Source organism: Pseudomonas sp. Au-Pse12, from assembly GCF_021341665.1.
In the GTDB taxonomy this organism is placed as follows: domain Bacteria; phylum Pseudomonadota; class Gammaproteobacteria; order Pseudomonadales; family Pseudomonadaceae; genus Aquipseudomonas.
Genome location: NZ_JAJTTH010000008.1, coordinates 111,134 through 166,894 on the forward strand (window position 1 = coordinate 111,134; position 55,761 = coordinate 166,894).

At 63.1% G+C, this 55,761-nt stretch carries 53 protein-coding genes (2 of these 53 only partly in view); 26 read left to right on the forward strand and 27 right to left on the reverse strand.

Going from position 1 to position 55,761, the window contains the following annotated elements; translation table 11 throughout:
* From mrdA to LXM55_RS22305, 9 genes are all read left to right on the forward strand, one after another.
* On the forward strand, window positions 1–433 hold the final stretch of the coding sequence (gene mrdA, locus LXM55_RS22265; RefSeq protein WP_233322348.1) for a penicillin-binding protein 2. 1,463 nt of this gene lie to the left of the window's left edge; the window shows 433 of its 1,896 coding nt (coding positions 1,464–1,896); the start codon falls outside the window, past its left edge; it ends in the stop codon at window positions 431–433.
* 31 nt (window positions 434–464) lie between these two features.
* Window positions 465–1,568: a rod shape-determining protein RodA gene (gene rodA / locus LXM55_RS22270; RefSeq protein ID WP_047306242.1), complete on the forward strand. Its 1,104-nt coding sequence runs from the start codon at window positions 465–467 to the stop codon at window positions 1,566–1,568.
* Window positions 1,569–1,573: 5 nt separating this feature from the next.
* Window positions 1,574–2,596: a lytic murein transglycosylase B gene (mltB, locus tag LXM55_RS22275; RefSeq protein WP_442799780.1), complete on the forward strand. Its 1,023-nt coding sequence runs from the start codon at window positions 1,574–1,576 to the stop codon at window positions 2,594–2,596.
* Window positions 2,596–3,597 (forward strand): septal ring lytic transglycosylase RlpA family protein, encoded by a 1,002-nt coding sequence (locus tag LXM55_RS22280; RefSeq protein ID WP_233322350.1) that lies wholly within the window; start codon window positions 2,596–2,598, stop codon window positions 3,595–3,597. The genes mltB and LXM55_RS22280 overlap by 1 nt, the downstream gene beginning before the upstream one ends.
* Before the next feature lie 186 nt (window positions 3,598–3,783).
* A complete protein-coding gene (locus LXM55_RS22285; protein ID WP_233322351.1) occupies window positions 3,784–4,941 on the forward strand; it encodes a D-alanyl-D-alanine carboxypeptidase family protein in 1,158 nt (385 codons plus the stop codon).
* A gap of 80 nt (window positions 4,942–5,021) precedes the next feature.
* Window positions 5,022–5,297, forward strand: a complete 276-nt coding sequence (locus LXM55_RS22290; protein ID WP_011063665.1) for a DUF493 domain-containing protein — start codon at window positions 5,022–5,024, stop codon at window positions 5,295–5,297.
* A complete protein-coding gene (gene lipB, locus LXM55_RS22295) occupies window positions 5,297–5,944 on the forward strand; it encodes a lipoyl(octanoyl) transferase LipB (protein WP_233322352.1) in 648 nt (215 codons plus the stop codon). The genes LXM55_RS22290 and lipB overlap by 1 nt, the downstream gene beginning before the upstream one ends.
* A 1-nt stretch (window position 5,945) precedes the next feature.
* Window positions 5,946–6,968, forward strand: coding sequence for a lipoyl synthase (gene lipA, locus LXM55_RS22300; RefSeq protein ID WP_016964512.1), 1,023 nt, complete (start codon window positions 5,946–5,948; stop codon window positions 6,966–6,968).
* Between the two features lie 149 nt (window positions 6,969–7,117).
* Window positions 7,118–8,065, forward strand: a complete 948-nt coding sequence (locus LXM55_RS22305) for a S66 peptidase family protein (protein WP_233322353.1) — start codon at window positions 7,118–7,120, stop codon at window positions 8,063–8,065.
* Window positions 8,066–8,115: 50 nt separating this feature from the next.
* Here LXM55_RS22305 and LXM55_RS22310 read toward each other — a convergent pair whose 3' ends face one another.
* The 5 genes from LXM55_RS22310 to leuS form a co-directional block, all read right to left on the reverse strand.
* Window positions 8,116–9,438 carry a lytic murein transglycosylase gene (locus tag LXM55_RS22310; RefSeq protein WP_233322354.1) on the reverse strand — a complete coding sequence of 441 codons (1,323 nt, stop codon included), beginning with the start codon at window positions 9,436–9,438 and terminating at the stop codon, window positions 8,116–8,118.
* A 63-nt stretch (window positions 9,439–9,501) separates the two neighbouring features.
* Window positions 9,502–9,663 (reverse strand): alternative ribosome rescue factor ArfA, encoded by a 162-nt coding sequence (gene arfA / locus LXM55_RS22315; RefSeq protein ID WP_015637164.1) that lies wholly within the window; start codon window positions 9,661–9,663, stop codon window positions 9,502–9,504.
* Between the two features lie 110 nt (window positions 9,664–9,773).
* Complete coding sequence (gene holA / locus LXM55_RS22320) at window positions 9,774–10,811, reverse strand: DNA polymerase III subunit delta (protein ID WP_233322355.1); 1,038 nt, start codon at window positions 10,809–10,811, stop codon at window positions 9,774–9,776.
* Between the two features lie 39 nt (window positions 10,812–10,850).
* Window positions 10,851–11,456, reverse strand: coding sequence for an LPS-assembly lipoprotein LptE (locus LXM55_RS22325; protein ID WP_233322356.1), 606 nt, complete (start codon window positions 11,454–11,456; stop codon window positions 10,851–10,853).
* An 89-nt stretch (window positions 11,457–11,545) separates the two neighbouring features.
* Complete coding sequence (leuS, locus tag LXM55_RS22330) at window positions 11,546–14,152, reverse strand: leucine--tRNA ligase (protein ID WP_233322357.1); 2,607 nt, start codon at window positions 14,150–14,152, stop codon at window positions 11,546–11,548.
* A 260-nt stretch (window positions 14,153–14,412) separates the two neighbouring features.
* On the opposite strand from leuS, the gene LXM55_RS22335 reads away from it, so the two are divergent.
* The gene (locus LXM55_RS22335) at window positions 14,413–14,733 is read left to right on the forward strand and encodes a hypothetical protein (RefSeq protein ID WP_233322358.1); all 321 of its coding nucleotides are present in this window, start codon (window positions 14,413–14,415) and stop codon (window positions 14,731–14,733) included.
* A 127-nt stretch (window positions 14,734–14,860) separates the two neighbouring features.
* Window positions 14,861–15,622 (forward strand): YdcF family protein, encoded by a 762-nt coding sequence (locus tag LXM55_RS22340; protein ID WP_233322359.1) that lies wholly within the window; start codon window positions 14,861–14,863, stop codon window positions 15,620–15,622.
* Window positions 15,623–15,672: 50 nt separating this feature from the next.
* On the opposite strand, the gene lnt is transcribed toward LXM55_RS22340, so the two are convergent.
* From lnt to miaB, 5 genes are all read right to left on the reverse strand, one after another.
* Entirely contained in the window at window positions 15,673–17,196 is a 1,524-nt protein-coding gene (gene lnt / locus LXM55_RS22345) for an apolipoprotein N-acyltransferase (protein ID WP_233322520.1), read from the reverse strand.
* Between the two features lie 190 nt (window positions 17,197–17,386).
* On the reverse strand, window positions 17,387–18,226 hold the full coding sequence (locus LXM55_RS22350; RefSeq protein ID WP_233322360.1) for an HlyC/CorC family transporter: 840 nt from the start codon (window positions 18,224–18,226) through the stop codon (window positions 17,387–17,389).
* A 42-nt stretch (window positions 18,227–18,268) separates the two neighbouring features.
* Window positions 18,269–18,727 carry an rRNA maturation RNase YbeY gene (ybeY, locus tag LXM55_RS22355; protein WP_011063652.1) on the reverse strand — a complete coding sequence of 153 codons (459 nt, stop codon included), beginning with the start codon at window positions 18,725–18,727 and terminating at the stop codon, window positions 18,269–18,271.
* On the reverse strand, window positions 18,720–19,739 hold the full coding sequence (locus LXM55_RS22360; RefSeq protein ID WP_233322361.1) for a PhoH family protein: 1,020 nt from the start codon (window positions 19,737–19,739) through the stop codon (window positions 18,720–18,722). The genes ybeY and LXM55_RS22360 overlap by 8 nt, the downstream gene beginning before the upstream one ends.
* A gap of 183 nt (window positions 19,740–19,922) precedes the next feature.
* Window positions 19,923–21,251 (reverse strand): tRNA (N6-isopentenyl adenosine(37)-C2)-methylthiotransferase MiaB, encoded by a 1,329-nt coding sequence (gene miaB, locus LXM55_RS22365; RefSeq protein WP_233322362.1) that lies wholly within the window; start codon window positions 21,249–21,251, stop codon window positions 19,923–19,925.
* Window positions 21,252–21,385: 134 nt separating this feature from the next.
* Between miaB and LXM55_RS22370 the strand changes: the two genes are divergently transcribed.
* Window positions 21,386–21,712: a DUF1820 family protein gene (locus tag LXM55_RS22370; protein ID WP_007927079.1), complete on the forward strand. Its 327-nt coding sequence runs from the start codon at window positions 21,386–21,388 to the stop codon at window positions 21,710–21,712.
* Between the two features lie 74 nt (window positions 21,713–21,786).
* Here LXM55_RS22370 and LXM55_RS22375 read toward each other — a convergent pair whose 3' ends face one another.
* The 4 genes from LXM55_RS22375 to LXM55_RS22390 form a co-directional block, all read right to left on the reverse strand.
* The gene (locus tag LXM55_RS22375) at window positions 21,787–22,341 is read right to left on the reverse strand and encodes a tetratricopeptide repeat protein (protein ID WP_233322363.1); all 555 of its coding nucleotides are present in this window, start codon (window positions 22,339–22,341) and stop codon (window positions 21,787–21,789) included.
* Between the two features lie 218 nt (window positions 22,342–22,559).
* Window positions 22,560–23,843, reverse strand: coding sequence for a glutamate-1-semialdehyde 2,1-aminomutase (gene hemL / locus LXM55_RS22380; RefSeq protein ID WP_233322364.1), 1,284 nt, complete (start codon window positions 23,841–23,843; stop codon window positions 22,560–22,562).
* Window positions 23,844–23,861: 18 nt separating this feature from the next.
* On the reverse strand, window positions 23,862–24,485 hold the full coding sequence (gene thiE / locus LXM55_RS22385; RefSeq protein WP_233322365.1) for a thiamine phosphate synthase: 624 nt from the start codon (window positions 24,483–24,485) through the stop codon (window positions 23,862–23,864).
* A gap of 18 nt (window positions 24,486–24,503) precedes the next feature.
* Window positions 24,504–25,301, reverse strand: a complete 798-nt coding sequence (locus LXM55_RS22390; protein ID WP_042941299.1) for a hydroxymethylpyrimidine/phosphomethylpyrimidine kinase — start codon at window positions 25,299–25,301, stop codon at window positions 24,504–24,506.
* A gap of 290 nt (window positions 25,302–25,591) precedes the next feature.
* On the opposite strand from LXM55_RS22390, the gene LXM55_RS22395 reads away from it, so the two are divergent.
* The 4 genes from LXM55_RS22395 to LXM55_RS22410 all read left to right on the forward strand — a co-directional run bounded on the left by LXM55_RS22395 (window position 25,592) and on the right by LXM55_RS22410 (window position 31,948).
* Complete coding sequence (locus LXM55_RS22395) at window positions 25,592–27,958, forward strand: hybrid sensor histidine kinase/response regulator (RefSeq protein WP_233322366.1); 2,367 nt, start codon at window positions 25,592–25,594, stop codon at window positions 27,956–27,958.
* Between the two features lie 74 nt (window positions 27,959–28,032).
* Window positions 28,033–29,685 (forward strand): acyl-CoA dehydrogenase family protein, encoded by a 1,653-nt coding sequence (locus tag LXM55_RS22400; RefSeq protein WP_233322367.1) that lies wholly within the window; start codon window positions 28,033–28,035, stop codon window positions 29,683–29,685.
* 77 nt (window positions 29,686–29,762) lie between these two features.
* The gene (gene amn, locus LXM55_RS22405) at window positions 29,763–31,235 is read left to right on the forward strand and encodes an AMP nucleosidase (protein ID WP_233322368.1); all 1,473 of its coding nucleotides are present in this window, start codon (window positions 29,763–29,765) and stop codon (window positions 31,233–31,235) included.
* A 146-nt stretch (window positions 31,236–31,381) separates the two neighbouring features.
* Window positions 31,382–31,948 (forward strand): pseudouridine synthase, encoded by a 567-nt coding sequence (locus LXM55_RS22410; RefSeq protein WP_233322521.1) that lies wholly within the window; start codon window positions 31,382–31,384, stop codon window positions 31,946–31,948.
* Here the strand turns inward: LXM55_RS22410 and LXM55_RS22415 are convergent.
* On the reverse strand, window positions 31,943–32,152 hold the full coding sequence (locus LXM55_RS22415; protein ID WP_003228500.1) for a DUF2788 domain-containing protein: 210 nt from the start codon (window positions 32,150–32,152) through the stop codon (window positions 31,943–31,945). The genes LXM55_RS22410 and LXM55_RS22415 overlap by 6 nt on opposite strands.
* 131 nt (window positions 32,153–32,283) lie before the next feature.
* Entirely contained in the window at window positions 32,284–32,763 is a 480-nt protein-coding gene (locus LXM55_RS22420; RefSeq protein ID WP_233322369.1) for an Lrp/AsnC family transcriptional regulator, read from the reverse strand.
* A 416-nt stretch (window positions 32,764–33,179) separates the two neighbouring features.
* Here LXM55_RS22420 and LXM55_RS22425 point away from each other — a divergent pair, with 416 nt between their 5' ends.
* Window positions 33,180–34,301, forward strand: a complete 1,122-nt coding sequence (locus LXM55_RS22425) for a DUF6515 family protein (protein WP_233322370.1) — start codon at window positions 33,180–33,182, stop codon at window positions 34,299–34,301.
* Here LXM55_RS22425 and LXM55_RS22430 read toward each other — a convergent pair.
* Window positions 34,295–35,191 carry a cation diffusion facilitator family transporter gene (locus LXM55_RS22430; RefSeq protein WP_233322371.1) on the reverse strand — a complete coding sequence of 299 codons (897 nt, stop codon included), beginning with the start codon at window positions 35,189–35,191 and terminating at the stop codon, window positions 34,295–34,297. The two genes, LXM55_RS22425 and LXM55_RS22430, sit on opposite strands and share 7 nt — an antisense overlap.
* 27 nt (window positions 35,192–35,218) lie before the next feature.
* On the reverse strand, window positions 35,219–35,638 hold the full coding sequence (locus LXM55_RS22435) for a polyribonucleotide nucleotidyltransferase (RefSeq protein ID WP_233322372.1): 420 nt from the start codon (window positions 35,636–35,638) through the stop codon (window positions 35,219–35,221).
* A 130-nt stretch (window positions 35,639–35,768) separates the two neighbouring features.
* Here LXM55_RS22435 and hrpB point away from each other — a divergent pair, with 130 nt between their 5' ends.
* Window positions 35,769–38,288 (forward strand): ATP-dependent helicase HrpB, encoded by a 2,520-nt coding sequence (hrpB, locus tag LXM55_RS22440; RefSeq protein WP_233322373.1) that lies wholly within the window; start codon window positions 35,769–35,771, stop codon window positions 38,286–38,288.
* A gap of 57 nt (window positions 38,289–38,345) precedes the next feature.
* On the opposite strand, the gene LXM55_RS22445 is transcribed toward hrpB, so the two are convergent.
* Both LXM55_RS22445 and LXM55_RS22450 read right to left on the reverse strand, forming a co-directional pair.
* On the reverse strand, window positions 38,346–39,422 hold the full coding sequence (locus LXM55_RS22445) for an endonuclease/exonuclease/phosphatase family protein (protein WP_233322374.1): 1,077 nt from the start codon (window positions 39,420–39,422) through the stop codon (window positions 38,346–38,348).
* Between the two features lie 87 nt (window positions 39,423–39,509).
* Complete coding sequence (locus LXM55_RS22450) at window positions 39,510–40,172, reverse strand: YciC family protein (RefSeq protein WP_233322375.1); 663 nt, start codon at window positions 40,170–40,172, stop codon at window positions 39,510–39,512.
* A gap of 180 nt (window positions 40,173–40,352) precedes the next feature.
* On the opposite strand from LXM55_RS22450, the gene LXM55_RS22455 reads away from it, so the two are divergent.
* The 3 genes from LXM55_RS22455 to LXM55_RS22465 all read left to right on the forward strand — a co-directional run bounded on the left by LXM55_RS22455 (window position 40,353) and on the right by LXM55_RS22465 (window position 42,391).
* Complete coding sequence (locus LXM55_RS22455) at window positions 40,353–41,135, forward strand: DUF2076 domain-containing protein (protein WP_233322376.1); 783 nt, start codon at window positions 40,353–40,355, stop codon at window positions 41,133–41,135.
* Between the two features lie 137 nt (window positions 41,136–41,272).
* Window positions 41,273–41,752: an NYN domain-containing protein gene (locus LXM55_RS22460; protein ID WP_233322377.1), complete on the forward strand. Its 480-nt coding sequence runs from the start codon at window positions 41,273–41,275 to the stop codon at window positions 41,750–41,752.
* 27 nt (window positions 41,753–41,779) lie between these two features.
* A complete protein-coding gene (locus tag LXM55_RS22465) occupies window positions 41,780–42,391 on the forward strand; it encodes a 3'-5' exonuclease (RefSeq protein ID WP_233322378.1) in 612 nt (203 codons plus the stop codon).
* 10 nt (window positions 42,392–42,401) lie between these two features.
* On the opposite strand, the gene LXM55_RS22470 is transcribed toward LXM55_RS22465, so the two are convergent.
* Window positions 42,402–42,854 (reverse strand): Lrp/AsnC family transcriptional regulator, encoded by a 453-nt coding sequence (locus LXM55_RS22470; RefSeq protein WP_233322379.1) that lies wholly within the window; start codon window positions 42,852–42,854, stop codon window positions 42,402–42,404.
* A gap of 161 nt (window positions 42,855–43,015) precedes the next feature.
* Here LXM55_RS22470 and yedA point away from each other — a divergent pair, with 161 nt between their 5' ends.
* Window positions 43,016–43,924: a drug/metabolite exporter YedA gene (gene yedA / locus LXM55_RS22475; RefSeq protein WP_233322380.1), complete on the forward strand. Its 909-nt coding sequence runs from the start codon at window positions 43,016–43,018 to the stop codon at window positions 43,922–43,924.
* On the opposite strand, the gene LXM55_RS22480 is transcribed toward yedA, so the two are convergent.
* The 3 genes from LXM55_RS22480 to LXM55_RS22490 form a co-directional block, all read right to left on the reverse strand.
* Window positions 43,925–44,980 (reverse strand): alpha/beta hydrolase family protein, encoded by a 1,056-nt coding sequence (locus LXM55_RS22480; RefSeq protein ID WP_233322381.1) that lies wholly within the window; start codon window positions 44,978–44,980, stop codon window positions 43,925–43,927.
* Window positions 44,981–45,150: 170 nt separating this feature from the next.
* Window positions 45,151–48,069, reverse strand: a complete 2,919-nt coding sequence (locus LXM55_RS22485) for a discoidin domain-containing protein (RefSeq protein ID WP_233322382.1) — start codon at window positions 48,067–48,069, stop codon at window positions 45,151–45,153.
* 338 nt (window positions 48,070–48,407) lie between these two features.
* Window positions 48,408–48,866 (reverse strand): hypothetical protein, encoded by a 459-nt coding sequence (locus LXM55_RS22490; RefSeq protein WP_233322383.1) that lies wholly within the window; start codon window positions 48,864–48,866, stop codon window positions 48,408–48,410.
* A 218-nt stretch (window positions 48,867–49,084) separates the two neighbouring features.
* Between LXM55_RS22490 and LXM55_RS22495 the strand changes: the two genes are divergently transcribed.
* A complete protein-coding gene (locus LXM55_RS22495) occupies window positions 49,085–50,419 on the forward strand; it encodes a DEAD/DEAH box helicase (RefSeq protein WP_233322384.1) in 1,335 nt (444 codons plus the stop codon).
* A 66-nt stretch (window positions 50,420–50,485) separates the two neighbouring features.
* Here LXM55_RS22495 and LXM55_RS22500 read toward each other — a convergent pair whose 3' ends face one another.
* A complete protein-coding gene (locus LXM55_RS22500; protein ID WP_233322385.1) occupies window positions 50,486–51,733 on the reverse strand; it encodes a TIGR03862 family flavoprotein in 1,248 nt (415 codons plus the stop codon).
* 587 nt (window positions 51,734–52,320) lie between these two features.
* Window positions 52,321–53,241 carry a histone deacetylase family protein gene (locus LXM55_RS22505; RefSeq protein ID WP_233322386.1) on the reverse strand — a complete coding sequence of 307 codons (921 nt, stop codon included), beginning with the start codon at window positions 53,239–53,241 and terminating at the stop codon, window positions 52,321–52,323.
* Window positions 53,242–53,316: 75 nt separating this feature from the next.
* On the opposite strand from LXM55_RS22505, the gene LXM55_RS22510 reads away from it, so the two are divergent.
* The 3 genes from LXM55_RS22510 (at window position 53,317) to LXM55_RS22520 (ending at window position 55,449) form a co-directional block, all read left to right on the forward strand.
* Window positions 53,317–53,886 carry a GNAT family N-acetyltransferase gene (locus tag LXM55_RS22510; RefSeq protein ID WP_233322387.1) on the forward strand — a complete coding sequence of 190 codons (570 nt, stop codon included), beginning with the start codon at window positions 53,317–53,319 and terminating at the stop codon, window positions 53,884–53,886.
* 103 nt (window positions 53,887–53,989) lie between these two features.
* Window positions 53,990–54,859 (forward strand): acyl-CoA thioesterase II, encoded by an 870-nt coding sequence (gene tesB / locus LXM55_RS22515; protein ID WP_102865388.1) that lies wholly within the window; start codon window positions 53,990–53,992, stop codon window positions 54,857–54,859.
* On the forward strand, window positions 54,856–55,449 hold the full coding sequence (locus tag LXM55_RS22520) for an HAD family hydrolase (protein WP_233322388.1): 594 nt from the start codon (window positions 54,856–54,858) through the stop codon (window positions 55,447–55,449). The genes tesB and LXM55_RS22520 overlap by 4 nt, the downstream gene beginning before the upstream one ends.
* Before the next feature lie 26 nt (window positions 55,450–55,475).
* Here the strand turns inward: LXM55_RS22520 and LXM55_RS22525 are convergent, their stop codons facing one another.
* On the reverse strand, window positions 55,476–55,761 hold the 3' portion of the coding sequence (locus LXM55_RS22525; RefSeq protein ID WP_233322389.1) for an alpha/beta hydrolase. 686 nt of this gene lie beyond the right edge of the window; 286 of the gene's 972 nt are visible here — the last part of the coding sequence; its start codon lies off the right edge, out of view — the gene reads right to left on this strand; it ends in the stop codon at window positions 55,476–55,478.

Below are 55,761 nucleotides of genomic sequence, written 5' to 3' on the forward strand. Positions count from 1 at the left end.
ACCGGTGGATCACAACCCGATGCCGGACATCGTCCTGCGTGATCCCTCGGATTGGCTGAAGGTCAATCACGGCATGCAGCAGGTGATGCACGGTGCGCGCGGTACTGCGCGCAAGGCCGCGGTCGGTTCGCCGTATCGGATTGCCGGCAAGAGTGGTACGGCCCAGGTGGTAGCGATCAAGCAGGGCGAGAAGTACGACCGCTCCAAGGTCCAGGAACGGCACCGCGACCACGCCTTGTTCGTCGGTTTCGCCCCGGCGGAAAACCCGAAGATCGTGGTGTCGGTCATGGTCGAGAACGGTGAGTCGGGTTCCGGCGTCGCGGCTCCAGTGGTGCGTCAGGTGATGGATGCCTGGCTTCTCGGCCAGGACGGCCAGCTCAAGCCTGAGTTCGCCAGCCCTATCAGCGCGGAGGCTACGGCCCGTGAAGAGTAATTTTGATCGCATCCTCTCCAGTGAGGATGTGATGCGTCGTCGCGCGACATTGTTGCAGCGCCTGCATATCGATGGTCCGTTGCTGGTGTTGTTGCTGACCCTGGCCGCCGGCAGCCTGTTCGTGCTGTATTCCGCCAGCGGCAAGAGCTGGGATCTGCTGGCCAAGCAGGCCACTTCGTTCGGTATCGGCCTGGTCTCGATGATCGTCATCGCCCAGTTCGAGCCGCGGTTCATGGCCCGTTGGGTGCCCCTGGCTTATGTGTTTGGCGTGGTGCTGCTGGTGGTGGTGGACGTCATGGGCCACAACGCCATGGGCGCGACCCGCTGGATCAACATCCCCGGGGTGATCCGTTTCCAGCCGTCGGAGTTCATGAAGATCATCATGCCGGCGACCATTGCCTGGTACTTGTCCAAGCGCACCCTGCCGCCTCATCTCAAGCATGTAGGGATCAGCCTGATCCTGATCGGTATCCCGTTCATCCTGATCGTGCGTCAGCCGGACCTGGGCACGGCATTGCTGATCCTGGCCGGTGGCACCTTCGTGCTGTTCATGGGCGGCCTGCGCTGGCGCTGGATCCTCAGTGTGCTGGCGGCGGCGGTACCGGTGGCGATCGCCATGTGGTTCTTCATCATGCATGACTACCAGAAGCAGCGGATCCTGACGTTCCTTGACCCGGAGAGCGACCCGCTGGGGACCGGCTGGAACATTATCCAGTCCAAGGCGGCCATCGGTTCCGGCGGAGTCTTCGGCAAGGGCTGGCTGCTGGGGACCCAGTCGCACCTGGACTTTTTGCCGGAAAGCCATACCGACTTCATTATCGCGGTCATGGGCGAGGAGTTCGGCCTAGTGGGCATTTGTGCGCTGCTGCTGATCTACCTGCTGCTGATCGGGCGCGGGTTGGTGATCACCGCTCAGGCCCAGACGCTATTCGGCAAGTTGCTCGCGGGCAGCCTGACCATGACGTTTTTTGTTTACGTTTTCGTCAACATCGGTATGGTCAGTGGCTTGTTGCCGGTGGTGGGGGTGCCGTTGCCGTTCATTAGCTACGGAGGAACTTCGCTGGTGACGCTACTGTCAGCGTTTGGGGTTTTGATGTCGATCCATACCCATCGCAAGTGGATCGCGCAGGTTTGATTAAGGTGAAGAATTCAATGCAAGTAATGCGTGGCTGGGCCGCTCGGCAAGCGCCGTGGGTCGGTCTGGTAAGCATCCTTGGTGCAGCGCAGCCCGCGTTCGCCGGTGATTACGAAGGTTCGCCGCAAGTGGCCGAATTCGTTGGCGAAATGACTCGGGACTACGGTTTTGCCGGAGAGCAGCTGATGGCTGTGTTCCGCGAGGCCGAGCGCAAGCAGTCGATTCTTGACGCTATTTCGCGGCCTGCCGAACGGGTCAAGCAGTGGAAGGAATACCGGCCGATGTTCATCACCGACGCGCGCATTGCCCGCGGTGTGGATTTCTGGCGTCAGCATGAGGCGGTGCTGGCCCGCGCCGAGCAGGAATATGGCGTGCCGGCCCAGGTGATTGTCTCGATTATCGGCGTTGAAACCTTTTTCGGTCGCAATACCGGGAATTACCGGGTGATCGATGCATTGTCCACTCTGGGGTTCGACTATCCGCCCCGGGCCGAGTTCTTCCGCAAGGAGTTGCGCGAGTTCCTGTTGCTGGCTCGCGAGGAGCAGGTCGACCCGCTGACCCTCAAGGGCTCCTATGCCGGGGCCATGGGCCTGCCACAGTTCATGCCCAGCAGCTTCCGGGCGTATGCGGTGGACTTCGATGGTGACGGGCACATCAATATCTGGACCAACCCGGACGATGCCATCGGCAGTGTGGCCAGCTACTTCAAGCGCCATGGCTGGGTGGCCGGCGAGCCGGTGGTCAGCCGCGCCGATGTGCGTGGCGATCAGGTGGACGAAGGCTTGACCACCGGGATCGAACCGACGAAAACCGTCGGGGAGTTGCGGGCCCTGGGCTGGTCGAGTCATGATGCGCTGCGCGATGATATGCCGGTCACCGCTTTCCGCCTGGAAGGCGACAATGGCCCGGAATACTGGATGGGCCTGAAGAATTTTTACGCAATCACTCGCTATAATCGCAGCGTGATGTACGCCATGGCCGTACATCAGTTGTCTGAACAGCTGGTCCAAGCACGGGGCGTCAAGTAATGCTGGCAATGCCAATCCGCAAACCCCTGAAGCTGGTGGCTTTTGCCGCATTGTCCTTGCTGGTGGTCAGTTGCTCGACGAGTCGTTCGCCGCAGCAGAAATCTTCCAATGCCGTGCGTTCCATGCCGGGTCTGGACGTCAACCGGGCCCACAAGGATGGCGCTCCCTGGTGGGACGTCGACGTTTCGCGTATCCCCGATGCGACCCCGACCCTGCATACCGGCCCGTACAAGGCCAACCCGTACACGGTATTGGGCAAGACCTATTTCCCTATCCAGGAATCGAAGAACTACGTGGCTTCCGGCACGGCGTCCTGGTACGGCACCAAGTTCCATGGCCAGAACACCGCCAATGGCGAGGTCTATGACCTGTACGGCATGAGCGCCGCGCACAAGACCCTGCCGCTGCCAAGCTATGTGCGGGTAACCAACCTGGACAACAATCGCAGCGTGATCCTGCGGGTCAATGATCGCGGTCCATTCTATTCCGACCGGATCATCGACCTTTCCTACGCCGCGGCGAAGAAGCTCGGTTATGCCGAGACCGGCACCGCCCGAGTCAAGGTCGAGGGCATCGATCCGCAGCAATGGTGGGCCCAGCGTGGCCGTCCGGCGCCTCTGATGCTCAATGAGCCGCAAGTGGCGCAGAATAGCGCGCCGGTGGTCACGGCCTCGGCCGGCACTGTCGAACAATGGACGCCACCGCCCCAGCAGCACGCTGCTGCCGTGGTTCCGGTTCAAGTAAAAAACACCGCAGCAGCAGCCTCTGGCCAGTATCTGCAGGTAGGCGCCTTCGCCAACCCGGACGCCGCCGAGCTGTTGCGGTCGAAACTGAGCGGCATGGTGAGCGCTCCGGTGTTCATCAGCTCGATCGTGCGCAATCAGCAGACGCTGCACCGGGTCCGCCTGGGGCCATTCGGTACGCCGGGCGAGGCCCAGCAAGCGCAGAACAGCGTGCGCTTGGCTAACCTTGGTCAGGCCAGCGTGGTCACTGCCGAGTAAGAACATTGAAGATTGAAGGTCCGCTTGCGGTATTGGGGGGCGGATCCTGGTTGTTGGCTCGTCGAACAACAAAAGCCCGGCAAGGGTCAGTGAGTGAACAACTGCACACGCGACAGCCCTTTAGAAGGCTGTCTGAAATAGTTTTGCCCGCAAGGGCAAGTTTCCATTAGCAACTTCGAGAGACGGATGAACATCACCACCTTTGCCAAACGCCTGTGCCTGCTTGTCCCGCTGATCATCACGCCCGTCGCCTGGGCGGTCGAAGCGATGCCGTCGCCACCGCAACTGGCCGCCAAATCCTATGTGCTCATGGACGCCAGCAGCGGTAACGTGCTGGTGGAGAACAATGGTGACCAGCGTCTGCCACCTGCCAGCCTGACCAAGCTGATGACGGCCTATATCGCGACCCTGGAAATCCGTCGTGGCCAGATCGGCGAGAACGATCCGGTAACCGTCAGCGAGAACGCCTGGCGTACCGGTGGTTCGCGGATGTTCATCAAGGTGGGTTCGCAAGTTACCGTCAGTGACCTGCTGCACGGGATCATCATCCAGTCGGGTAACGACGCCAGTGTTGCGGTTTCCGAGCACATCGCCGGCAGCGAAGACGCCTTTGCCGACATGATGAACAAGACGGCTACCGACCTGGGCATGAGCAACAGCCACTTCATGAACCCCACCGGTCTGCCGAACCCAGAGCACTACTCGTCGGCCCACGACATGGCGGTACTGGCTCGCGCGATCATTCACGAAGACCCGGCTCACTACGCGATCTACTCGCAGAAAGAGTTCTTCTGGAACGGTATCAAGCAACCCAACCGCAACCTGCTGCTGTGGCGCGACAAGACGGTTGATGGCCTGAAGACCGGCCACACCGACGAAGCCGGCTACTGCATGGTGTCCTCGGCAGTACGTGATGGCATGCGTCTGATTGCCGTGGTATTCGGCACCAACAGCGAGCAGGCTCGCGCTGCCGAAACCCAGAAACTGCTGACCTACGGTTTCCGTTTCTTCGAAACCCAGACGTTCTACCAGAAGGGCACCGAGCTGGCTCAGGCCCAGGTCTGGAAGGGCACCACTCATCAGGTCAAGGCCGGTCTGGCGGAAGATCTGACCATGACCATGCCTAAAGGCCAGTTGAAAAAACTCGCTGCCAGCATGACCATGAACCCGCACCTGGTCGCGCCGATCGCCAAGGGTGACGTGATTGGTAAAGTCGAAGTGAAACTGGACGACAAAGTGGTGCACAGCGCCGACCTGATCGCCCTCGAAGCGGTCGACGAAGGTGGTATCTTCCGCCGCATGTGGGATAGCATCCGTCTATTCTTCTACGGCTTGTTCAACTGATATTGACGACCTGCATGGCCCTCGTTCCCCAGTGGAGCGGGGGCCATGTCCGTCGTCCGGCTTACGAGGCCGTTACTGCCATGACAGACACTGACGTTAAGTCGCACAAGATTGAGTTTCCCGTCGATGACTACCCGATCAAGGTGATCGGTGACACGGTTGTCGGCTTCAAGGACACCGTGATCGAGATCCTTGCCAAGTACGCCAAGCTGGACATCAAGTCCCTGGCCGAGCGTCAAAGCAGCAATGGCAAGTACACCACCGTACAACTGCACATCACCGCCACCGGTGAAGACCAACTGCGTGATATCAATAGTGCCCTGCGTGCTACCGGTGTCGTCCACATGGTGCTGTGATGCCACAGACGCTGGGCTTTCGTGAGCTTGGCCTGATGGCTTACGAGCCGGTCTGGCAGGCCATGCAGCGCTTTACCAATGAACGCGGCACCAGCGCACCGGACGAAGTCTGGCTGGTGCAGCATCCTCCGGTGTTTACCCAGGGCCAGGCGGGCAAGGCCGAACATCTGTTGCTGCCGGGCGATATTCCGGTGGTGCAGGCGGATCGCGGCGGGCAGGTGACTTATCACGGTCCGGGCCAGTTGGTCGCCTACTTGCTGCTGGATGTGCGCAGGCTGGGATTCGGCGTGCGTGACCTGGTCAGTCGCATGGAGCAATGCCTGGTGGAGTTGCTCGCCAGTTACGGTGTGCCGGCGGCGGCCAAGCCCGATGCACCGGGTGTCTACGTCGAAGGGGCGAAAATCGCTTCCCTGGGCCTGCGTATCCGTCACGGATGCTCCTTTCACGGCCTGGCCTTGAACGTGGACATGGATTTGCAGCCGTTTCGACGGATTAACCCCTGTGGTTACGCCGGGTTGGCAATGACCCAACTGAGCGACCATGCAGGGCCGATTGAATTTGCCGAGGTTAGTGCCCGGCTGCGTGCGCAGCTCGTCAAACACCTCGACTATGCTGAGCAGACGACCCTAACGGGCGGAATCGACTGATATGACTACTGCGCAAGACGCTGTTGAAACCCTGATCCCGACGCTGGATGTTTCCGAGCGGGCGGCCCGTCCGAAAGTTGAAACCGGCGTCAAATTGCGCGGTGCGGAAAAGGTCGCGCGCATTCCGGTGAAGATCATTCCGACCACCGAGCTGCCGAAGAAGCCGGACTGGATTCGTGTACGCATTCCAGTCTCGCCGGAAGTCGACCGGATCAAGCAGCTGCTGCGCAAGCACAAGCTGCATAGCGTTTGCGAAGAGGCGTCCTGCCCGAACCTGGGCGAGTGCTTCTCCGGTGGTACCGCGACCTTCATGATCATGGGGGACATCTGCACCCGTCGCTGCCCGTTCTGTGACGTTGGCCATGGCCGTCCGAAGCCTCTGGATGTCGATGAGCCGATGAACCTGGCGGTGGCCATCGCCGACCTGCGCCTGAAGTACGTGGTGATCACCTCGGTAGACCGCGATGACCTGCGTGACGGTGGCGCCCAGCACTTTGCCGACTGCATCCGTGAAATCCGCAAGTTGTCGCCGAACGTGCAGTTGGAAACCCTGGTTCCCGACTACCGCGGCCGTATGGACGTTGCCCTGGAAATCACCGCTGCCACGCCGCCGGATGTGTTCAACCACAACCTGGAAACCGTGCCGCGCCTGTACAAGGCGGCGCGCCCTGGCTCGGACTACCAGTGGTCGTTGACCCTGCTGCAGAAGTTCAAGCAACTGGTGCCGCATGTACCGACCAAGTCCGGCCTGATGTTGGGCTTGGGCGAGACCGATGATGAAGTCATCGAGGTGATGAAGCGCATGCGCGAGCATGACATCGACATGCTCACCCTCGGCCAGTATCTGCAGCCTTCGCGCAACCACTTGCCGGTCCAGCGCTTCGTGCACCCGGACACCTTCGCCTGGTTTGCCGAGGAAGGCTACAAGATGGGCTTCAAGAACGTTGCTTCCGGCCCGCTGGTGCGTTCTTCGTACCATGCCGACGAGCAAGCGAAACTGGCCAAAGAAGGCCTGGTTTCCTGATGTGCCCGCCCGCAAGGTGCAAGCCTTGCGGGCATTTCCCCGGCTCGTTCGAGCCCCTTGGCAGCGCCCGCCATTTTTAAGCCCGCCTCTTCTGTTTGAGTGCATTCATGGCTACTGTGCTTGAGTGAATTCACACAGGGAGAATCCGCATGCCTATCCAACCGACTGCTGCCCTAAATGCCCACCTGCCGGTGCCGGCGCTGGCCGCAGAAGGCGTCATCGGCCTTATTGCACCTGCCGGTCCCGCAGCGCTGGATACTGAAAAAGCCCACCAATGGATGCGTTCCCGCGGCTACACGCTGCGAATCTTCCCGGGTGTCGGGCTGCAGGAGGGGTATCTGGCGGGCAGCGACGAAGCGCGCCTTAAAGACTTGCATGCTGCCTTTGCCGACAGCGAGATCGACGCCATCCTGTGTCTGCGTGGAGGCTATGGCAGCCCGCGCTTGCTGGACAAGATCGACTTCGATCTGTTGCGGCGCAACCCCAAGCCCTTTGTCGGCTACAGCGATATCACCGCTTTGCATCTGGCGATCAACCGCTATGCGGGCTTTGTGAGTTTTCACGGGCCGATGCTCAACGCCGACCTGCTGGGAGACAAGCAAGCGCCGACCGAAGCATCCTTTTTCAGCCTGCTTCGGGGTCAGGCCCGAGCCGGTAGCCTGCTGGCGCACCCAGTGGCTTTCCCCTTGACCACCATTGAGCCGGGTATTGCGCTGGGATCTTTGTTGGGGGGGAACCTGTCGATGATCGCCAGTACCCTTGGCACGCCTTACGAGATCAATACCGACGGCATCATCCTGTTTATCGAGGACGTCAACGAGCCGCTGTATCGCATAGATCGTCTGCTCAATCACCTGCGCCTGGCCGGCAAGTTGGCCAAGCTGCGTGGGGTGTTGGTGGGGGATGTGGCCGGTGTCGATTTTGATGCGCTGTGCGGCCTGCTGAAGCAGACCTTCGAGCCGTTGAGGATTCCGGTGCTGGCGGGATGGCGCAGCGGGCACTGCGACCCCAACCTGACCCTGCCCATGGGGGCGCTGGTCAGGCTGGACGCCGGGGCCAGGGAATTAACCCTGGCTCAGGACGTGGTCTTCAAGTAGCCAGGGCGTCGGCGAGGGAAGTCGGTAATTCCCTGCGCCGGGCGCGTTGCCTAGCGATTGCGCAGGCTTTCCAGCAGCTTGTGGGTCGGGTAGCCGTCTGCGGGCCAGCCCAGCGCTTGTTGGGCACTGCGGATGGCCTTGCGGGTATTGGCGCCGATGATGCCATCAGGATTGCCGGCGTCGTAATTGTTGGTGCTGAGCAGGGTCTGCAGTTCAATGCGTTCGGAGCGGCTCAGCGGCAGGTCGTCCTTGGGCCAGTTGCCGTTGATCTGCCCGGCTCCGCCGAAGCGTTCGGAGAGCAGGTTCACGGCCAGGGCGTAGGACGAAGAGTTGTTGTATTTGAGCACGGCGCGGAAGTTGTCCAGGATCAGGAATGCCGGGCCGCGATAACCCGCAGGCAGGAGCAGTGAGGCGGACAGTTGTTCCGAACCGTAAGGCAGCGCCTTGCCATTGGCCGGTGTCATGCCCAGGCGCATCCACTCCGCCACGCTTTTGCGGGTGGAGGCGTCGGCCAGGGCATAGTCGAAGCCACTGTTGAGCTGGACCTCAAGGCCCCAAGGCTGGCCCTGCTGCCAGCCTGAACTCTGCAGATAGTGCGCGGTAGAGGCCAGCGCATCGGCGGGGCTGTTCCAGATGTCGCGGCGGCCGTCGCCGTCGAAGTCCACGGCGTGCGTGTTGTAGGTGGTGGGAATGAACTGGGTCTGACCCATGGCGCCGGCCCAGGAGCCCAGCATCTTCTCGGGCTGGATATCACCGTGCTGGATGATCTGCAACGCGGCGATCAATTGGCTATTGGCAAACGCCGGGCGCCGTCCTTCATAGGCCAGGGTGGCCAATGAGCGAATCACCGATTTGTTGCCCTGGAAGTCACCGAAATTGCTCTCCATGCCCCATACCGCCACCAGCGCCTGACGGTCCACGCCGTAGCGCTGTTCGATCCGTTGCAGAATGTCGCTGTATTGCTGAAGCAGCGCCTGGCCCTTGCGTACCCGTACCGGCGACAGTGCGCCATCCAGGTATTCCCAGACGGGGCGGGTGAATTCCGGTTGGCTGCGGTCGGCCTTGATCACGCTCATGTCCGGCGTCACGCCGGCGAAGGCACGGTCGAAGACATCGGCACGGATGCCGGCGGCCAGGGCTTCGGCGCGGAAGGCACTCAACCATTGCTCAAAAGTCTGAGTGGGCTGGATGTCCAGATTGTCGGCGTTCAGTGGCGCGACGGTGGTTGGTGTTGCAAGAGGGGCTGCCTGAAGGCTGGGCAGTGGCTGGGCGTCGGCGGCGGTGGGTTTTTCCGCGCAGGCAACTAGCAGAATAAGGCTGGAGGCAGCGATCAGTTGGCGCATGTGCCAACGACGGGAAAGACAAAAGGGCATGCACGGGTCCAGAGAGAAAAACAATCAGGTGCAGACCTTATCATGCCAACGGGGTTCTGGGCTTCAGGCGGCCAGAAAGTAAGAAGCCTCCCAGCTTTTAGACTGGAAGGCTTCGCGGCGGTAGCTGCCTTTGCCCTTGGCCGGGCGTTCCTGGCGGCTACGGAACAGTGGCTGGGCGACGATGGATTTGGCCTTGTTGGGGCCATGCTTGGATGGCTTGCTCATGCGCAGTACTCATATTGAGAGGAGGGGGCTGCGGCGCAAATCATCGGCCAGAGTGGGGCCGCTGTCCAGCACTGCGCAAACAGAAAATTGTAAATGAAGGGGCTGCAGGCTTATTCGGGGGGAAGTGCCAGGCGCTGGCCGGCCATCAACAGCGATAGGCGGCTCAGGCTGCTCCAGGGTGATCCGCTGGCCTGTCCCTTGATCTGCGCGTCAATGCGCTGAGCGTCCAGCAGCAGTTGGCCCCAGCGTTGTGCGGAGTAGCGCTGCAGGGCTTTGCTCATCAGGGGTTTGCGTTTGTCCCAGACCGGCGGGCGGGCCTGGCTGAAGACCTTGTCCAGCGGCACGCCCTGGCTGAACTGCAAGGCCAGGTTGGCCAGCAGGCGCAGCTCCCGGGACAGCGCCCAGAGAATGACTGGAGGCTCGACGCCTTCACCGCGCAGGCCTTCCAGCATGCGCAGGGCATGGGCGGCCTCACCATTGAGAATCGCATCCACCAGGCCGAACACGTCGAAACGAGCGCTATCAGCCACCGCTGCCTGGACTGTTTCGACGGTGATCTGCCCGCCTTCGGCCATCAACTTGAGTTTTTCGATTTCCTGGGCGGCGGCTAGCAGATTGCCCTCTACCCGAGCCGCGATCAGCTCGACCGCGTCCTGGCTGGCGGACAGCCCTGCCTGGGACAGACGCTGGCGAATCCACTGCGGCAGCTGGTTGGCATCCACCGGCCAGATCTGCACGAACTGGGTCTGGGCGCCTTCGACGAGGGCCTTGCCCCATTTGGTTTTCTGCGCGCTGCCATCAAGCTTGGGCAGGCTGATCAACAGCACCGTGTCCTCGGCCGGACGTGCGCAGTACTCGATCAGCGCTGCCGCGCCCTTGTCACCGGGCTTGCCCGAGGGCAGGCGCAGTTCCAGCAGGCGCTTTTCGGCAAACAGCGACATGCTGGCGCCCGCTTGCAGCAGGGTGCCCCAGTCGAAATTGGCATCGGCACTGAATACCTGGCGTTCGTCGAACCCCTGCTGGCGTATGGCAGAGCGGATAGCGTCGGCGGCTTCCTGGCAAAGCAGCGGATCATCGCCGCTGATCACGTAGACCGGCGCGAGGGAGCCTTGCAGGTGTTTACCGAGTTGGGCGGGTGCGAGTTTCATAGGCGGGTGCCAAGGGGGCGCCGGAGCGCCCCGCACGGCTTACTGGTTCGGCAGTTCCATAGGGGACTGGCGCGGGGTTTCCGCCTCAGCCTTGCGTGCCGCTTCCAGGGCGTCGGCTTCTGCCTTGGCCTTGGCTTCGGCGGTAGCCTGCAGCTGGGCCAGCTGTTCCGGGGTCAGCAGTTGCAGACGGATCAGCATGCGCTGGATCAGATCGCGGCTCATTTCCTTGCGGGTCTCGGAAGACTCCTGGCTGGAACCGGTGATGTTGTTGCCGTCATGCAGGATGACTTTCTGCACTTCCAGCTTGTCGTCCAGCAGGTGCAGGTTGTCGTGCGTCAGGATCTCGTACTTGAGAACAGTGCTGATCTCGTACTCGGCCGAGCTGCCGCCGCCGGTGTAGCTGAGGGTGCGCTGGGAGTTGTCCTCACTCAGCAGCACCAACTTGTAAGGCGCGCCGGCATGGACCCGCACACCGCTGTTTTCCAGCTGCTGCTTGAGCATCTTGATTGTTATGCCGTAGGCATCTCGGGCGCTCAGGTCGAGTTCCTTGATGGTCAGCTCCTGGGTTCCCGTGCCGCGCAACTGGAAGCCACAGGCACTCAGCAGCACGGCCAGGCCCATCACCAGCAGATTACGTTTGATCATGTATTGCTCCCCTTGAAACCAAATGGGCCAACCTTGTGGCCCTGGAGGTTTTATTCGGCGCCCGATGCTGGACCGTGCGCCTGATCCAATTAGCTGGCGACGATGTTGACCAGTTTGCCCGGCACCACGATGACCTTGCGAATAGTCAGGCTTTCGGTGAAGCGCAGTACGTTCTCGTTGCTGCGAGCGGCGGCTTCGACCTCTTCGCGACTGGCGCTGGCCGGCATCTCGATCTGGCCACGCAGCTTGCCGTTGACCTGAATCACCAGCTGCAGGCTGTCTTGTACCAGCGCGCTTTCGTCCAATGCAGGCCAGCCAGCATCGATGATTGCACCGCTTTGACCCAATTGGCCCCACAGCTCGTGGCTGATGTGCGGAGTGATCGGAGCCAGCAGCAGGGCGACGGTCTGCAGGCCCTCCTGCAGCAGGGCGCGGTCCTGTTCACTGCCTTGCGGCGCTTTTTCCAGGACGTTCATCAAGGTCATCACTTGGGCGATGGCCGTGTTGAATTTGTGATGCTGGCCGACGTCCTGGCTAGCCTGCTTGATGGCCAGGTGGATAGCGCGGCGGACGACTTTCTGTTCGTCGCTCAGTGTCGCGACATCCAGGGCTCCCGGCAGCCCTTGGCTGACATGGGCCTGGGCCAGGCGCCAGACACGCTTGAGGAAGCGGTGTGCACCCTCGACGCCGGAGTCGGACCATTCCAGGCTCATGTCCGGCGGCGAGGCAAACATCATGAACAGGCGGCAAGTATCGGCGCCGTATTGCTCGATCATCGATTGCGGGTCGACACCGTTGTTCTTCGACTTGGCCATCTTCTCGGTGCCACCGATCTCCACCGGCAAGCCGTCGGAGATGAGTTTGGCGCCAATGATCTTGGCCTTGCTGTCGCGCTCCAGCTCGACGTCCGCCGGGTTGTACCAGGTGTAGCTGCCATTGGCTTCGCGACGGTAGTACGTCTCGGCAATCACCATGCCCTGAGTGAGCAGGTTCTTGAACGGCTCATTGGAGCTCACCAGGCCTTCGTCACGCATCAGCTTGTGGAAGAAACGCGCATAGAGCAGGTGCAGGATGGCGTGTTCGATGCCGCCGATGTACTGGTCCACCGGCAACCAGTGGTTGGCCGCCGCTGGATCCACCAGGCCGCCTTCATAGTGCGGCGAGGCATAGCGAGCGTAGTACCACGAGGACTCGACGAAGGTGTCCATGGTGTCGGTTTCACGCTTGGCCGGTGCGCCGCATTTCGGGCAGTTGCACTCGTAGAACTCAGGCATGCGCGCCAGGGGCGAACCGGCGCCATCGGGAACCACGTCTTCCGGCAATACCACCGGCAACTGATCTTGCGGGACAGGTACATCGCCGCAGCTGTCGCAGTGAATGATCGGGATCGGGCAGCCCCAGTAGCGCTGGCGACTGATGCCCCAGTCGCGCAGGCGGAACTGGGTACGGGATTGGCCGAGGTTCTTCTTCAGCAGCGCCACTTCGATGGCATCGAATGCGCCGGGGAAGTCCAGGCCATTGAACTCGCCGGAGTTGATCAGCTCGCCGTGTTCGCCGTAGGCGTCCTGCCAGGGAGCTGGAGTCTCATCGCCAGCGCTGGTGCGGACCACGGCCTTGATCGGCAGGCTGTACTTGGTCGCGAATTCGAAGTCGCGCTCGTCGTGAGCCGGCACGGCCATGACTGCACCGTCGCCGTAGTGCATGAGCACGTAGTTGGCCACCCAGACCGGGAGCTTCTCGCCGGTCAACGGGTGCTCGACGAACAGCGAGGTCGGCAGGCCCTTTTTCTCCTGGGTCGCCATGTCGGCTTCGGCGACGCTGCCACCTTTGCATTCGGCGATGAAGGCCTGCAGCTCGGGGTTGTTCTGGGCCGCCAGGGTGGCCAGTGGGTGCTCGGCCGCCACGGCGACGTAGGTCGCGCCCATCAGGGTGTCCGGACGGGTGGTGAAGACTTTCAGGGTGCCGGCTTCGCCGATGGACGCCTGGTCGTAGGGGAACTGCACTTCCATGCCGCGCGACTTGCCGATCCAGTTGCGTTGCATGGTCTTGACCTGCTCGGGCCAGCCCGGCAAATCGTCGAGACTCTCCAGCAGCTCATCCGCGTAGGCGGTGATCTTGAAGTAGTACATCGGGATTTCGCGCTTCTCGATCAGCGCGCCGGAACGCCAGCCGCGGCCGTCGATCACTTGTTCGTTGGCCAGCACGGTCTGGTCGATAGGGTCCCAGTTCACGGTGCCGTTCTTGCGGTAGATCACGCCCTTTTCGAACAGGCGGGTAAACAGCCACTGTTCCCAGCGGTAGTAGTCCGGCTTGCAGGTGGTGACTTCGCGGGACCAGTCCACCGCCAGCCCCAGGCTGCGCAGCTGGGTCTTCATGTAGGCGATGTTTTCGTAGGTCCACTTGGCGGGCGCCACGTTGTTCTTCATCGCGGCGTTTTCCGCCGGCATGCCGAAGGCGTCCCAACCCATGGGTTGCAGAACGTTCTTGCCTTGCATGCGCTGGTAGCGGGAAATCACGTCGCCGATGGTGTAGTTGCGCACGTGCCCCATGTGTAGTTTGCCGCTGGGGTAAGGGAACATCGACAGGCAGTAGTACGTTTCCTTGCCTGGCTGTTCACTGACTTCAAAGGACTTTTGCTCGTCCCAGAACGACTGGGCGGCGGCTTCGATTTCGCGGGGCTGGTAGTGTTCGTGCATGGCTACTTTTGTACTGAATAGGGGTGGCCTAATCCTCTTCAACGCAACCTCGGGTGGCGATGGCGCCAAATACGGCGTTTTTCAATGCCCGATGGAGCTGGAAGTGGAGTTACAGGAAGCGCCGTAGCATACATGACCGCGCTCTGCCGAGGGAAACCCTGATTGCTCGGGCGGGCCGTTGGTCGCGGCGGCGCGTTGCTTTCGGCTGTCCGACTAAGCTCAAAAAGGGGAGTGAGTCTTATCTTCGATGAGGTGAACGGATGCTTGAATCGCAGCGAAAAGAAACAGAACCGGAGGTGTATGAACGGTTGCTGAATCGACTGGCTCTGGCCCTGGACGCGGTCAAAACGGCGGATCGACTACGCAACGAGCGGCCTGTCGAGCTGGAACTGCGGGGTTTGAGCCGAGCAGAGTTCGAATTGATCAGGGCCTATCTGGCCCGTAACCAGCGTGAGATGCAGATCAATCCAGTGAGCAGCCTGCAAGCCCAGGACACGCCTTGTTCGGCCGAGATCATTTGGTTGAAGGACCAGGCGCCGGTCAAGGCCGTGGCGAAAGCCCGATCCCAACAGTTCAAGTAGGTCCCAGGGCCCTTCATTGGGTTTGACGAGGTCGTTGCCGAGGGCCTCGAGAGCAAAAGTTCCTAGCGTTGGTTGTTGCTGGACAGGTATCCCCTTTAGGCTTCGGGCATCTTGTTGGAGATGCTCGATGCCTTTTCGCTATTTCATCAAACAGTTACTGCTACCGCCCGGCATTCTCTTGCTGTTGCTGCTGCTTGCCTGGGGGTTGCGTCGTTCCCGGCCGCGGTTGGCGGGTTGGTGTTTCGCCTTCGGGGTGGGTGGTTTCTGGCTGATGAGCCTGCCGGTGGTGGTGGAATGGGGCGCGCGTGGGCTGGAGCGCCTGCCGCCTTTGCCGCAAAGCCAATGGGCGAGCCTGGCCGAGCAGGCGGATGCGATTGTGGTGTTGGGTTCGGGGCGCGAACGTGGCGACCCCGCCTGGGGTTCCGATCAGCCCACCGGGGTGGGGCTGGAGCGCGAACGCTATGCGGCACGTCTGGCCAAGGCTTCAGGGCTGCCAGTGCTGACCAGCGGCGGCCTGCACTACGGTACGCCGCCCACTGAGGCGGCGTTGATGGCCGAGTCGCTGCTCAATGACTTCGCTGTCAGCGTGCGCTGGCAGGAAGGTCGCAGCCGTACCACTTGGGAGAATGCGCAGTTCAGTGCCGATGTTCTGTTGCCATTGGGGGTCAAGCGCGTGGTGGTAGTCACCCAGGCTTGGCACATGCCCCGTTCGGTCTGGAGTTTCGAGCATGCCGGGTTTGTCGTGGTGCCGGCGCCAGTGGGCTTTCTGGGCGTGGATAACGCCCGCCCGCTAGGGGGCTGGATGCCCGAATTCAAATCGATCTGGCAGAGTGGCCAGTTGCTCAATGAAGCCGTCGGGCAGTTGGGCTACCGGCTGTTCTATCGCTGATTGCCGCACCGGCTCCCCGGGGTAGAGAGCCGGTTTGCCGGCGCAGGTTCCTAGACGGTCTTGGCAATCCGGCTGGCCAGCAGCGCCCAGCCAAACAGCAGTACGCACAGCACCACCAGCGGCCATGAGCGCCATTGCAGATAAGGCGTCAGGTTGTGCATGGGCACCACTTCGCCATACAGGATGCCGCGTTCGAACTGTGGAATCTGCACGGTGATCTTGCCGAATGGGTCAATCAGGCCGGTGACGCCGTTGTTGGTCGCGCGGATCATCCAGCGCCCGGCTTCCAGGGCGCGCATCTGCGCCATCTGCAAGTGTTGCAGGGGGCCGATGGAGGTGCCGAACCAGGTGTCGTTGCTGATGGTCAGCAACAGCTCGCTACGGGCCGAAAGGCCAGCCGCGAACTCGGGGTAGACCACTTCGTAGCAGATGAACGGTGCAATCTGATAGCCCTTGGCCTGCAACAGTGGCTGGTCGGCCGGGCCGCGGGCGAAGTCCGACATCGGCAGGTTGAAGAAGTCGATCAGGCCACGAAGCAGCTCCTGCAGGGGCACGTACTCGCCAAAGGGCACCAGCTTCTGCTTGAGGTAGGTGCCGTCCCCTTCGCCGGTCACGGTGATGCCGTTGAAGTAGCGTTTCTCATGGTGGACCAGCTCGCGTACCGGAACGCCAGTGATCAGGGCGGAATGACGATCGGCGGCGAAGTTGCCCATCATCGTCAGGTAGCCTTCGGCAGATTCCTTGAGCACCGGTACTGCGGTCTCTGGCCAGACCAGCAGGTCCACGCGCTTGCTGCGAAAACTCATGTCGCGGTACAGCGCCAGTTGGGCATTGAGCTCGGCCGGGTCCCATTTCATGCTCTGTTCGATGTTGCCTTGGATGGCGGCAACCGACAGCGGCTCTCCGGCCGGGCTGGTCCAGGCGTGACCTTTCAGGGCCAGGCCTGCGACCCAGGGGGCTGCCAGCAGTATCAGGCCGGCAACGATGAACCCTTTGCGCCCGGCCTTGATCAGCCGCGGCAGGTTGTAGAGCAGGGCTGCGGTGAGTGCCAGGGAGAAGGAAATCAGCCAGATGCCGCCCAATGGGGCGAGCCCGGCCAAGGGGCCGTCCAGCTGGCTGTAGCCGGAATACAGCCAGGGAAAGCCGGTGAGGAACCAGCCGCGAAAGGCTTCCTGCCCCAACCATAGGGCGGCGAATGCCAGGGCGTCCGCCAGTGGTGCTTCGTTGCGCCGCAACCAGCGGGCCCAGAGCCAGGCAGGTAGCGCGAAAAACCAGGCGATCGCAGCGATAAAGGCCAGCATCAGCAGGCCGGCGAGCAGGGCCGAGGCGCCACCGTAGGTATGGATGCTGACATAGATCCAGCTGGTGCCGGCGCCGAACAGGCCGAAGCCGAAGCACCAGCCGCGACCCAGCGCCTGGCGCGGTGTCAGCTCGCGCAGCCCGGCGTAGAACAGACCCACGGCCAGCAGTGCCAGAGGCCAGATGTCATAGGGGGCCAGGGCCAGGGTGGTGATGGCGCCGGCGACCAAGGCCAGCAGGTTGCCGGACCATCCGGGGCGGGTTGAGCGCTGCAAGAGGCGTTTCATCAGCTCTTTCCTGTGTCATGCCGGGTGAGGCACAAGGAGAATGGTTGGGTTGATTCAGATGAGCGTCGAGTTCCGCAGCGCTGTCCGTCCGAGGCGTCCCCGCGCTCTATCGCCTGAGGCCGGGTTAGCAGCCTCAAAGCGATGTCGCGGAGCGGGGGAGGGCAGATGACCCGTTTCCTCAGCGGGAAATCGGGGTCAGGCGCAGCAGATGAATCCGCCGGCTGTCGGCGTTGAGCACGCGGAAGCGATAGGTGCCGATTTCAGTGATTTCGTTGCGTTTTGGCAAGTGACCGAAAGCACTCATCACCAGGCCGCCCACGGTATCGAATTCGTCATCGGAGAAGTCGCTGTCGAAAAACTCGTTGAAGTTCTCGATCGGCGTCAGCGCCTTGATCAGGAAGTCGCCGCTGGGCAGCGGTTTGATGTAGCTGTCTTCCTCGACGTCATGCTCGTCCTCGATGTCGCCGACGATCTGTTCCAGCACGTCTTCGATGGTCACCAGGCCCGCCACTCCGCCGTATTCGTCGATGACGATGGCCATGTGGTTATGGTTGGCGCGGAACTCGCGCAGCAGCACGTTCAGGCGCTTGGACTCGGGGACGAAGGTCGCCGGGCGCAGCAGGTCCTTGATGTTGAAGCTGTCGCCGTTCTCCTTGAGGATCAGCGGCAGCAGGTCCTTGGCCAGCAGGACGCCCATCACGTCGTCATGGCTTTCGCCGATCACCGGGTAGCGCGAGTGCGCGGAGTCGATGACCGCGGGCAGGAACTCCCGGGGAGTCTGGGTCGCCTTGATGCTGATCATCTGCGAGCGTGGAACCATGATGTCCCGGACTTGCAGGTCAGCCACCTGGATGGCGCCTTCGACGATGGCCAGCGCTTCGCTGTCCAGCAATTTGTTCTGATGGGCTTCGCGCAGCAGCTCCAGCAGCTCCTGGCGGTTTTTCGGCTCATGGGCAAAAGCCTGGGTCAGTTTGCCCAGCCATGACTTTTGCCCGTTGCTCGATCGATCTTCGCTCATAGCGATTGCTCTGAATCCTTGGTTGTTACAGGGGGTTGTTGATCAGCTTTCGTCGTCTGCATACGGGTCAGGATGACCCAGTTCTGCAAGCAACGTTCGTTCCAGTGCTTCCATTTCTTCGGCTTCATCGTCATCTATATGGTCGTAACCCAGCAGATGCAAGCAGCCGTGAATCACCAGATGGGCCCAGTGGGCTTGAAGTTCCTTGCCTTGTTCGGCCGCTTCACGCTCGACCACCGCAATGCAGATAACCAGGTCCCCCAACAGCGGGATATCCAGCAGCTCATCCGGCACGTCGGCAGGAAATGACAGCACATTGGTGGCGTAATCTTTATGACGCCAGGTGTGGTTCAGCTCACGCCCCTCTGCTTCGTCCACCAGGCGGATGGTCAGTTCCGAATCGGCTGTGCGCTGGCGCAGGGCCAGCTCGCACCACTGGCGGAATTGTTCATCGCTGGGGGCCGGCTGTTGGCTGGCGCGCTGCAGGTCAAGCTCAAGCATCGTGGCGGTTGCCTCGGTCGGCGGAAGCCTTGGCGGCCTCGTCGGCGGCACGCAGTTCGAAGCGCTCGTAGGCTTCGACGATGCGTTGCACCAGCGGGTGGCGCACCACGTCCTTGGGCATGAAGTGAGTGAAGCTGATACCGGGCACATCCTTGAGCACGTTGATCACGTGGGCCAGGCCGGACTTGGTGCCCTTGGGCAGGTCGACCTGGGTGATGTCGCCGGTGATCACAGCGGTGGAGCCGAAACCGATCCGGGTGAGGAACATCTTCATCTGTTCCACGGTGGTGTTCTGGCTTTCATCGAGGATGATGAAGCTGTTGTTCAAGGTGCGGCCGCGCATGTAGGCCAGGGGGGCGATCTCGATGACCTGGCGCTCGATCAGCTTGGCCACGTGTTCAAAGCCGAGCATTTCATACAGGGCGTCGTACAGCGGGCGCAGGTACGGGTCGATCTTCTGGGCCAGGTCGCCGGGCAGGAAGCCAAGTTTTTCGCCCGCTTCCACCGCAGGGCGCACCAGCAGGATGCGGCGCACCTGCTCACGTTCCAGGGCATCCACGGCGCAGGCTACCGCCAGGTAGGTCTTGCCGGTACCGGCCGGGCCAATGCCGAAGTTGATGTCGTTGCCGAGGATTTCTTTGACGTAGCGCTGCTGATTCAGGCCGCGAGGGCGAATCATGCCTTTCTTGGTACGCAGGGCTACGGCGGCATCGGCCACCGAGGGGTTGTCCAGCTCTTCCACGGCAGATTCCTGCAAGAACAGGTGCACCAGGTCCGGCGACAGCTCGGTGCCCTTGGTTTCCCGATAGAGGCGGCGCAGGAGGTTTTCCGCGGAGGTGGTTTGCTTGGGTTCGCCAATCAGTTCGAACTGATTGCCGCGGTTGCGGATCTCGATCGTCAGGCGCTGTTCGATCAAGCGCAAATGCTCGTCGAATTGCCCGCACAGATTGGCGAAGCGGCGAGCCTCGAATGGTTCGAGGATGAAACGATGAGGTTCTATGGGTGCGTTCAAGGTCGTTTTTAGCCGCCCAACGGCAATTAAGATGGGTTCAAGGATAACGCCAGCGGCCTGGGTGCGAAAGCTCTTATGCGGCGTAATGACTGTCAGGGCTTTCCCGTAGGAAGCGGCTTGCTGGCGAAGGGGGGGCTTGGAGGTCTCTTCGCTGGCAAGCCAGTTCCTGCGCGATTTCAGTTGTTATGCCAGTAGCGAACCGCGCAGTGAGTGGGGCTGCGCCGAATCGATGTGCACGTCGGCGAACTGACCGATCAGTGTGGGATCGTCGCAGCGGAAGTTGACGATCCGGTTGTTCTCGGTACGCCCCTGCAGTTCGCCCGGGTCTTTCTTCGAGTAGTCGGTCACCAGGATGCGCTGGGTCGAGCCGACCATTTGTCGGCTGATTTCAAACCCCTGCTGGTTTAGGCGGTGCTGCAGGGCATTGAGCCGCTCCTTCTTCACGGCCTCCGGTGTTTCGTCGGCCAGGTCGGCAGCGGGTGTTCCCGGCCGCTGGCTGTAGACGAAGGAGTAGGAGAAGTCGAAGCCGACGTCTTCGATCAGTTTCATGGTCTGCTGGAAGTCCTTTTCGGTTTCCCCGGGGAAGCCGACGATGAAGTCCGAGCTGATGCAGATCCCCGGCACCGCCGCGCGCAACTTGCGCAGCTTGGACTTGTACTCCAAGGCGGTGTGATTGCGTTTCATCGCTGCCAGGATCCGGTCCGAGCCGGATTGCACCGGCAAATGCAGGTGTTTCACCAGTTCCGGCACTTCTGCGTGCGCCTGGATCAGGCTGTCGGAGAACTCCAGAGGGTGCGAGGTGGTGTAGCGAATCCGCTCGATGCCATCGACAGCGGCAACCACGCGGATCAGCTCGGCCAGGTCGGCCATGCGTCCGTCGTGGGTCTGGCCGCGGTAGCCGTTGACGTTCTGGCCCAGCAGGGTCACCTCGCGGACGCCGTTTTCCGCCAAGTGGATGATCTCCGCGATGACGTCGTCAAACGGGCGGCTGACCTCTTCGCCGCGGGTGTAGGGCACGACGCAGAAGGTGCAGTACTTGCTGCAGCCTTCCATCACCGAGACGTAGGCGCTGGGGCCGTCGATGCGCGGTTCGGGCAGGTGGTCGAACTTTTCGATTTCCGGGAACGAGACATCCACTTGCGGCAGCTTGGTGAGGCGCGCAACGTCGATCATTTCCGGCAGGCGGTGCAGGGTCTGTGGGCCAAAGACCACGTCCACATAGGGTGCACGGTCGCGGATGGCCGCGCCTTCCTGGCTGGCCACGCAGCCGCCGACGGCAATCACCATGTCCGGGTTGGCCAGTTTCAGTTCGCGCCAGCGTCCGAGCTGGGAATACACCCGGTCCTGGGCGCGTTCGCGGATCGAGCAGGTGTTGAGCAGGATGACATCCGCATCCTCGGCACGTGCAGTGACTTCCAGGGCCTGATGTTCACCCAGCAGATCCACCATGCGCGAGCTGTCGTACTCGTTCATCTGGCAGCCGTGGGTTTCGATGTAAAGCTTCTTGGCCATGGACCTCGGTCTCACGTGATTCAAAGAACCGCGCATTATAGGGTCCATGCCCACAGGTTCCTAGGGTTGTGCATCGGGTAGCTATGCTATAGTTCGCGCCCTATTTTTGTCCCCCGATGTGTTACCCGCCCGCCATGACCAAACGTGAAGCTCCAATCTACAAGGTGATTTTCCTCAACCAGGGCCAGGTGTTCGAAATGTACGCCAAGCAGATCTATCAGAGTGATCTGTGGGGCTTCCTGGAAGTGGAAGAGTTCGTCTTTGGCGAGCGCACGCAAGTGGTCGTCGATCCGAGCGAGGAAAAGCTCAAGGCTCAGTTCGAAGGTGTGGTGCGCAGCTTTGTGCCGATGCATTCGATCGTGCGCATCGATGAGGTCGAGCGCCTGGGGACGCCGAAGATCAGCGAGGCTCGCGGGGTGAGCAACGTCATGCCATTTCCGATGCCAATGCCGGAAAAGTAAGCCGGGTCGGCAACTTCACGCAGAAGCCGGTTCGAGTGTGGGGGCAGGCTTGCCAGCGAAGGGCATGAAAGCGTTTACGGCAGTGGCGAAAAAGGCGAACGCCCATCGGCGCTCTGCAATTCCATCAGGTATTTGCGGAAAATCTGTCCCAGTACCTGGGTCGCGACTTCCAGCTCGTCGCGCTGCATGTGCTCAGCGACTTCGTCCGCGGTGTCCAGGGCCTCTTCGGCGCCATTGACCGCAGCCATCTTCAGCACGATGTAGGCCTGAACGTTGTTGGCCGGCACGCCTTCGCCGTGGAAGAACATGGTGCCCAGTTTGAATTGTGCCTGGGCGTGGCCTTGCAAGGAGGCTTTTTCGAAGTAGCTCAGGGCTTGATTGAAGTCCTGCGGCGCACCTTTGCCTTCGTAGTAGAACTCACCCAACTCGTATTGCGCCTCGGCATCCCCCTCATCGGCGGCCTTTTGGCAGGCGGCCAGTGCCTCGGCCTGGTCCTGAGCCTGGGGATCGAGGGTGCAGCGACCCAGCGCCGGGATCAACAACGAGTTGCCGCCTGCTTGTGCATGCGCGAGCAGGGGCTGAAGGAGCAACAGGCAGCCCAGTGTCAGGGCGCGGCCGGTGCGGTTCATGGGAATCGACTTACCTCTGAGGGGCGCGGGGCCCAGCGTGGGGCCCAATAAGCGCGCATTATGAAATAAGCGGGGCCAACCTTACAAAGTCTTTACTCGTTTTTCTGCTGCATGGGTGCGATATCCCAAGGAATCTTCAGCTTTTCCAGGTTTCACTGGGGAAAATTCCAGTAAAGACCACAGCGGGCGTGATGTTTCGCACACCCGCCAGGCAGCGCTTACTTCAAGGCCGCGAATGCACGCTCTGCCGCATCCAGGGTCAGTTGCAGCTCGGCCTCACCGTGGGCGATTGAGGTGAAGCCCGCTTCGAAGGCGCTTGGTGCCAGGTAGACACCGCCTTCCAGCATCAAGTGGAAGAAGCGCTTGAACAGGTTGGCGTCGCTGGCCATCACGTCGTCGAAGGTGACGATGTCGTCGGCGCCGCTGAAGTAGAGGCCGAACATGCCGCCCGCCTGGGTGGTGACGAACGGAATGCTCGCCACATCGGCGCGTTGCTGCAAGCCTTCGAGCAGGCGGCTGGTGTAGTCGCTCAGTTCGGCGTGGAAGCCCGGGCGGCTGATCAGGCGCAGGGTAGTCAGGCCGGCGGCCATGGCCAGCGGGTTACCGGACAGGGTGCCGGCCTGGTAGACCGGGCCCAGGGGCGCGATGTGCTCCATGATCTTGCGCTTGCCGCCGAAGCAGCCTACTGGCATGCCGCCACCGATGATCTTGCCAAAGGTCGACAGGTCCGGTGTCACGCCGTAATGGGCCTGGGCGCCACCGAGGGCGACGCGGAAACCGGTCATCACTTCGTCGAAAATCAGCACCACGCCGTGCTGGTCGCAGAGGCGACGCAGGCCTTCGAGGAAGCCCGGTGCCGGTGGCACACAGTTCATGTTGCCGGCCACCGGCTCGACGATGATGCAGGCCACTTCCTGGCCGACTTCGGCGAGCATCTTTTCCACGGCGGCAATGTCGTTGAACGGCAAGGTCAGGGTGTGCTTGGCGAAGGCTGCAGGCACCCCGGCGGAGCTCGGCACGCCCTGGGTCAGGGCGCCGGAGCCGGCCTTGACCAGCAAGCTGTCGGAGTGGCCGTGGTAGCAGCCTTCGAATTTGATGATGCTGTCGCGCCCGGTGAAACCACGGGCCAGGCGGATGGCGCTCATGGTGGCTTCGGTGCCGGAACTGACCATGCGTACCATTTCCATGGACGGCACGATGGAGCACACGAGATCCGCCATTTCGGTTTCCATGGCGGTCGGTGCGCCATAGGACAGGCCGTGCTCCAGTTGTTTGCGCACGGCGTCCAGTACGTCCGGATGGCTGTGGCCGAGGATCATCGGGCCCCAGGAGCCGACATAGTCGACATAGCGCTTGTCGTCTTCGTCGGTAACGTAGGCGCCTTCTGCGTGCTTGAAGAACAGCGGGGTGCCGCCCACGCTCTTGAAGGCGCGCACTGGCGAGTTGACGCCGCCAGGGATGTGTTTCTGGGCGTTGGCAAACAGTGTTTCGGAACGAGACATGATCGGGCTCTCAAAAAATCAGCTGTTGAATAGGGCGTTGAAGGCGCGGGCGCGACGGGTCACTTCGTCGGCGCTATCGGCGCCGAACAGGCCATGGACCACCGCCAGCAGGTCGGCGCCGTGGTGCACCAGCGGCGCAGCGTTATCCAGGGTGATGCCGCCGATCACGCAGATCGGCAGGTGCAGGCTGGCCCGGGCCTGATCCAGCAACTCCAGGCTGGCCGTGGGCGCGCCGGGTTTGGTGGTGGAATTGAAAAAGCGACCGAAAGCGACATAGCTGGCGCCTTCCTTCGCGGCTTGCTCGGCCAGCGACAATTGGTCGTGGCAGGTGGAACCGATGATCGCCTGGCGACCCAGCAGGGCCCGGGCCGGCGTCAATGGGCCGTCGGTCTGGCCCAGGTGCACGCCGGCACCGATGCGCGCGGCCAGTTCGGCGTCATCGTTGATGATCAAACGGGTCTTGTAGCGCTCGCACAGGGCCAGCAGGGTTTCGGCTTCCCGCAGGCGGCGGGCCTGATCGTCGCTTTTGTCACGGTACTGCAACAGCGTGACACCGCCTTCCAGCGCTGCCTCCACATACTTCAGAAACTTGCCGGCCAACAGCTGGCTGTCGGTGATGGCGTACAGACCACGTAGTTTCATTGAGCAGGCCTCATGACATTACGAGCAGAAATCCAGCGGCAGGCGTCGCGGAACGAACTGGCCGCGGCCAAGCTGCTCGGCATCGCGCAGGGTGCGCCAGGTGTAATCCAGGGCAGATTTCACCGCACTGGCCAGGTGTTCACCTTGGGCCAGGCGGCCAGCCAGGGCACTGGCCAGGGTGCAGCCGGAGCCGTGGTAGCTGCCCGGCAGGCGCTGGCAGGTATAGGTTTCGCGCAGGCCGTCACGGCTGTACAGGCGATTGTGCACTTCATGTTCATCGCCGTGGCCGCCGGTAATCAGCAGGTGCTTGACGAAGGGCAGGAGTTTTTCGGCGCATTGGTCGGCGCTGCCTTCAGGCAGTTCCGCGAGAATTCGGGCTTCGGGAAGGTTGGGGGTGGCAATGGTTGCCAGGGGCAGGAGGCGTTCGCGCATGGCATAGCCGACTTCATCCTTGCCCAGCCGGCCACCGCCGCCGGCGCGCAGCACCGGGTCGCAGACCAGTGGCAGGTGCGGGTGGGCCTGGAGCAGTTCGACCACGGTGTCGACCATTTCCAGGGAACCGAGCATGCCCAGCTTGACCGCGGCGACCGTGGAATCGTTGAGCACGGCGTTGGCCTGGGCCAATACCCACTCGCGATCCAGGACGCGGAAGTCGCTGACGTTGACCGTGTCCTGCACGGTCAGCGCGGTGACAGCCGGAGCTGCATGACAACCCTGAGCCAGCAGGGCTTCGATATCTGCCTGCAAGCCGGCGCCACCACTGGGGTCGTGGCCGGAGAGACAGAGGACAACGGGGCGAGAGCTGTAGATATTCATGGGCGGCGAGCTTACCACCAAACGTTTTTTTTCGCGGCGCCCGGCGTGCAAGTGGGGGCTGGCTCTGCCTTGGCCAGCCAACTTGACCGAAGCAACAGCTCTAGCACGCTGGATTGCGCTGAAAGGCCCGTTCTAGAGCCTTTAGACTAAATTTTTCAATGGTGCTCAATGGCCATCAGCGGCTATGCTAGAGTGGATTCAAATCAATAACAGGTCATGCCGGTTTTGCGTCTGCTCAAGGGAAATGGGGGACTTCTTGACACCACCGGACAAGCCACGCTGGGGCTTTAATGCGCTATTTGCTGATGTTGCTGTTGAGCTTGCCGATGCTGGCTGGCGCCGCCGAGTTCGACGAGTTCACTCAACGCCTGCCCTTGGGCCGGGTGATGCAAGTACTCGAAGACGTGGGCGGGGAGGCGACAATCGCCGATGTCAGTGCGCAACCTTTGGCCGAGCAGTTCAAACCCCACGATAAAGACACCTTGAATGCCGGTTATTCGCGCTCGGCATTCTGGCTGAAAATTGACCTCGACTACCGCCCGGCCAACCCGCACGCGCAACGCAGCTGGTTGCTGGAACTGGCTTATCCGCCCCTGGACCACCTCGAGTTGTACGTCCCCGATGAAGCCGGCGGCTATCGCCTGGCGGGTCGTACCGGCGATGCCTTGCCTTTCGACAGCCGAGAGGTGCGGCAGAACAACTACCTGTTCAATCTGAATTTTTCGCCCCAGGAGCACAAGACCGTCTATCTGCGCCTGGCCAGCGAAGGCTCAATCCAGGCGCCAGTGAGCCTGTGGTCCAGCACCGCCTATCTTGAAGCCCAGCCGCTGCGCTTGTACGTCCTTGGGTTGATCTACGGGGTGCTGCTGGGGATGCTGGTGTACAACCTGTTCATCTACCTCAGCGTGCGCGACACCAGCTACCTCTACTACATCTTCTATATTGCCTCCTTCGGCCTCTATCAGTTGTCGGTCAACGGCGCTGCGGTGGAGTACTTCTGGCCCAACAGCCCTTGGTGGGCCAATGCCGCGACGCCCTTCTTCATCGGTTCGGCCGGGCTGTTCGGCAGCCAGTTCGCCCGTAGCTTCCTGCAGACCTCGCGTCACAGCCCCTGGGTCGATCGCATACTGCTGGCCTTGATGGCATTCGGGGCCTTGGTCATGGCACTTTCGCTGATGACCAGCTACGCCCTGGCATTGCGCCTGGCCACCACCCTGGCGCTGCTGTTCACCGTGGTGATCTACGTGGCCGGTATCGTCGCCTGGTGCCGCGGCTTGCGTGTGGCGCGCTACTTCATCATCGCCTGGTCGGCCTTTTTGTTCGGCGGCGTGGTCAACACCTTGATGGTGCTGGGTTACCTGCCGAACGTGTTCCTGACCATGTACGCCAGCCAGATAGGCTCGGCGATCGAAGTAGCCTTGCTTTCCCTGGCCCTGGCCGACCGCATCAACTCGATGCGTGAACAGCAGGCGCAGACACTGCTGGAGGCCGGGCAGAAGCTTGAAGTGCTGAACCAGCAGTTGGCCCACAGCAACCGGCTCAAGGATGAGTTCCTGGCCACCTTGACTCACGAGCTGCGGACCCCGATGAACGGTGTTATCGGTTCCCTGGAGCTGATGCAGACGCTGGAGCTGGACCCGGAGCTGGAGCAATACCAGCAGACGGCCGCCGGCTCGGCCCGAGACATGATGCGCATGGTCAACGGCATTCTCACCCTGACCGAGTTGCAGGCCGGCAAGCTCAGCGCCCAGCGCCAGCCCTTCAGCCTGCGCTCCCTGCTGACGGCATTGCAGACGCAGTACGGCGCCAGTGCGGCAGCCAAGTCGCTGGCCTTTCAGATCGACCTGGGCCCCGGCCTGCCCGAACGCTTGCAGGGCGACCGCTGCAAACTCAGCCATTGCCTGGAGTGCCTGCTGGACAATGCCATCAAGTTCACGCCCTCGGGCAGCGTGATGCTGCGAGTGCAGGCCCGTTCCGCTCCGGCGCAGCGGGTCAGCCTGAGCTTCGAGGTGATCGACAGCGGCATTGGTTTCGTCAATCTGGACGATGCGACCCTGTATCAGCGTTTCTTCCAGCTCGATGGTTCCATGACTCGCGAATATGGCGGGCTGGGGATAGGCCTGGCGATCTGTCGGCAACTGGTGGAATTGCTGGGCGGGCACTTGACTCATGAGTCGACGCCAGGCCGAGGCAGCTGCTTCCGCTTGCAGGTGGAGTTCGATGCCCAGGAGCCGGTTCTGCGCTCGCCAGTGGCGGTCTCGCAGCGTGCGCCGCAAGACTGCACCGTGCTGCTGATGGATGACAACGACGTCAATCAATTGGTGGTGCGCGGCATGCTGCTCAAGTTGGGCTACCAGGTACGCACTGCTGGCAGCCCCACGGATGCCCTGCAATTGCTGGGGCGTGAGCTGGTCAGTGCGGTACTGATCGATGGCGAGATGTCGATGGCGCAGTTGGGAGCGTTCCGTCTGCAGGCGCAAGCGCTGCCCGGTTATTCCCAATTGCCGATCCTGCTGGCCTGCGTGCCCGGTAAAGAGGGATGCCCGGCGGGAGCAGGCTCCGACTACCTCGCAAAACCGGTGAAATTCGAGGCGTTGCAAGCGGCGTTGTCGAGGTGTGTTCTTTCTGTGGAACAAGGCGAAAGCGCCGATATTTAGGCGGGTATGCCACTTTGTTCGGGGTGGGGGCGGTGCTTAACTGGGGCCTTGGCACACCCTGAAGGAGCCCCGCGATGAACCTCCACCAGTTCGCTGAAACCCACGAAGTCACCAATCAGCCGCCAGCTCTGGACGGCGCCAACCTCTACCGGATCGACCTGCCACTGCAGCAATGGATGCGCCGCTTCGAGGCCGGCTGGGCTGAGTCGCGGGTCGATGCCTATGGCGCGCTGGCCGGTGGCCCGTTGATGGAAGCGGGGTTCCTGGCCAATCAGAACAAGCCGGTGTTTGCCAGCCACGACCGCTTTGGTCACCGGATCGACCTGGTGGAATTCCACCCCGCCTATCACCAGCTGATGCGTGCGGCGATCGAGGCCGGGTTGACCTCGCTGCCCTGGACCGACCCGCAGGCGGGGGCGCATGTCGCCCGTGCCGCCATGACCTATCTGCACAGCCAGGCCGAGGCCGGCAGCGGCTGCCCGCTGACCATGACCTTCGCCTGCGTGCCGGCGTTGAAACTGCAGCCGGACATCGCCGAGCAGTGGTTGCCGAAGATCCTCGCCACCGAGTACGACCCGCGTAATGTCGGCATGCAGCACAAGGCCGGGCTGACCATCGGCATGGCGATGACCGAAAAACAGGGCGGTACCGATGTCCGCGCCAACACCACCCGGGCGTATCCGGTGGGCGCTGGCGGCCCCGGGCAGGCGTATGAACTGGTGGGGCACAAGTGGTTCTGTTCCGCGCCGATGTGCGATGCCTTCCTGACCCTGGCCCAGACCGACAAGGGCCTGACCTGTTTCCTCCTGCCCCGTCACCGCCCCGATGACACGCGCAATCAGTTTTATATCCAGCGGTTGAAGAACAAGCTCGGCAACCTCTCCAACGCTTCCAGCGAAGTGGAATTTCGCGGCGCCCTGGCCTGGATGATCGGCGAGGAAGGGCGCGGCGTACCGACCATCATCGAGATGGTGGCCATGACCCGCTTCGACTGCATGGTCGGCTCCAGTTCCCTGATGCGCCAGGCGCTGACCCAGGCCAGTCATCACTGCACGCATCGGACTGTAGGCGGTCGGGTGCTCAGCGAGCAGCCGCTGATGCAGAACGTGCTGGCCGACCTGGCCCTGGAAAGCGAAGCTGCCCTGGCCCTGAGCATGCGCATGGGGCGAGCCCTGGATCATCAGGACGATGCCCAGGAGGCGAAGTTCTCGCGGCTGGTGACGGCGGTGGGCAAGTACTGGATCTGCAAGCGGGCCCCGGCCATGATCAACGAGGCCGCCGAGTGCATGGGCGGTGCCGGCTACGTTGAAGACAGCATCCTGCCGCGGCTGTACCGCGAGGCTCCGGTGAACTCCACCTGGGAAGGTTCCGGCAACGTGCAATGCCTGGATGTGCTGCGTGCCTTGTCGAAAGAGCCGGGCGTGCTGGATGCCTTGTTCGCCGAGCTGGGCGATGGCCATGGCGACAAGCGCCTGGCGGCCCATATCGCCGGGTTGAAGGAGAGCTTCAAGGACTCCGCCGACATTCAATACCGTGCCCGTCAATTGACCGAGGACGTTGCCCTGGGCCTGCAGGCCAAGCTGTTGCTGGAAGCCGGCAACCAGGTGGTCAGCGATGCCTTCATCGCCAGCCGCCTGGGCGGCCAGGGGGGGCGGGTCTATGGCACCTTGCCGCGAGGCCTGGATGTAGCGGCCATTGTCGCCCGCTCCACCCCTCAAGGCTTCTGACTCGCCTACGGCGATTGCGCTGTTCCCGTGGGACGGTGTTGCAGGCAAGATGAGCGTCTGCAAGTTCAGAACACAGGATGCTTATCGTGACCGAAGCTTTTATTGTCGTTCAAACCGCCGAGCAAGCCGTGGACCGGCTTGCTGCTCTGCATGAGCGGGCCACCACGGCGCTGAGCCAGGCGCTCAAGCGCTACCTCAAGGACCGCGTCGAGCCGGATGCCGAGCAACGAGCGCTGTTTCGCTACCCTGAATTGCGTTTGACCTACCAGTGCCACGGCGAAGTCCCACAGACCACCCGGGCCTATGCCAAGGTTCAGCTGCCGGGCACTTACAGCGTCACCGTCACTCATCCCGCCGCTTTCCGTAACTACCTGCTCGAACAACTGGTGCCGTTGATGCACGACTTCACCGTGACGGTGGAAGTGGGCGTCAGTGAGCAGAACATTCCCTATCCCTATGTGGTCGAGCAGGGCGACGAGCTGGCCGGTTCCGGCGTGACCGCGGCGGCCCTGGCCCGAGTATTCCCCAGCACCGATCTGTCGGCCGCCACCGATGGCATCGCCGACGGTCTCTACGATTGGGAAAATACCCACCCGCTGCCCCTGGCACTGTTCGATGCCGCGCGGGTGGATTTCTCCCTGCGGCGCCTGGTGCACTACACCGGTAGCGACTGGCGCCATGTGCAGCCGTGGATCCTGCTGACCAACTACCACCGCTATGTCGACCAGTTCATCGTTCATGGCCTGGAGCAACTGCGCAGTGATCCGCGTTTCGTGCGCATGGTCCTGCCAGGCAACGTGATCATCGAGAAAAGCATGGACCACGGCGAGGCTTCGGCCATCGCCGCCGGTGTGGTCTGGCACCGTTACCAGATGCCGGCCTACCACCTGCAGGCCAGCGATGGTCACGGCGTGACTCTGGTGAACATCGGTGTCGGTCCGTCCAATGCCAAGAACATCACCGATCACCTGGCGGTGCTGCGCCCGCATTGCTGGCTGATGATCGGTCACTGTGGGGGGCTGCGGCAGTCCCAGACCATTGGCGACTACGTGCTGGCCCACGCCTACATGCGTCGCGACGGCATTCTCGACCGTGTGGTGCCGCCGAATATTCCGATTCCGGCCCTGGCCGAAGTCCAGCTGGCGTTGCAGCAGGCAGCGGCCAATGTCACCGGGGAAAAGGGCGAGCAACTGAAGAAGCGCCTGCGCACCGGCACCGTGCTGACCTATGACGACCGCAACTGGGAGTTGCGTTGGGCCGAGGAGCGTCCGCTGATCAACCTGTCCCGGGCCGTGGCGGTGGACATGGAGAGCGGCACCATCGCTGCCCAGGGTTATCGCCTGCGAGTGCCGTATGGCACCTTGCTGTGTGTCTCGGACAAACCCCTGCACAGTGAAATCAAGCTGCCGGGGGCGGCCAACGCTTTCTACGAGCGTGCGGTCAGCCAGCACTTGAAGATCGGTATCGAGGCGGTGGACCTGATGCGCAGCGAGCTCAACTCCCTGCACTCGCGCAAACTGCGCAGCTTCGACGAGCCGCCTTTCCGCTAAGCGTTTAAGCCATGGTCATTTGGCGGTCAGGCCACTAGCATTGTCGGTCCTGATCGCTGAATGTTCCTGATTCCATGTCCCGTCCGCCCCGTCCCGCTGCCCGCCGCCCTGGCGCGAAGCCATTTTCCTCTTCTCCCGCCAAGCGTGTGGCCAAGGCCGCGCCGGCCGAGCCGAAGCTGATCCTGTTCAATAAGCCGTTCGATGTGCTGACCCAGTTCAGCGATGGCGAAGGGCGGGCCACGCTCAAGGATTTCATCGCGATTCCCGGGGTCTACCCGGCCGGGCGCCTGGACCGCGACAGCGAAGGGCTGTTGCTGTTGACCAATGACGGGCAGTTGCAGGCGCGCATTGCCGACCCCAAGCACAAGCTGGCCAAGACCTATTGGGTGCAGGTCGAGGGTGAGCCCAGTGCCGAGCAGTTGCAGCGCTTGCGCGAGGGGGTGCAGTTGAACGATGGCATGACCCTGCCGGCCGAGGCGCGACAGCTCGAAGAACCGACGCTGTGGCCACGCAACCCTCCCGTGCGTTTTCGCAAGAGTGTGCCCACCAGTTGGCTGGAGCTGGTGATACGTGAGGGCCGCAACCGTCAGGTACGGCGCATGACCGCTGCGGTGGGGCTGCCAACCTTGCGCCTGGTGCGGGTCAGGATCGGCGATTGGACCCTGGACGGCCTGGACCAGGGACAGTGGAAGGAGGTTGCGGCGCGCTTATAAAGCGCCGGACTCGATCAGGCCGATCACCACGCTCTTGATGATGAACGCGGCCACGCCCAGGCCCAGCACGAAGAACAGGATGAACGAGCCGAAGCGCCCGGCCTTGGATTTCTTGGCCAGGTCCCAGACGATGAAACCCATGAAAATGATCAGGATGCTGACCAGGCCGGTCATCATCCACTCTTCGAATACTGCTGGGTCCATCGATCATCTCCAGTGCAGGCAGGGCAAAAAATGCCGGGCGAGTATACGCCAACGTTCGCGGACCTAGCATTGATCTGCATGCGTTATGTCGCCACAGCGTCGGGGCGGCTCGTGTAGGTGCGGGCAGAGGTTCAGTTGCGCAGGTGGGTCAGCGGCAGTTCGGTGCTGTTGAGCACCTGATTGAGCACGAAGCTCGAACGTACGCTGGTCACGCCCTCGATGCGGGTCAGGTGGCCGAGCAGCAGCTTCTGGTAATGGTCCATGTCCGGGACTACCACCTTGAGCTGGTAGTCGGCATCGACTCCGGTCACCAGGCTGCACTCCAGCACCTGGGGCAGGTTGCGGATTGCCGCTTCGAAATTCTCGAAGCGCTCCGGTGTGTGCCGGTCCATGCCGATCAGGACGTAGGCGGTCAGGCTCAGGCCGAGCATCTTGCGGTCCAGCAGGGCGACCTGGCGGGAAATGTAGCCATCGTCCTCCAGTTGCTTGACCCGACGCGAGCAGGGCGAGGGCGACAGGCCGATGCGCTCGGCCAGTTCCTGGTTGGAGATGCGGGCGTCGCGTTGCAATTCCGCCAAAATGCTCAGGTCGTAGCGGTCGAGTTTGCTCATCAATCAGGCCTTTGTCATAACTATTGCGTCGAATTATCTATCTTGAGTTAAAAATTGCGCAAGTGGTGTTTTTGCGAGCAATCTTCGCAATCCTCTATCGTCGGTGCGGGCCTATTCTTATCACCAGAATCACTGCCCGGACATAGAGTCCACTGCGGCCCGCCGAATCAGGCCTGCCGCGGCCGCCAACCCTACCGGGTTGGGCCGGCCCCCGGGCTACACACTGTCCAGAAGACGGCGTGAGGTGAGCCGGCGTCATAAGCGCCGAGCACGGACAAAATCTCAAAGGGTGGCCGACGGGCCGCCCTTTTTTATTGCCTGCGAAATAAGTCTTGTGACTGATAATCTCTAGCAGAACCGCCCAGGGCTTTTTCAGTCTTATTTACAGGCCCCCCCAATCCGTAGTGAGGAATAGCATGAAGTCGCGCATCTGGCGTATGGCAGGTGTTGGTTTGTTGTGTGTGAGCGTCAGTGCTCAAGTGCTCGCCGATGAGCGGGACGAGCGCCGTCCTCCCCAGCAGGGAGCGCCTTCAGGCGGGCAGCGAGAGCACGCTCCGGAAGGGCGGGGTGAAAATAACCAGGGCCACCCGGCGAACGTTCCCAATCGTCCGCAACCCGTTGAGCAGCAACCGCGTCCGCAGAATGAGGTTATTCGCGGCGAGAACAGCCGTCAGTTCGAACACAACGGACAGAACCCGGCTGGCCAGTGGCAGAACCATCCGCAGCATGATGCCAATCAAGCGGTTCGCCCCGCCCCGCAACCAGTGCCGCAGCCACAGCAGCCACAGCAACAACAGCCACGACCTGCGCCGAACCTGCCGATCCAGGGGCGCCCGGACACCGTGCGCCAGACCCAGGAGCCACAGCGTGGCTACTATCAGGACACTCCCCGACGCAACGACTACAACCCGCATTGGCAAGCGGGTGGCCCAGGTTCGCGGCCCGACCACGGTCGTCCAAATGACAATCGCTGGCCGGGCCGTCCCGACGGCCATGGCAATGGCTGGGGCCCCGGGCCGCAGTATCGCCCCGGGTACATGATCGACCGATTCCCCGGACGCAATGACCGGGTCGCGTATCGCGGTCAGGACTATTTCTTCTCCGGTGGCTACTGGTATCGCCCGCAAGGTCCGCGCTACGTGGTGGTGCACCCGCCCTATGGGATTCGAGTGGGTTACCTGCCCGACTATGCACGGGAGATCTGGATAGGCGGCGCGCTGCTCTTCCTGGCAGCCGGGGCCTACTACACCTATGAGGCGGACACCCAGCAATATGTGGTCGTCGAGCCGCCGCAGGGCGTAGCGCTTGAAGATCAGCAGCCGGCTGGCAATGGCTACGATGTGTTGGCCTACCCGATCAACGGCCAGTCGCCGCAGCAGGTCGACCAGGATCGCTATGACTGCTACCGCTGGGCGGTGCAGCAGAGCGGCTTCGACCCAGCGAGCGTGACCTACCAGCCCGCCCCCCAAGTGGTTCAGGCCTACCGCCAGGCCCAGGGCAACTGCCTGAGCTCGCGCGGCTATGAGGTGACTTACTGAGCCCTGGCGGCCTGGACCACTTCCTGCGGGTCGGCGTGCACCAGCACTTCGGCCCGTGGATAAACCTGTTGAATGGCCTCGGCAGCCTGGTCGCTGAGGCCATGGGCCACCGAAAGAGTCAGTTCTCCGGGTAGTTCCAGGTGCAGTTGGACAAACCAGTGGCTGCCGGAGATTCGTGTGCGCAGGTCATGGGCCCCCAGCACTCCGGGCACGCTGCAAGCCAGCTCCAGCATGTGCTGGCTGACGTCCGGCGGCAGTTCCTGGTCCATCAGCACCGAGAAGCTTTCCCGGGCGATCTGGATCGCGCTCCAGAGGATATAGACCGCAATCCCCAGGCCGAACCAGGCGTCCACCTGATGCCAGCCGAAAGCTGACAGCACCAGGGCCAGGAGGATGCTGCCATTGAGCAGCAGGTCGGAGCGGTAGTGCAGTGAGTCGGCCCGCACCGCGTTGGAACCGGTCACGCGGATCACCCGGTGTTGCAGGATCAGCAGCGCCGCGGTCAGTGCCAGCGACAGCACGATCACCCCGATGCTCAGCCAGGGTGCCCCGACCGGCTCCGGATTGTGCAGGCGCTCGGTGGCCTGAAAGGCAATCAGCACCGCACTGCCGGCAATGAACAGCGCTTGCGCCATGCCCGCCAGGGACTCTGCCTTGCCGTGGCCGTAGCGGTGGTCGTCATCGGCCGGGCGCAGGGCGTAGTGCACCGCCAGCAGATTGAGCAGCGAGGTGAAACCGTCGAGTACCGAGTCGGTGAGCCCCGCCAGCATGCTCACCGAGCCGCTGAGCCACCAGGCGACGGCCTTGGTCACAATCAGGATGCCGGCCACGGTGACCGAGGCGCGGGTGGCCAAACGCAGGAGGCGAGCGTGTTCCGGGTTGCCAGTCATCGACGGCGGATTCCTTGAGTGGAGAGGTCAGGCGGCAGGTTGCAGGCCGTACAGGGCCAACTGCTGCACGCTGCCCTTGTGCTGGATCAGGCGCGGGTCATCCAGGGGGAAGTGGCCCCTCAGTTCGCTTTCCAGAATGGCCTGCAGTTTACGGTTGTCGACTTTACCGTCGGCGCCAATGGCTTGCTGGAGTTTTTCCGGGGCGATCTGCGCGGTCTTGCCCGGCTCCAGGTAGATGGCTCCGGTGGCGAAGTCGACGCCAAAGGCAATCAGCCCCGGAATGACATAGAACAGCAGGCCAACGGCGTCCAGTACCACCACCACCGGATCGATCTTGCCGTCGATCTGGCCGCGCCGGTCGGGAAAGAAGATCGAGCCGCAGGCGGTGAGTTGGGTCAGCAGGGTGGTCACCAGAATGCCGCCAATGAAACGGTGGGGAATGCGCATGGAAATCTCCTAGCAAGCACGAAAGCAACGAAGGATGGTGCGGGGTGTTGAGTCTTGTCGATCAGCACTCAGACCATGATTAACCCCAGGCAGTTCGCCGTTATACTCGCGCCTCTGTTTTGGAGCCAGCATGAATTCTTTGCCAATTGATGAAGTTTTGCCTGCACTGCGTGCTGCCCTGGCGGCACGCCATGAAGCGGTGCTCGAAGCCCCGCCCGGTGCCGGCAAGACGACCCGCGTGCCCCTGGCGCTTCTGGATCAGGACTGGCTGGCCGGACAGACCATTCTCATGCTCGAACCCCGGCGCCTGGCCGCCAGGGCCGCTGCCGAACGCCTGGCCAGCGAACTGGGGGAGAAAGTCGGCGAGACCGTGGGCTATCGCATCCGCCTGGACAGCAAGGTCGGCCCGCGGACCCGCATCGAGGTGGTCACCGAGGGCATCCTCACCCGGCGCCTGCAGGACGACCCGGCCCTGGAAGGCGTCGGCCTGCTGATCTTCGATGAGTTCCACGAGCGCAGCCTGGACGCCGATCTGGCCCTGGCCCTGAGCCTCAATGGTCGCGAACTGTTTCGTGACGAGCAGCCGCTGAAGATCCTGCTGATGTCGGCCACCCTGGAAGGTGAGCGCCTGTCGGCCCTGCTCGACGCTGCGCCGATCCTGCGCAGCGAGGGGCGCATGTACCCGGTGACCCAGCGTTGGGGCCGGCCCTTTCAGCCGGGTGAGTTCGTCGAGCCCAGGGTGGTGCAGACCGTGCTTGAAGCCCTCAACGATGAAAGCGGCAGCCTGCTGGTGTTTCTGCCCGGCCAGGCGGAAATCCGTCGGGTTCACCAGCAGTTGGCAGAAGCCCTGGGCGAGCGCAGCGAGATTCTGCTCTGCCCGCTGCATGGCGAACTGGACCTGGCGGCCCAGCGCGCGGCCATCGACCCGGCGCCGACGGGCAAGCGCAAAGTGGTACTAGCCACCAACATTGCCGAAACCAGCCTGACCATCGATGGCGTGCGCGTGGTGGTGGACGCCGGGCTGGCCCGGGTGCCGCGTTTCGACCCCGGCAGCGGCATGACCCGCCTCGATACCCAGCGTATTTCCCGGGCCAGCGCCACCCAGCGTGCTGGTCGTGCCGGGCGCCTGGAGCCCGGTGTGTGCTACCGGTTGTGGTCGGCCAACCAACAGGAACAACTGGCCGCCTACGCCAGCGCGGAAATCCTCCAGGCGGACCTGGCCGGCCTGGCCCTGCAGTTGGCGCGTTGGGGTGTGACCCCGAGTCAACTGGTATGGCTGGATGCACCACCCAGTGCCGCCTATGCCCAGGCCCAGGATCTGCTGGTGCGCCTGGGGGCGTTGAATGACGATGGCAGCCTGACTCGTCATGGCCAGGCCATGGCCGAGTTGCCGGCTCACCCGCGCATCGCCCACTTGCTGCTGCGTGGCCAGTCCCTGGGGTTGGCACAGATGGCCTGCGATGTCGCGGCGCTGTTGGGCGAGCGGGACATCCTGCGCGGTGCTGGCGCCGACCTGCACAGCCGCCTGGTGCTGCTGTCGGGAGAGGAGCGCGCGGCCCGTGGTGCCCAGGGTGGGGTACAACGAGCACGGCAGCTGGCGCGCCAATACCGCGGCTATCTGCGCGGGCAGCCAGAGGCCCCCGTCAGCGACCCCGAACACCCGCGCTGGCTTGGCGCCTTGCTGGCCCTGGCCTACCCCGATCGCGTGGCCCAGCAGCGCCGCCCCGGCGGCGCCGAGTACCGCCTGGCCAACGGCCGCGCGGCGCTGTTCAGCGAAACCGACAACCTGATGAAGCAACCCTGGCTGGTGATCGCCGATCTCGGCAGCCGCCAGGGCCAGCGAGAAGAGCGCATCTATCTGGCCGCGGATTTCGACCCGGGGCTGTTCGATACGGTGCTGGCGGAACAGGTGCGCTCCGTTGATCAACTGGACTGGGACGAGCGCGAAGGCGTGCTGCGCGCCGAGCGCCAGCGCAAGGTCGGCGAGCTGGTACTCAGCCGCGAGCCGCTGAACGGGCTGGACGAATCCGCCCGCAGCCAGGCCCTGGTCAATCTGGTTCGGCGCAAGGGCCTGGAGCTGCTGCCCTGGACCCCGGAACTGCGCCAGTGGCAGGCCCGTGTGAGCTTGCTGCGCCAGCTGGATCTGGCGGACAAGGGCGAGAGCCAATGGCCGGATGTCAGTGATGCGGCCTTGCTCGAAGGGCTGGAGCAGTGGTTGCAGCCTTACCTGGGCAAGGTCTCGCGGCTCAGCCACTTCGCCAACCTGGAGCTGGCCGGAATTGTCCACAACCTGCTGCCCTGGCCATTGCCCCAGCGCCTGGACGAACTGGCCCCGCATCATCTGGCAGTGCCTTCGGGGTCGTCGATTCGCCTGGACTACAGCGAGCAGCCGCCGATTCTGGCGGTGCGCCTGCAGGAGCTGTTTGGTCTGTCGGACACCCCGCGCATCGCCGGTGGCCGCCAAGTGGTGAAGCTGCACCTGCTGTCGCCGGCGCGGCGCCCCGTGCAAGTGACCCAGGATCTGGCGAACTTCTGGCGCAGCACCTACGTCGAAGTGAAAAAGGACCTCAAGGGCCGTTACCCCAAGCACTACTGGCCGGATGACCCGCTGATCGCCGAAGCCACGGCGCGGGTCAAACCGCGCAAGTAACCCGGTATCCCGGTACCGCTCGGCCGCCGCTACCGCTGATGGGCCCAGGCCTGCGGGTCATTGAGCCGGCAGCAGGAACCGGGCCAGCACCGGCAGATGGTCGGAGATGCGCAGGGTGTCATCCTGGCGCACCCGGGATTCGACTCGCTTGAGCCGCGGGCTGTAGAACAGGTAGTCCACCGTTCGATCCGGGCCGTCGAGGCTGGGGTCGTTGGGGTAGTGGGTCAGCCAGCGCGCGCGGTCGACGCCGCTGGCCTGGGGGTTGCTGGGAATCATCGGGTATCTGTCCCACAGCAGGTGCAGCGGGCTGTCGGCGTTGTAGGGTGCGCGTTGTCCTTCGCTCAGGCGCTGGTACTGGCCCAGGGGCAGCAGGTTGAAGTCGCCGCCGATCAGCCAGGGCGTACCGCGGCTTTCCAGCTTATCCAGCACTTTGCCAAGCGCCGCGACCTGCCTGGGTTGAGTCTCGTCAGGCCTGCGTGCGCGCTCCAGGTGGGTGTTGAGCACCGCCAGCTGGCCGCCGTCGCTCAGGGGCAGGTAGCTCAGCAGCAGGGCATCCCTGGGCTGGAACTGGCGGTTGATGACGTTGTGCTGGGCTATGGGCAGCTGCAGGCGCTCGGCGTGTTCGATTCGATAGCGGCTGAGGGTCGCCAGTTGCCGGCCGACGCTGCCGAAAATGTGCGGTGAAGGCACGAAATCGGCTTTCCAGTCGTAAGCCTGGGTGCTGCAGGGGTAGAGATCGGTCAGGCGTTCTTGCAGGAGTTTGAGTTGATCCTGGTAGGCGCTGGCCTTGGCGCCGTTGTCCACTTCCTGCAGCAGCACCAGGTCCGGTTGTTCATCGCGGATCACCCGGGCCACTTCGTCGAGGCTGAAGGCCATGTCTTCCAGGGTCGGTTTTTCATCTTCGCCCCGCGCCTGGTCATTCCAGAACACATAACGTTTGCCGGCCAGGTATTGCAGGTTCCAGGTCATCACCTTCAGGGCCTGGCCCGGCACCAGCGGCGGGGCCTGGGCACTGCAGGCGACCGCCAGGCTTTCCTTGGCCTGCGGGCGCCAGGTCAGGCTGTAGATCAGCCCGGCCAGCACCAGGCCGATCAACAGCAGGCTCAACAGGGTGATGCGAAGTAGACGGATCATCGGCTCGGCTTATGGCGTTGCGGGATGGCCCGGAGCATAACCGAGAGCGCGGCCGTCACCCAAGGGGCAGAGCGGCCGCGGAGGTTTTCAGCGCTTGTCCGGTTGTTCGCCGATCAGCATGAACAGGCGGAACAGCACCACGCTGGTGAACAATTGCAGGAAGCTGTAGGCGCTGTCGATGGCCAGGGACAGCAGCGGGTTCAGTGGTTCGGGGTAGACCGCTTCGCTGGCCCCCTTGAGCAGCCAGAGCGGCATCATTACCGCCAGGATGCACACCAGGATGCGCAGGAAATGCCCGCGGCTCAGGCGCAAGCTTTCACGCATGGCCGCCAAGGGCGCCATGCCCTTGAGCACCAGCAGGTACTCGGCGAAGGCCAGCACCACCATCAGCCACAGTCCCGGCAGGAAATACAGCGACAGCCCCAGCAGGATCAGCAGGGTGCTGACCGCCGTCAGTAGGGCGAAGCGCGGCCACAGGCTCAGGGCCATGGCCAGCAGGTCTCGGGTACGCGGCGATTCGCCACGGGTACGCGCATCGAGAAACAGGATCAGCGCACCGGTGTACAGCGGATACACCAGCAGGCCCACCACCACGCTGTAGCCCGGGAAGGCATCGGGGCCCAGGGCGCTGCTCACGCCTTGCTGCAGCAGGGCCTCGAAAATCACCAGGGGCAGGCACAGCTGGGCGATCCGCCCGAGGTTGCGCTGGAAGAAATACAGGGAGTCGCGCAGGACATCTAACGGATTCATCGATGAGATCGCAGTTGAAGAAGCGGTTGGACACTTTAACCGATGCAGGCCCCGACCGAGCAAACGTAAACCTTGGGTAAAGACCATTGAAAGTCGCCGCGCCAGCCCCATAACTGGTGCGTACCGCAGCTCTGTCCGAGTTGTGGACCAGATTTCTACCGGCAATCTAAAGAGGTCGCCATGAACAACCAAGAGCAAACCCTGATCGATGGACTGTTTTCACGGTTGCAGCAAGCCGAAACGGATTCAGCCCCGCGCGATGCCCAGGCAGAGGCGCGGATCAAGGAGCATCTGACCCGCCAACCTGGGGCCGGGTATTTCATGACCCAGGCGATCCTGGTGCAGGAGGCCGCCCTCAAGAGCCTCAACGAGCAGAACCAGCAACTGACCCAGCAAGTCCAGCAATTGCAGGCCGAACTGCAACAGGCCCGGGCCCAGGCCAGCGCTCCGGCACCGGCGGCCAGCGGTGGTTTCCTGTCGAGCATCTTCGGTGGTTCCCGTGAGCCTCAACCAGCGCCTGTCCAGAGTGCTGCGCCGCCTTCGTCCGGCGGCGGCTGGCGTGAACCGGCGCGCTCTTCCTTTGGCGCGCCGCCACAACAGAACGTTGGCGCGCCGCCGCCCAATTACGCGGCCCCGCAGCAGAACTATGCGCCGCAGCAGGCTCCGGCGGCGGGCAGCAGTTTCCTCGGTGGCGCGCTGAAAACTGCCGCCGGCGTCGCGGGCGGGGTGATGCTGGCGCAAGGCCTCAGCAGCCTGTTCCACAGCAACCAGCAGCCGCAGGAAATCGTCGAAGTCATCAAGGAAGAGCCGGCACCGGCCAGCGATAACAGTGGCTGGGGCAATGACGAGCAGCGCCTGGCCAACAACGACTCCTGGGGCAGCAACGACCAGGGCGGCTTCAGCAACGCCGACTACGACAACGACGACAGTTCGTTCTTCTCCGACGACGATTCCTTCGTCTGACCCTCCGTCGGTCCGGGACAGGCACCTGCCCCGGACCGATTATTCGCGGAACGATCCTTGCGACTGGCATACTGGGCGACTTTTCGGGTCTTGAGCCCCGTTCCAGCCCCTGCGCTGCTGCGCCATGAGGATTAGCGGTGAAAAAAATCGCTGTGTTCGCCGATGTCCAGAACCTCTACTACACCGTTCGCCAGGCCTATGGTTGCCACTTCAACTACGCGGCGCTGTGGGCGGATATCAGCAAGGAGGGGCAGATTGTCGAAGCCTATGCCTATGCCATCGACCGTGGTGACAGCAAACAGCAGCAGTTCCAGCAGATCCTGCGCAACCTGGGCTTCACGGTAAAACTCAAACCCTATATCCAGCGCAGCGACGGCTCGGCCAAGGGCGATTGGGACGTGGGCATCACCATCGACATCATGGACGCCGCGGCCCATGTCGACGAAGTGGTGCTGGCTTCCGGCGACGGCGACTTCGACCTGCTGCTGGAACGCATCATCCACAAGCACGGGGTCAGCGCGGTGGCCTATGGCGTGCCGGGGCTGACCGCCAATTCGCTGATTCGCGCGGCCACCCGCTATGTGCCGATCGAAGGCACCTTGCTGCTGAAAAGCTGATCAATTTTCATACGGAGCTGTACCGGTTTGGAACGTATTGCCGTCATCGACTTTGAAACCACCGGGATCTCCCCGAGCAGCAGTTGCCGGGCCACGGAAATCGCCGTGGTGATCCTTGAGCAGGGGCGCATCGTCGAGCGTTACCAGAGCCTGATGAACGCCGGTGTGCGGGTGCCGGGGTTTATCGAACAGCTGACCGGCATCAGCAACGCCATGTTGCGCAGCGCGCCGACGGCGGAGCAGGTGATGAACGAGGTCAACGAGTTTGTCGGCACCACGCCGTTGCTGGCGCACAACGCGGCGTTCGACCAGAAGTTCTGGGATTTCGAGCTGGGGCGGATCAAGCGCACCCGCTTGCAGAATTTCGCCTGTTCCCTGCTGCTGGCGCGACGCCTGATGCCGGCGGCGCCGAACCACAAACTGGGCACCCTGACCCAGTACGCCGGCCTGCCGCACACCGGCCAGGCTCACCGGGCCATGGCCGACGCGGAAATGGCGGCCAACCTGGTGGCTCACCTGGCGGGTGAACTGCGGCACACCCATGGTTTGCGCGAGCTGTCGCATGATTTTCTGTGCAAGCTGCAGAAGGTTCCCGCCGCCAAGGTTCCCGAGCACCTCAAGCGCTATCGCGGTGCCTGACCACTGACGCTTACTTGCCGTTGTGTTCCAGTTGCCCCAGCGGCACCCGCCGTTCGATGGCGCTGGAAAGCACGATGGAGGTCTTGCTGAACCCGAACTGGGCCACGCGGTTGATCAACTCCTCCAGTTCCGGCATTGAAGCCACCGCGGCCTGCATGATCACGCAAGGGTCGCCAGTGACCCGGTGACATTCGGTGAGCTGGGGAATCTTGATCAACTCGTCATAGGCCTTCTGGTTGCCGTGTTGGGCCAGGCGCAGTTCGATCACGCACTGGATCGGCAAGCCGACCTTGGCCATGTCGACCTTGGCCTGGTAACCGGTGATCACCCCGCTGGCTTCCAGCTTGGCCACGCGCTCGGCCACCGCCGGCGCCGAAAGGTTGACCTTGCGCGCCAGCTCGGCGTAGCTCGCCCGGCCGTTTTCCAGCAGGCTGGCCAGGAGCATGCGGTCGTACTTGTCCATGAAAGGCTCCCAAACTGCCTGTCTTTCGAAAACACGGTATATAGCCCTTAACTCCAGGCTTTGGAAAGTGTACTGCCGTTATAAACAGGTTTTGTAACTTAAGTTCCCCCGGTCGGCTTTTTAGAATGGATCTCCCCCTGCCTGCCTTCGAGCTGCCTCCCATGCCTGGCCAAAGCCGTTTTCCGTTGCCGTTGATCGCCGCCTTTTTTGCCCTGTACGTGATCTGGGGTTCGACCTACCTGGTGATTCGCATTGGCGTCGAATACTGGCCGCCACTGATGCTCGGCGGCATTCGTTTCATTGTCGCCGGCAGCCTGATGTACGCCTTCCTGCGCTGGCGCGGCGTTCCGGCACCCACCTGGGCGCAGTGGAAGGCCGCGGGCATCATCGGCGTGTTGCTGCTGAGCTGCGGCAACGGTGCGGTAACGCTCGCCGAACACTCCGGGGTGACCTCTGGAGTGGCGGCGCTGGCGGTGGCCACGGTGCCTTTGTTCACCCTGCTCTGCGGCTATTTCTGGGGCGCTCGCAACACGCGTCTGGAGTGGGCCGGGATCATCCTCGGGATGATCGGCATCGGCATGCTCAACCTCGGTTCCAACCTGCAATCGAGCCCGCTGGGGGCCGCCTTGCTGCTGTTCGCCGCGGCGGCCTGGGCCTTCGGCTCGGTGTGGAGCAAGCACCTGCCATTGCCCCAGGGAGCGATGGCCAGCGCCGCGGAAATGCTCGTCGGTGGCGTGGTGCTGATGATCGGCAGTGCCCTGAGTGGTGAACACCTGGACGCCATGCCGCCGATGGAAGGCTGGCTGGCCCTGGCCTACCTGGCGGGTTTCGGCTCGATCATCGCCTTCAACGCCTACATGTACCTGCTCAAGCACGTACGCCCGGCAGCGGCCACCAGCTACGCCTATGTCAACCCGGCGGTGGCGGTGCTGCTGGGCATTGTCTTCGTCGGTGAAACCATCGGCATCGAAGAAGCCCTGGCCATGCTGGTGATCATCAGCGCGGTGGTGCTGATCGGCCTGCCGCAGTGGCGCAAGCCCAAGACCGCGGTCCAGCAAGAGGTGGCCTGATCACTGTCCAGGCGGCTGGCCGGCCAGGCTGCGCTCGAGAAAGCCGCCGATGACCTGGGCCGCTTGCTGGTGAATCGCTTCGCGGCTGCGTCCGTTGCCATCGCTGCAGATGATTTCATCCTCGGGGGCGTGTTCCTTGAGCAGCGCCGTGGCGCCGGGCTTGCAGACCTGCATGAAGCTGAAGTGGCTGGCATCGGCGATCACCTGCAAGTGTGATGTGGCGGGCGGCAGGTGGGCTTCCAGGTAGCCCGACTCCTGCTCAACCGGCATGTCGGCAATGTTCGTTCCGGCACCCAGGATCAGGGTCGGCGTCTGCACCGCCGACAGGCTTTCGGGGGTAAACCCGCGGACCAGCCCCGGGTCCAGGGCAACGACCGCCTTGACTCGCGTGTCGCGCAGGTCGGCGCCCAGCGAGTCTTGATTCTGCGGGGTAATCCCCAGTTCCGGCGCCAGCCCGCACAGGCGCGGGTTGGGGTGCAGCCGACATTCCTCAAGGTAGCGTTGCGGGCTATAGCGGGCACCGGCCAGCGCGGTCACCGTCCAGCCGCCCAGGGAATGACCGATGGCGGCGATGCGTTGCGGGTCGACGGTGCCGGCCAAGGTGTTGTCGCCGGTGAGCCCGTCGATGACCCGGCTCAAGTCGTGCGGGCGTTCCCAGAGCTTGGCGGCTTCTGTGGGGCGTTGGTCGAATGAGGTGGTGCCCGGGTGGTCGGGGGCCGCGACGATATAGCCCTGGTCGACCAGGCTGGAGACCAGCCAACTGAGGTTGCGCCAATTGCCACGATAGCCATGGGACAGCACCACCAACGGATGTGCGGTGCTGGTAGGAGAGGCGTCCTTGATGCTCGTCAGGCCCTGGAAAACCGGGTTCTCGGCAGAGCTCAGGAGCGGCGCGGCGGTGGCGGTGGGGTACCAGAGGGCGACATGCAGGGGGCGTTGCTGGCTGGCGTCCGCCAGCGTCACTTCACGAAAGCCGACGCGTTCGGCGGCCTGCGCCTGGGGCAGGGAAAGTGCGAGGCCCGCTAGCATCCATGCGGACAGGACAAGGTTGCGCATCAACGTCTCCATAGGCAAAGCATCGGTGGTCTGCCAATGGCACGCGCAAAGGAGGATCCAGCGGCGCTCGGCGGCAGAGAGTGGACGACGGACGGTCGCCGCCCACTCTTTTACCTGAAATTGCCGGGAAAGGGTGACCGGATGATGCTGCTAACGGTCACCGTCTTGCGTCAGTTGCAGGCGCCGGCGTCACGCCAGACCTTGCCGCTGCCTTCGCCACCGACAGTGGTGGCGCTAGGTTCGTTGCCTTTGGTCCACCAGCGCGCGACGTAGAAACGCCCCTTGTGGCTGACCTTGTCGTTGGCCACGTAGGTGCCCTGCGGGCTCCAGGCACCCTGGCAGCCGCTCGGGGTTTCCACGTTGTCCGCCTGCACGGTCACGCTGTGGTCGCGCTTGACGGTATGGCTGCCATTGCTCAGGGCCAGGGTGAAGCGGTAGCTGATGTCCTTGTTGCTCTTGGGGGCGACAAAGGTCAGTTTCGAGCCCGAGGCCTGGAAGGCCACGCTTGGCGTCACGCTCCACGAGTAGCTCAGCGCCAGGCCGGCTGGATCACTGGAGCCTGCGGCGTCCAGGGTGACCGACTCGCCGCCCTTGGCCTGGGTGGCGCCACCGATGATGGCCACGGGTGGTTTGACCTCTTCCACCGGTGGCTTGGTCGACTCATCGTCACCGTTCTGGCAGGGGCCGAGGTCGCGCCAGACCTTGCCGGCGCCGTCCGCTCCGGTGGTGCTGGCCAGGCCCGGCTCGGCGCCTGAAGTCCACCAGCGGGCCTGGTACTGACGACCTTTCCACTGCACCACATCGTTGCCGACGTAAGTGCCTCGCACGGTCCACTGCGGCTTGCAGCTGCTGGTGGCGGCCTTGCCCTTGATCAGCACGGTGTGGGTACGGCTGCTGCTTTGCTTGCCGTTGCTCAGGGTCAGGGTGAAGTCGTACCGGGTGTCTTCCTGCAGCTCTGGGGCGGTAAAGCTGATACGTGCGCCATCGAAGTCGAAGTCCAGCGTGGGCGAGGCCTGCCAGGCGAAGCTCAGGGCGTGGCCTTGCGGATCGCTGGAGGTGGATGCATCCAGCACGATCAGGTCGCCGGCGTTGGCTTCAGTCTTGCCGCTGATGACCGCTATGGGCGGCTTTACGGTTTCCAGTGGTTTGAGGGCGGTCGACTTGACCTGGTTGTCGGCGCTGAATTCGCCGTCAGCGAGCAGGGTCCAAGCTCCGCTCGGGCTGTTGCTGCCATACACCTGATAGCCCTTGATATTGCCGCTCATACCGGCGTCCTGGCGGGGCAGGTAATGCAGTTGCGAGAAGCGACTGTCGGCGCCCAGGTTGAGCACGATTTCATGGGGATAGCGCGCACCAGTGGCGGAGCTCCAATAGGAGCTGGGGTTGCCGTCGATGACGTGAGCCTCGGAGCCGGCCACGGCGCTGCTGGTGGAGTGGACCTTCCAGCTGTCGCGGGGCAGCGGTTTGCCCTTGGCGTCCACCAGTTGCAGCTCGGCGATGCTGGCGCTGTCCTTGCCGTCCACCGCGGAGGTGGCCAGCAGCTTCAGGTAACGACCCTGGGCCGTGTCCTGGGTGACGTTGTAGGCGTGCCCCTCAAGAGACAGGTCCTGTGTGGCCTTGTTGTCGGTGTTGATCGCCAGATACCAGCGTCCCGGCAGTGGGTTGTTCACGCCCAGGGACACAGCGTGGTTGCGTATCGACCTGTAGTCGTAGCTGGAGGGGGTGGGTTGGGTACTGTGTTTGAGCAACAGTTGGACCTTGCCGGATTTTTCGCTCAGTTGACCGTCCAGAGCGCTGAACACCAGGCGCTGAGTGCCTTCGGGTACATCGACCGGGTAGTAACGTGTCTGGTTTTTTTCCAGGCTGACCTTCTGGTCCAAGATCGACGTGGCTTGTTCTTCCCCAATGGCCACCACGGATGGGCTGTAGGCCGACATCCGGGCCGCGTTCTCGCGCCACACCCTGGCCATGTCCGCAGTGGCGGCGTTACCCAGTGGAATCCCGAGCCTGTCGTTGACGTCCGGGTTTGAGTAGTAGTTCACCTGGTCGCCGCAGAGGATGGTGCCGACCCGGCCGTTGTTGTAGCCGAAGCGATAGCTGCTGCCATCAGAGCAGTGGCTGCCACCGATGTTGTGGCCCAGTTCGTGGCGAAAGGTGGTTACCGAGTTGATGTAGTTGATCGAGTAGCGGCCGTTGACGTAGCCCCAACCCACCGCCGTGTCGACCCCCGGGGTGCCCATGATGAAGCCCGCCACCACGTCCGGGCTATAGCGGCGCATGCCGTCGGCGAACAAGGTGCTCACCTGGCGCAAGGTTTCGCCAGTGATGGGGTAGTCATTGGCGATCACTTGAGTGCCCACCAGTCGCAGGCGTACCCCCTGAACCTTGGATTGTTGCAAGGCACGGTTGACCAAGGTGACCTGGATCATGGCGTAGGCTTCGTGGTCGCCGATGTAATCGGCGGCTTTTTGCGAGAAGCCGGCCAGCAGATCGATCACGATCTCGCCTTCGGCGTTGCGATTGGCTTGGAAGCTGCGCTGGCCGCTGCGTGACTCTTGCTGGCCCGGGACGCCACTGCTTTCGTCGATCAGGTAGTCGAGGCTTTCGGGGGCGTGAGTCGGGCTGGTGCCGATACGGATCAATGACTGTTCGCCCTGGGCATTGCCGCGAATCATCACGTTGGCATCCGGTAGCAAGGCGATGAAGCTACCGTCGGGCCGTGCGGCGAGGACCATTTCACCCGGCGCGTTCAGGGAACGGGCACGTCCCTCCAGTTGTCCGGTCATGACATTGATGTCTTTGAAGGTGTCCTGGTGTTGCGGCACTAGACTGCGAATACGCATGCCGGTTTCCTGCAGCAGCAGGTCGGTTCCGACTTCAACGGTGCTGCGCTGCATCGGGTTGGCGGTCAGTGCCTGGAGGTTGATGAAGTGGCCGCTGAGCACGCTTTCCATGGGCGCTTGTGCAACGCGGCTGGGCGCTTCACTGGCCAGCGCCAAACCACTGAGCGGAAGCATGAAGGCGGTGCCCAGGCTGGCGACCCAGAGGCGGGTGGCACGGGACAGGGCGTTTAATCTGAAGGTCGGCATAACCATTCCTGGATATACACAGCGCGGCGCAAACCTGGCGAGCAGGACCGTATAAGCGTCCGCGCTGATGGTGTGGATTAGGAGTTGTGCCGGCGGTGGGCATCATAGGCAGCGGCGCAGGCGTCGTATATCCGGAGTCGGGCTTTTAGTACCCGTCCTAGGGAACTTGCTGGCCTGGGGGCAAACCCCGTTGCGCGGTGCTGGTCTGGCCAATGGCGGGGGCTGTCGGGCGGGGCAGGAGAAGGACCGGCGAGTCGGTCAGAACGGCCCGGCGGGCAGTGCGGTCGCAATAAACAACGCCGGGCGATGCCCGGCGTTGTGGTTTCAGCTCCAACGGCTCATTCGAACCCGATCAGCAGCGCGATGGCGAGCACCACTGCTGCTATGGACAGGCAAAACAGCAGGCTGATGCCCGCCACTGGCCATAGCGAGACGAAGCGCCCGTTGCCGGCCTTGTGCTCCACCACCTGCGGGCCAAACAGTTGGCGTGCGTAGGCGTTCATCCCGTAGATCGGCGGCAGGATGAAGACCACCGAGGGGATGCTCTCCGGAAGGAAAAAGCCCGCCATGCTCATGAGGATGAAGAGGCCGATGCCCATGGCCCAGACTTTGCCTATTTCACTCTCGCGTCCCAGTGCCTTGAGGTTCTGGCTGATGAAGTAGGCGCCCGCCACCGAGGTGCCGATGAAGGTGCTCAGGCCGATGGCCGCGATGCTGTAGAGGCACAGATTCTGGTCGGCGGGCTTGTCGGCAAGCAGTTCGGCGGCCGGGGCCTGGAAAGGGTTTGGGTGATCCATGCGCGGTGGGACTCCTGGGGGGCTAAACAAAAGGAACAGGCAACTGCCAAGTGGGCTGTTGCGCCGTTCTGTCTGGCGCTTCGTAGCAACCAGTGCGGCGAGGATACACTCGCCGGAGCGGGCTGCGCATGCTTGGGACGGCTCAGGAGCATGCCCCTGAATTAGGGTAAACTGCCGCCCATTGCGTCCCTGTGCTGACTTTTTCCTACGGTACCCCCATGACATTCGCCACTCTTGGCCTGATCGAACCCTTGCTGCGCGCCCTTGAAACCCTCGGCTACCAGACCCCGACCCCGGTGCAGGCGCAAGCCATTCCGGCGGTCCTGGGCGGGCGTGACCTGATGGCTGCGGCCCAGACCGGCACGGGCAAGACCGCCGGTTTCGCCTTGCCGCTGCTGCAATTGCTGACCCTGGAGGGGCCGAAAGTCGACAGCAATTCGGTGCGTGCGCTGATCCTGGTGCCGACCCGTGAGCTGGCCGAGCAGGTTCACGAAAGCGTGCGCCAGTACGCCGAGCACCTGCCGCTGCGGACCTACGCGGTGTACGGCGGGGTCAGCATCAACCCGCAGATGATGAAGCTGCGCAAAGGCGTGGACCTGCTGGTGGCGACCCCGGGACGCTTGCTGGACCTGTTCCGCCAGAACGCGGTGAAGTTCAACCAGTTGCAGACCCTGGTGCTGGACGAAGCCGACCGCATGCTCGACCTGGGGTTCTCCGAAGAGCTCAAGAGCATCTACGCCGCGCTGCCGAAAAAACGCCAGACCCTGCTGTTTTCCGCGACCTTCTCCGACGCCATCCGCCAGTTGGCCGGGCAGATGCTCAACGACCCGCTGAGCATTGAAGTCAGCCCGCGCAACGTGGCCGCCAACACGGTCAAGCAATGGGTGGTGCCGGTGGACAAGAAGCGCAAGCCGGAGCTGTTCAGCCACTTGCTGCGCAAGAACCGCTGGAAGCAGGTGCTGGTGTTCGCCAAGACCCGCAACGGCGTGGACGCGCTGGTGGAAAAGCTGCAGGGCCAGGGTGTGAACGCCGACGGCATCCACGGTGACAAGCCCCAGGCCACGCGCCAGCGCGCCCTGGACCGGTTCAAGGCCAGCGAGATCCAGATCCTGGTGGCCACCGACGTGGCGGCCCGCGGCCTGGACATCGAAGACTTGCCGCTGGTGGTCAACTTCGACCTGCCGATCGTCGCCGAGGACTACATCCACCGCATCGGTCGTACCGGGCGTGCCGGCTCCACTGGCGAGGCGATTTCCCTGGTGTGCGCCGATGAAGTCAACCTGCTGTCGGCGATCGAGATGCTCACCCGCCAGACCCTCAAGCGCCATGAAGAACAGGATTTCGAGCCCGAGCACCGGGTGCCGGAAACCGACGCCAGTGGCCAGGTGGTGAAAAAACCGAAAAAGCCCAAGAAGCCGAAAACCTCCGGCGGTGGCGGCAAGCGCAACCTGGGCAAGTGGGTGGACAGTGGCGAAGTGGCCGAAGCCCCGGCGGTGAAACCGGTGCGCAAGGTCCCGGCGTTCAACACCGGGCCGCGCAAGCGCAAACCTTAACAGCAGCTACAAGCTGCAAGTTGTAAGCGGCAAGTTCAGGTGAGCTTGAAACTTGCCGCTTGTAGCTTAAGGCTTGCCGCTGCTGTTCAGCCATTCGAGCATTCCCAACCCGGCCCGCCGTCCGCTGGCAAAGCAGGCGGTCAGCAGGTAACCGCCGGTGGGGGCTTCCCAGTCGAGCATTTCCCCGGCGCAGAACACCCCCGGGATTGGCGCCAGCATCAGCCGTTCATCCAGCGCTTCGAAGGCGACGCCACCGGCGCTGCTGATGGCTTCGTCCAGTGGTCGCGACCGCACCAGCGTCAAGGGCAGCGCCTTGATCGCCGCCGCCAGGCGCGCCGGATCGTTGAAGGTGTCGGCGCCCGTCAGCTCCCGCAGCAACCCTGCTTTGACCCCCTCGATGCCCAACTGACTCTGCAGGTGCTTGGCCATGGAGCGCGAGCCACGTGGCTTGGCCAGGGCCACCTGGACCTTGTCCCGAGGCTTGCCCGGCAGCAGGTCGATATGAACGGTCGCTTGTCCGTGCCGCTGGATGCTGTCGCGGATCGGCGCCGACAGGGCATAGATCAGGCTGCCTTCGATGCCGCTGGCGGTGATCACGCATTCCCCCAGCCGGGGGATGTCGTCATTGAGGCCGATGGCCACGTTCTTCAGCGGCGCCCCGGCGAATTTGCTGCGCAGCAACTCGCTCCAGGCATTGACCTCGAAACCGCAATTGCTCGGTTGCAAGGGTGCCACCTGCACGCCGCGCTGTTGCAGCAGGGGCAGCCACGCACCATCGGAGCCCAGGCGCGACCAACTGCCTCCGCCCAATGCCAGCAGGGTGGCGTCCGCCGTTACCGCGCTTTCGCCTTCGGGGTGCTGGATGCGCAGGCTGCCGTCGGCATTCCAGCCCAGCCAGCGGTGCCGGGTGTGGATAACCACCCCAGCGTCGCGCAGGCGCTTGAGCCAGGCGCGCAGCAACGGCGCGGCCTTCATGTCGGTGGGAAATACCCGCCCTGAGCTGCCGACGAAGGTGTCGATACCCAGGCCGTGAATCCATTGGCACAAGGCTTCGGCACCGAATTCGCGCAGCAGCGGGGCGATCTGCGGGGCCCGCTCGGCATAGCGCGAGAGGAAGGCCGGGTAGGCTTCGGAGTGGGTGATGTTCATGCCACCGACCCCAGCCAGAAGGAACTTTCGGCCCACCGATGGCATGCCGTCGTACAGGTCGACCCGAACTCCGGCCTGGCTCAGTACCTCGGCCGCCATCAGGCCGGCGGGGCCGCCGCCGATGATCGCGACGTGGTGGGGCGTGGAAAAGTGCGATGCAGTCATGACAGGGGCGGGCTGGTGGAATAGGCCGGGCATTCTACCCGAGGCGCAGGGGGCTTGCTGGACCTATACAGCCTGGTCAAAAACTGAGCATCGGGCTGGGCGCCTTGTGTCCCGTGGGCTGGCGCGACTTTCGCGCAGGTTGTCCACAGGCGGCTCCACAGGGATTGGGGGTAAGCGGCCCACACCAGGATGACACCCTGATGAAACTGATCAAAAACTAGTCGATTGTCTGCAAGCCTTGCGCTGCGTGGGTTGTGGCGACTTTCACGCAGGTTGTCCACAGGCGGTTCCACAGCGATTGGGGGTAAGCGCTACGGTGTCGCCTAGCGCCCGATGCAGCTGATCAAAAAGCAAGCATCGCGCTGCAAGCCCCGTCGATAGAGGGCTGCAGCGTGTTTCACGCAGCTTATCCACAGGCGGCTCCACAGGGATTGGGGGTAAGCGACCCACAACACTGTGACCGTCTGATGGCATTGATCAAAAAACAGGCGACTGCTCGCAGCCCTCGGAAAACAAGGGCTGGCGGGGCTTTCTCCCAGGTTATCCACAAGCGGTTCCACAGCGGATGTGGGTAAGGCCACAAGGGTTCAGTAGCAGCCTGACGACTCCCAGACCCGCTGTGCGCTGTGATGGAGGATGCCGTGACGCCGGGCTAGGGCCTGGCGGTCCTTGCTGTAGCCGCCGCCGATCACGCCGACCACCGGGATGTCGCGGCCCAGGCAGTGGCGCATGACCCGTTCATCGCGCTCGGCCACACCGGCATCGGTGAGCTTGAGGTAGCCCAGGGCGTCGTCCTGGTGCACGTCGACCCCGGCGTCGTACAGCACCAGGTCGGGCTGATACAGCGGCAGCAGGTAGTTGAGGGTGTCGTCCACCACCTTGAGGTAGTCGGCGTCGCCCATGCCCATGGGCAGCGGAATATCCCAGTCGCTCTGGGCCTTGCGCGCGGGGAAGTTTTTTTCACAATGCAGCGAGACGGTCACCGCGTCGGAGGTATGTTGCAGAATCCGTGCGGTGCCATCGCCCTGGTGCACGTCGCAGTCGAAGATCAGCACTCGCCCCACGCGCCCGCTGTGCAGCAGGTAATGGCTGATCACCGCCAGGTCGTTGAAGATGCAGAACCCCGCCGGGTAGTCGTAATGGGCGTGGTGGGTGCCGCCGGCCAGGTGGCAGGCCAGGCCATGTTGCAGTGCCTGTTCGGCGGCCAGCAGGGAGCCACCGACGGCGCGCACCGTGCGCCGGGCCAGGGCTTCGCTCCAGGGCAGGCCGAGGCGCCGCTGGTCTTCCCGGGACAACTCGCCGCTCATGTAGCGTTCGATATAGGCGGGGTCGTGGGCCAGGGCGAGGATGTCGGCCGGGCACAGCTCGGGGCGCAGCAGGTCGGCGTCGCGGGTCAGGCCGCTGTCCACCAGGTGGTCGCGCAGCAGGCGGAACTTGTCCATGGGGAAGCGGTGTTCCGGCGGAAACTCGGGGCTGTAGTCGTCGTGATAGATCAGTGGCAATGACATGGCATTTTCTTAGAGGAACCCGTGAAGGATCCTACCAGCGATGTAGACTTGCACCCATGGAAACGGAGGGCCCCGATGGAGCCGATACTGCAACTCGAGAGTGCGCGCCTGCTGCTGCGCCAGTGGCGTGACGATGATTTGCCGGCATTTGCCGCGATGTGTGCCGATCCGCAGGTCATGCGCTATTTTCCCGCCCCCCTGAGCCGCCTGGAAAGTGCGGCGCTGATCGGGCAGATCCGCGGGCATTTTGCCGAACATGGCTTCGGTGGCTGGGCCTTGGAGCGCAAGGACACAGGTGCCTTTATCGGCTTCACCGGGTTGGGCGTGGTGAGCTTCGACGCGCCTTTTACCCCGGCGGTGGAGATCGGCTGGCGCCTGGCCCGCGAACACTGGGGCCTGGGTTATGCCAGCGAAGCGGCCTGGACCGCCTTGCGTTGCGCTTTCGATCGCCTGGCCCTGGAAGAAGTCGTGGCCTTTACCACCCGCAACAACCTGCCGTCGCAGAAGGTCATGCAGGCCATTGGCATGCATCACGCCGTCGAGGAAGACTTCGAACACCCGAAACTCGCTAGCGATCACCCGCTGCGCGAGCATGTGCTGTATCGCATCAGCCGCGAACAATGGCTGGAAACCTTGCATGGATAGCAGGCGCGCACGTTTAGAATGTGCCGACGAGATACCTGGACCCAATTGATGTCACCGCCGCAGCCGAGATTGCGCGGTGTTGCCCTGTGTGAGGAGAACCTGAATGAGTCATGTGCTGGATGATCTGGTCGATCTGTTGACCCTGGAAGCGATCGAAGAAAACCTGTTTCGCGGTCGCAGCCAGGACCTGGGTTTTCGCCAGCTGTTTGGCGGCCAGGTGCTCGGCCAGTCGTTGTCCGCGGCCAGCCAGACAGTAGAGGAAGCGCGCCACGTGCACTCCATGCACGGCTACTTCCTGCGCCCCGGCGACGCCGCCTTGCCGGTGGTCTACCAGGTGGACCGGGTGCGTGACGGCGGCAGCTTCAGCACCCGGCGGGTGACGGCGATCCAGAAGGGCAACCCGATCTTCACTTGCAGTGCTTCCTTCCAGTACGACGAAGAAGGCTTCGAGCACCAGAACAGCATGCCCCAGGTGGTCGGGCCGGAAAACCTGCCGTCGGAGCTGGAAATCACCACCCAGCGCGCGCACCTGATTCCCGAGCACATGCGCGAGAAACTGCTGTGCCCCAAGCCGATCGAAGTGCGCCCGGTGACCGAGAAGGACCCCTACAACCCGCAGCCGATGGACCCGGTGAAGTACGTCTGGTTCCGCGCCGACGGCGCCCTGGCGGACATCCCGGCGCTGCACAAGTACCTGCTGGCCTACGCTTCGGACTTCGGCCTGCTGACCACCTCGATGCTGCCCCACGGCAAGTCGGTGTGGCAGAAGGACATGCAGGTCGCCAGCCTCGACCACGCCCTGTGGTTCCACGCTGACCTGCGGGCCGACGACTGGCTGCTGTACGCCATGGACAGCCCTTGGGCCGGCAATTCCCGGGGCTTCTCCCGGGGCAGCGTGTTCAACCGCGCCGGGCAGCTGGTCGCCTCGGTGACTCAGGAAGGGTTGATCCGCCATCGCAAGGATTGGGCATGAGTCTTTCAGAGATAAAACACTGGGTGTTCGACATGGACGGCACCCTGACCATCGCCGTGCATGATTTCGCGGCGATCCGCGAGGCGCTGTCGATTCCTCCAGAGGACGACATCCTCACGCACCTGGCGGCCTTGCCGGCGGACGAATCCGCGGCCAAGCATGCCTGGCTGCTGGAGCACGAGCGCGACCTGGCCCTGGGTTCGCGCCCGGCGCCGGGCGCGGTGGAGCTGGTGCGGGAACTGGCCGGGCGCGGTTATCGCCTGGGTATCCTCACGCGCAATGCCCGGGAGCTGGCCCACGTGACCCTGGAAGCCATCGGCCTGGCGGACTGCTTCGCCAAGGCGGATGTACTGGGGCGCGACGAAGCGCCGCCCAAGCCCCACCCAGGCGGTTTGCTCAAGCTGGCCGAGGCCTGGGACGTGGCGCCGCAGCGCATGGTGATGGTCGGTGACTACCGCTTCGACCTGGACTGCGGGCGCGCGGCGGGAACGCGCACGGTGCTGGTGAACCTGCCGGATAACCCCTGGCCGGAGCTGACCGACTGGCATGCGCGCGATTGCGCGCAGTTGCGCGAGCTGCTTGCGGTCTGAGGGCCTGTTCGCCGGCAAGCCGACGTCTACGGGAACAGCGCCGCCTGCCCCTCGGGTGAGGTGAACATCCGGTCGCCGTCATGCCCGACTCCGGGCACTTCCACCAGCCGTTGTGGCAGGCCTTGCGGGTGACGCCGCATCAGGTAGTCGAAGTAGTTGTGCCCGCGAACCAGCCGGTAGGCCCCCTGGGTCTCGGCCGCGCAGCTCTTGTCCAGGGCCGGGTGGTTGGGGTCGGTGTCCTGCTGGCCCAGCAGGTAGGTGATGTCGCGCGCCACGTAGCCCTGTTCGAGTTGCGCCGGGGAGCGCCCGGCC

Excerpts from the sequence above, each read along its gene's own strand:
- LXM55_RS22430 (WP_233322371.1), bottom strand. The coding sequence starts at position 35,191 with ATGACTGGCAACCCGGAACACGCTCGCCTCCTGCGTTTGGCCACCCGC.
- LXM55_RS22450 (WP_233322375.1), bottom strand. The coding sequence starts at position 40,172 with ATGAATCCGTTAGATGTCCTGCGCGACTCCCTGTATTTCTTCCAGCGC.
- thiE (WP_233322365.1), bottom strand. The coding sequence starts at position 24,485 with ATGAAACTACGTGGTCTGTACGCCATCACCGACAGCCAGCTGTTGGCC.
- LXM55_RS22305 (WP_233322353.1), top strand. The coding sequence starts at position 7,118 with ATGCCTATCCAACCGACTGCTGCCCTAAATGCCCACCTGCCGGTGCCG.
- LXM55_RS22395 (WP_233322366.1), top strand. The coding sequence starts at position 25,592 with ATGCGCTATTTGCTGATGTTGCTGTTGAGCTTGCCGATGCTGGCTGGC.
- LXM55_RS22335 (WP_233322358.1), top strand. The coding sequence starts at position 14,413 with ATGCTTGAATCGCAGCGAAAAGAAACAGAACCGGAGGTGTATGAACGG.
- LXM55_RS22480 (WP_233322381.1), bottom strand. The coding sequence starts at position 44,980 with ATGCGCAACCTTGTCCTGTCCGCATGGATGCTAGCGGGCCTCGCACTT.
- LXM55_RS22390 (WP_042941299.1), bottom strand. The coding sequence starts at position 25,301 with ATGAATATCTACAGCTCTCGCCCCGTTGTCCTCTGTCTCTCCGGCCAC.
- LXM55_RS22455 (WP_233322376.1), top strand. The coding sequence starts at position 40,353 with ATGAACAACCAAGAGCAAACCCTGATCGATGGACTGTTTTCACGGTTG.
- tesB (WP_102865388.1), top strand. The coding sequence starts at position 53,990 with ATGAGTCATGTGCTGGATGATCTGGTCGATCTGTTGACCCTGGAAGCG.
- hemL (WP_233322364.1), bottom strand. The coding sequence starts at position 23,843 with ATGTCTCGTTCCGAAACACTGTTTGCCAACGCCCAGAAACACATCCCT.
- LXM55_RS22290 (WP_011063665.1), top strand. The coding sequence starts at position 5,022 with ATGACAGACACTGACGTTAAGTCGCACAAGATTGAGTTTCCCGTCGAT.
- lipA (WP_016964512.1), top strand. The coding sequence starts at position 5,946 with ATGACTACTGCGCAAGACGCTGTTGAAACCCTGATCCCGACGCTGGAT.
- leuS (WP_233322357.1), bottom strand. The coding sequence starts at position 14,152 with ATGCACGAACACTACCAGCCCCGCGAAATCGAAGCCGCCGCCCAGTCG.
- LXM55_RS22445 (WP_233322374.1), bottom strand. The coding sequence starts at position 39,422 with ATGATCCGTCTACTTCGCATCACCCTGTTGAGCCTGCTGTTGATCGGC.
- LXM55_RS22325 (WP_233322356.1), bottom strand. The coding sequence starts at position 11,456 with ATGATCAAACGTAATCTGCTGGTGATGGGCCTGGCCGTGCTGCTGAGT.
- LXM55_RS22490 (WP_233322383.1), bottom strand. The coding sequence starts at position 48,866 with ATGGATCACCCAAACCCTTTCCAGGCCCCGGCCGCCGAACTGCTTGCC.
- LXM55_RS22485 (WP_233322382.1), bottom strand. The coding sequence starts at position 48,069 with ATGCCGACCTTCAGATTAAACGCCCTGTCCCGTGCCACCCGCCTCTGG.
- LXM55_RS22415 (WP_003228500.1), bottom strand. The coding sequence starts at position 32,152 with ATGGACCCAGCAGTATTCGAAGAGTGGATGATGACCGGCCTGGTCAGC.
- hrpB (WP_233322373.1), top strand. The coding sequence starts at position 35,769 with ATGAATTCTTTGCCAATTGATGAAGTTTTGCCTGCACTGCGTGCTGCC.
- LXM55_RS22400 (WP_233322367.1), top strand. The coding sequence starts at position 28,033 with ATGAACCTCCACCAGTTCGCTGAAACCCACGAAGTCACCAATCAGCCG.
- LXM55_RS22505 (WP_233322386.1), bottom strand. The coding sequence starts at position 53,241 with ATGTCATTGCCACTGATCTATCACGACGACTACAGCCCCGAGTTTCCG.
- LXM55_RS22280 (WP_233322350.1), top strand. The coding sequence starts at position 2,596 with ATGCTGGCAATGCCAATCCGCAAACCCCTGAAGCTGGTGGCTTTTGCC.
- ybeY (WP_011063652.1), bottom strand. The coding sequence starts at position 18,727 with ATGCTTGAGCTTGACCTGCAGCGCGCCAGCCAACAGCCGGCCCCCAGC.
- LXM55_RS22425 (WP_233322370.1), top strand. The coding sequence starts at position 33,180 with ATGAAGTCGCGCATCTGGCGTATGGCAGGTGTTGGTTTGTTGTGTGTG.
- LXM55_RS22495 (WP_233322384.1), top strand. The coding sequence starts at position 49,085 with ATGACATTCGCCACTCTTGGCCTGATCGAACCCTTGCTGCGCGCCCTT.
- amn (WP_233322368.1), top strand. The coding sequence starts at position 29,763 with ATGCTTATCGTGACCGAAGCTTTTATTGTCGTTCAAACCGCCGAGCAA.
- LXM55_RS22435 (WP_233322372.1), bottom strand. The coding sequence starts at position 35,638 with ATGCGCATTCCCCACCGTTTCATTGGCGGCATTCTGGTGACCACCCTG.
- LXM55_RS22285 (WP_233322351.1), top strand. The coding sequence starts at position 3,784 with ATGAACATCACCACCTTTGCCAAACGCCTGTGCCTGCTTGTCCCGCTG.
- arfA (WP_015637164.1), bottom strand. The coding sequence starts at position 9,663 with ATGAGCAAGCCATCCAAGCATGGCCCCAACAAGGCCAAATCCATCGTC.
- LXM55_RS22500 (WP_233322385.1), bottom strand. The coding sequence starts at position 51,733 with ATGACTGCATCGCACTTTTCCACGCCCCACCACGTCGCGATCATCGGC.
- LXM55_RS22510 (WP_233322387.1), top strand. The coding sequence starts at position 53,317 with ATGGAGCCGATACTGCAACTCGAGAGTGCGCGCCTGCTGCTGCGCCAG.
- rodA (WP_047306242.1), top strand. The coding sequence starts at position 465 with ATGCGTCGTCGCGCGACATTGTTGCAGCGCCTGCATATCGATGGTCCG.
- yedA (WP_233322380.1), top strand. The coding sequence starts at position 43,016 with ATGCCTGGCCAAAGCCGTTTTCCGTTGCCGTTGATCGCCGCCTTTTTT.
- LXM55_RS22420 (WP_233322369.1), bottom strand. The coding sequence starts at position 32,763 with ATGAGCAAACTCGACCGCTACGACCTGAGCATTTTGGCGGAATTGCAA.
- LXM55_RS22375 (WP_233322363.1), bottom strand. The coding sequence starts at position 22,341 with ATGAACCGCACCGGCCGCGCCCTGACACTGGGCTGCCTGTTGCTCCTT.
- LXM55_RS22340 (WP_233322359.1), top strand. The coding sequence starts at position 14,861 with ATGCCTTTTCGCTATTTCATCAAACAGTTACTGCTACCGCCCGGCATT.
- holA (WP_233322355.1), bottom strand. The coding sequence starts at position 10,811 with ATGAAACTCGCACCCGCCCAACTCGGTAAACACCTGCAAGGCTCCCTC.
- LXM55_RS22310 (WP_233322354.1), bottom strand. The coding sequence starts at position 9,438 with ATGCCCTTTTGTCTTTCCCGTCGTTGGCACATGCGCCAACTGATCGCT.
- LXM55_RS22370 (WP_007927079.1), top strand. The coding sequence starts at position 21,386 with ATGACCAAACGTGAAGCTCCAATCTACAAGGTGATTTTCCTCAACCAG.
- LXM55_RS22470 (WP_233322379.1), bottom strand. The coding sequence starts at position 42,854 with ATGGACAAGTACGACCGCATGCTCCTGGCCAGCCTGCTGGAAAACGGC.
- lipB (WP_233322352.1), top strand. The coding sequence starts at position 5,297 with ATGCCACAGACGCTGGGCTTTCGTGAGCTTGGCCTGATGGCTTACGAG.
- LXM55_RS22350 (WP_233322360.1), bottom strand. The coding sequence starts at position 18,226 with ATGAGCGAAGATCGATCGAGCAACGGGCAAAAGTCATGGCTGGGCAAA.
- miaB (WP_233322362.1), bottom strand. The coding sequence starts at position 21,251 with ATGGCCAAGAAGCTTTACATCGAAACCCACGGCTGCCAGATGAACGAG.
- LXM55_RS22520 (WP_233322388.1), top strand. The coding sequence starts at position 54,856 with ATGAGTCTTTCAGAGATAAAACACTGGGTGTTCGACATGGACGGCACC.